A 57,671-nucleotide genomic window follows, 5' to 3' on the forward strand; every position below is an offset into this window, starting at 1 on the left:
ACTCCCGGACGCCGCGCACCTCCAGGGCCTCATGCGGGCGATGCGGAACGTGCCGGGGGTGTACGACGTGGGGCGCACGCGGCACGCGGCGGCGGGCGCCCTGTAGGCCCACCCGGAATCCTCGTTCGGGTGGTGTGGCGCGTGCCGCGCCGTGCACGGGGGCGTGCGCTGATAGCCGTAGTTCATGCTGCTCAGCTCCCGAACGTCCCGCGTCGCCGCGCTCCTCGCCGCAGGCGCCTCGCTCGCCCTCGTCGCCGCGGCCGCGCCCGCCGAGCCGCTCGGTGTCGGCGACCGGCTCTTCCCGCACCTGGGCAACCCCGGCTACGACGTCACCGACTACGACATCTCCTTCACGTACCGCGGTGACAACAACAAGCCGCTGGACGCCGTCACCAGGATCAACGCGCGGGCGACCAGCGCGCTCGACCGGATCAACCTCGACTTCTCGCACGGCACCGTCCGTTCGGTGACGGTCAACGGGGCGCGGGCGCGGTACACCACCAAGGGCGAGGACCTGGTCGTCACGCCCGCCACGGCCGTGACGCCGGGCCAGCCGCTGACGATCGCCGTGCGGCACACCAGCGACCCCAGGCCCGGGAAGAAGGAAGTCGGCTGGTTGCGCACCAAGGACGGTCTCGCGATGGCCAACCAGGCCGATGCGGCGCACCGCGTGTTCCCGTCCAACGACCACCCCTCCGACAAGGCGTACTTCACCTTCCGGGTCACCGCCCCCAAGGGGTACACGGCGGTCGCCAACGGCCTCCCGGTCGCGAAGAACGGCCTTCCTGTCGCGCATACGCGACAAGGAGGAGCCACGCAGTGGGTCTACCGCACCGTCCACCCCATGGCCACGGAGCTGGCCCAGGTCTCCATCGGCCGCTCCGCCGTGCTGCACCAAGAGGGCCCGGACGGACTTCCCGTGCGCGATGTCGTCCCGGCCAAGGACGTCAAGGCGCTCAAGCCCTGGCTCAAGAAGACGCCCGCCCAGATCGCCTGGATGGAGGGGAAGGTCGGCAGCTACCCCTTCGAGAACTACGGGCTGCTGATCGCCCACGCGTCCACCGGCTTCGAACTCGAGACGCAAACGCTCTCTCTCTTCGAGAGAGACCTGTTCACGCGCTCCGAGTACCCGAAGTGGTACGTCGAGTCGATCATGGTCCACGAGCTGGCACACCAGTGGTTCGGCGACAGCGTCAGCCCCCGCACCTGGTCCGACCTGTGGCTCAACGAGGGCCACGCCACCTGGTACGAGTCCCTGTACGCCCAGGAGAAGGCGGACCGGCCCATGGTGAAGCGGATGCGCGCCGCCTACCGCGCGTCCGACGCCATGCGCGCCGACGGCGGGCCGCCCGCCGCGCCCAAGAAGCCCACGAGCGACGGCAAGATCAGCATCTTCCGGCCGGTCGTCTACGACGGCAGCGCCCTGGTCCTCTACGCCCTGCGCCAGGAGATCGGCGCGGACGCCTTCCAGCGCCTGGAGCGCACCTGGCTGGCCACGCACCGTGACTCCACCGCCACGACCGCGGACTTCGTGAAGCTGGCCTCGCAGCTGTCCGGCCGGGACCTGAGCGGCTTCTTCGACGCCTGGCTCTACGGGAAGAAGACGCCCCCCATGCCCGGCCACCCGGACTGGAAGACCGACCCGGTGTCGAAGCACTGACACGGGGAAACAATCCAGATGACGAGACGGCCCGTACCGTGCGAATATCGTCGACGTCGACGGCGCGGGCCACCGGATCGGCGCCCTCGGGAATCCCCGGGGCAGGTCGGGCGTTGTCACAGACGACGGGTGGGACGCCCGTCGCGTATCCCGAATCCCACAGACGTAAGGACCCAATGACCTCCTCTTCTTCCCCTTCCCAGGACGCGCAGAACATGGTGCAGAACCACACCGAGAGCCTTCGGGCCGATGCCCTGATGGAAGAGGACGTCGCCTGGAGCCACGAGATCGACGGAGAGCGGGACGGCCAGCAGTTCGACCGCTCCGAGCGTGCGGCTCTGCGCCGTGTCGCGGGCCTCTCCACCGAGCTCGAGGACGTCACCGAGGTCGAGTACCGACAGCTCCGCCTGGAGCGTGTGGTCCTCGTCGGCGTGTGGACGTCGGGAACGGTTCATGACGCGGAGAACTCCCTCGCGGAGCTCGCCGCCCTCGCCGAGACGGCCGGCGCGCTCGTGCTCGACGGCGTCATCCAGCGCCGCGACAAGCCGGACGCGGCGACGTACATCGGCTCCGGCAAGGCCATGGAGCTGCGCGACATCGTGCTCGAGACCGGCGCGGACACCGTCGTGTGCGACGGTGAGCTCAGCCCCGGCCAGCTCATCCACCTCGAGGACGTCGTCAAGGTCAAGGTGGTCGACAGGACCGCCCTGATCCTCGACATCTTCGCCCAGCACGCCAAGTCCCGAGAGGGCAAGGCGCAGGTCGCGCTCGCGCAGATGCAGTACATGCTGCCGCGCCTGCGTGGTTGGGGTCAGTCGCTGTCCCGGCAGATGGGTGGCGGTGGCTCCGGCTCCTCGGGCGGCGGCATGGCCACCCGTGGTCCCGGTGAGACCAAGATCGAGACGGACCGGCGCCGGATCCGCGAGAAGATGGCGAAGATGCGCCGTGAGATCGCGGAGATGAAGACCGGCCGCGACATCAAGCGCCAGGAGCGCCGCAGGCACAAGGTGCCCTCGGTGGCCATCGCCGGGTACACGAACGCCGGCAAGTCCTCGCTCCTCAACCGTCTCACGGGCGCGGGCGTCCTGGTGGAGAACTCGCTGTTCGCCACCTTGGACCCGACCGTGCGCCGGGCCGAGACCCCGAGCGGCCGGCTGTACACGCTGGCCGACACGGTCGGTTTCGTACGGCACCTGCCGCACCACCTCGTCGAGGCGTTCCGCTCGACCATGGAGGAGGTCGGGGACTCCGACCTGATCCTGCACGTGGTCGACGGTTCGCATCCGGCGCCGGAGGAGCAGCTCGCCTCCGTACGTGAGGTCATCCGCGACGTCGGGGCGACGAAGGTGCCCGAGATCGTGGTGATCAACAAGGCGGACGCGGCCGACCCGTTGGTGCTGCAGCGGCTGCTGCGCGTGGAGAAGCGCGCGATCGCCGTCTCGGCCCGCTCGGGCCAGGGCATCGAGGAGCTGCTCGAGCTCATCGACGCCGAACTGCCGCGCCCCGCGGTCGAGATCGAGGCCCTCGTGCCGTACACGCACGGCCAGCTGGTCGCGCGGGCGCACGCCGACGGCGAGGTGATCTCCGAGGAGCACACCCCGGAGGGCACGCTCCTGAAGGCACGCGTCCACGAGGAACTCGCGGCGGAACTCGCGCCGTACGTTCCGGCGGCCGTCGCGGGCTGACGGCTCGTACGAGCCGCTTGAGCATCATGGCTGAGCCCCTCTCCGGTGCACCGGAGAGGGGCTCAGCCATGTCCTGCCCGCTACCGGGGGCTCACTGCCCGGCGAACTTTCGGCTCACCGAGTCGTAGATCCCCTTGGCCTCCTTGCCGAGCCGCGGGCCCGCGAGCCAGCCCGCGGTCACCGGGCCGATCGAGGTGTTGGACACCAGGGCCGGCTTGCCGTCGGCGCCTTCGGCGACCCAGCCGCCGCCGGACGAACCGCCCGTCATGGTGCAGCCGATGCGGTACATCGTCGGGTCGGCGTCGCTCAGCGAAAGACGGCCCGGCCGGTCAGCGCACTGGTACAGCTTCTGCCCGTCGAACGGCGCCGCCGCCGGGTAGCCCTTCGCCGTCAGCTGTGCGATCTTCGGCACCGCTGGTGCGTTGAAGTCCACCGGGAGCGCCGAACCCACCGTCTCCTCGAGGGACTTGGTGGTGCCGCCCTTCTCCGGCGTCACGTGAATCACCGCGAAGTCGTACGAGGCGCCCGCCCCGCCGCTCGGGCCGCCCTGCGCGATCCACTGGTCGGACGTCAGCGCCGCGTCGCCCCACCACACGCCGTACGGCGCGACCTCGTTCCTGGGCGCGTTCTGCAGTTCCTGCGCGGACTTGCCGCTGTCGTTGTACGAGGGAACGAACGCGATGTTGCGGTACCAGCCACCGTTCTTGCCCGCGTGGACACAGTGGCCCGCCGTCCAGAGCATGTTGGACTTGCCGGGGTGCGCGGGGTCGGTGACCACGGTCGCCGAGCAGACCATCGAGCCCTTGGGGCCGTCGAAGAACAGCTTGCCCGCGTACGGGGCGTTCGCGTGGTACGGAGTGGATACGCCCGCGGCCGCCACCGGCTTCGGCTCCGGGTCCGTCACGCCCTGGTCGCCGGAGAGGTCGTTCTCGTCGACCTCGCCACCGGTGGGCTTGTCGGCGTCCCGCATCCGGTTGGAGTCCCACAGGCCGGCGATGATCGGGTTGACGAAGTCCTGCGCCTCACGCAGCCACTTGTCCTTGTCCCAGTTCTTCCACTCGCCGTCCTTCCACTTGTCCGGATCGATCCCGTGCTCCTTGAGCCGGTCCCCGATGTCGTCCGGGATCTTGAACTTGCCGTCGCCCGCGGGTGCCGAGGCGGTCGGCTTGTCGTTCGCGTTGTTCTCGCCCGGACCGCACGCCGTGGCGGTCAGAGCGACCACGGCACCGAGCGCGACCGCCGCCGCCACAGGGGACGTTCTGCTTCGCGCGCCTCGAGTGCGGCGCGCGGCGAACTGCGGGCGTATGGGTCGCATGTCGTGAATCCCCCTGGGCTTCGAAAGGTTGAACTGCCGTACGCGTGCGGTGGAGACGAGGAAAACCCCGCCGTCTCCGAACGGCACACCACCCTATGCCGGTGCCGTCGGGGACGGCCGACGGAACAGCAACGGTTCCGTCACGGAGGGATCTTGCGGCCGGGTCGGTTCGTTACGGGGCGGTGCGCCTCGGGCGCGCGGTGCGGGAGCGGCGACCGCGGCGGCCCGCCGGCACCGCGAACGCGGCCGGCACCGCGGACCGTCGGCAAAGGTCTGCTCATGAGTCCCGTACGAGCCGTGTTCCTCCGCCCGTCCTGTCGTTGGTACGTACGGGGGAACCGCAGTCGGCGTTCAAGCGCGCCGACTCGCCCCGCCGGTCGGTGAGTCGAGGGGCCTTTTCGGCCGTATATCCAGCGGGAGGACCAACAGCCGTGGCGGTGACCGATCCTGTGCCTGTGACCGATCCTGAGACCGTGGCGGTGCCGGCCCCGTATGGCGGGGGGACACCGAGGAACCCTGCTCGCGACACCGTCGCGCACGAGGGGATCCTGCGCCGCCAGTGCGCGCGGGAGTCCGCGGCGCGCACCTACGCACGCGCCCTGCCGATCGTGCCGGTGCGGGCCCGGGGCCTCACCATCGAGGGCGCCGACGGCCGCCGCTATCTGGACTGCCTGTCCGGCGCGGGGACCCTCGCGCTGGGCCACAACCACCCGGTGGTCCTCGAGGCCATCCGCAAGGTGCTCGACTCGGGCGCGCCGCTGCACGTCCTGGATCTGGCCACCCCGGTCAAGGACGCGTTCACCACCGAGCTGTTCCGCACGCTGCCGCCCGGCCTGGCCGACCGGGCCCGCATCCAGTTCTGCGGTCCCGCGGGCACCGACGCGGTCGAGGCCGCCCTGAAGCTGGTCCGCACCGCCACAGGACGCTCGGGCCTGCTCTCCTTCGCGGGCGCCTATCACGGGATGACCGCGGGGGCGCTCGAAGCGTCCGGCGGGGCGCAGGACGTCCGGGTCACGCGCCTGCCGTATCCGCAGGACTACCGCTGCCCCTTCGGCATCGGAGGCCCGCGCGGCGCCGAACTGGCCGCCCGCTGGACCGAGTCGCTCCTCGACGACACCAAGTCCGGGGTGCCGCAGCCCGCGGGCATGATCCTCGAACCGGTGCAGGGGGAGGGCGGCGTCATCCCCGCCCCCGACGCCTGGCTGCGCCGGATGCGCGCGGTCACCGAGCACCGCTCGATCCCTCTGGTCGTCGACGAGGTGCAGACCGGCGTCGGCCGCACCGGCGCCTTCTGGGCGGTGGAGCACAGCGGTGTCGTGCCCGACGTGATGGTCCTGTCCAAGGCCATCGGAGGCAGCCTGCCGCTCGCCGTGGTCGTCTACCGGGACGACCTCGACGTCTGGCCCCCTGGGGCGCACGCGGGCACCTTCCGCGGCAACCAGCTCGCCATGGCCGCGGGCGCGGCGACCCTCTCCTACGTCCGCGAGAACGCCCTCGCCGAGCGCGCCGCCACCCTCGGGGCCCGGATGCTCGAGCAACTCGGCAAGCTCTCCGACGAGTTCGCCTGCGTCGGCGAGGTCCGCGGGCGCGGCCTCATGATCGGCGTGGAACTCGTCGACCCGGACAGCGCCGCGCCCGCGCCCGCACCGGCTGAACTCGCCGACGACCCACTGCTCGCCGGGTCCATCCCGCTCCCGGCCGCGCCCCAACTCGCCGCCGCCGTCCGCGATGCCTGCCTGCACCGCGGCCTGATCGTCGAACTCGGCGGCCGCCACTCCAGCGTCGTACGCCTGCTGCCTCCCCTCACCATCACCGACGAGCAGGCCGCGGCCATCGTGGACCGGCTCGCCGACGCCCTCGCGGCCGTCGCCCGCACCCGCCGTCACGAGTCGTAGGAGCGCCCGACGACACACCGCCACCAGCGACGGCAGTGACACGCCGGACCGGCAGGGCCGCTGCCTCACGGAGCCCACCACCCCACGCTAGGAAGCCAGTTGAACGCCACCCCCGCATCCGACGGCCGTTCCCGTCCCACCGCCGGCGGATCCTGTGACACGCAAGCACCGCGCGCCCAGGAGCGCGACTCGATCCCGCGGCAGCAGGGCGGCGACCAGGAGACCGATCGCCCCCGCACCCCCGTCGTCGATCTCCTGGAGCACCCGGACCCCGCGACCGCCGCCCAGCTGGCGGCCGTCGAGAACCTGCTGCGCTGCTGGGTGCGTGAGAACAACATCGCTCCTCCTTCCTTCGGCGCGCTCCGTGTCCCGCTGCCCGCGAGCGGCACCGTCCTTCTCGTCCCCGTCCACTACTGGTCGCCCTCCGGCTGGCACCGCTTCGGCCTGCCTCGCCTGGAGAACGCGCCGCCGCACGCCCCCGGCGTGGACGCCGTCGCGCTCGCCGCCCTCCTGAGCAGGGAGTCGGCCCACGGCGAACCCGACGCCCCTGCCTCCTCCGGCGACTCGGCCCAGGACGCCCCCGTTCCCGCCCCTGCCCCCGGCGGCGACAGCGGTGAACTGGTGGTCCGCGTCGCCGATTCGCTGCGCCGCACCACCGACTTCATTGCGGACCGCCGCCACCGCCCCGAGGACCGGGCCGACCCCTTCCTCGCCGCGGAACAGGCGCTGCTCCTCGGGCACCCGCTGCACCCGACCCCGAAGAGCCGCGAAGGACTGTCCGAGGCCGAAGCGGGCCGCTACTCACCGGAGTTGCGTGGCTCCTTCCCCCTGCACTGGATCGCCGTGTCCCCGGATGTCCTCGCCCACGACTCGGCCTGGACCGAGGACGGCCGCGCCCGCACCGCCGCCGAACTCACCTCCCACCTGGCAGGCCCCGGGCTCCCGCTCCCCGCAGGGCACGCCGCGCTGCCGGTGCACCCATGGCAGCTGCGTGAACTGCGTGACCGCCCCGCTACCGCCGCACTCCTGGACGCCGGGCTGCTGCGCGACCTGGGCCCGCACGGCGAGCCCTGGTTCCCCACCTCCTCCGTGCGCACGCTGTACCGGCCGGGCGCGCCGGCCATGCTCAAGCTCTCCCTCGGCCTGCGCATCACCAACTCCCGCCGGGAGAACCTCCGCAAGGAACTCCACCGGGGCGTCGAGGTCCACCGGCTCCTCGGCACGGGTCTCGCCGAGCAGTGGCAGGCCGCGCACCCGGGCTTCGACGTCGTCCGCGACCCGGCCTGGCTCGCCGTCGACGACCCGGACGGCGAACCCGTACCGGGCCTGGACGTGATCATCCGCGCCAACCCCTTCCGCTCCCACGACGACGCGGTGTGCGTCGCCGGCCTCGTCTCTCCCCGGCCGACCGCCGACCCGGCCGACCTCACCCGTCACCCGGCCATGAGCTCCCGCCTCGCCGACATCGTGACCCGGCTCGCCGCTCGCACCGGACGGACCCGCGCAGCCGTGTCCGCCGAGTGGTTCCTGCGGTACCTGGAACACGTCGTACGCCCCGTGCTCTGGCTCGACGGCGAGGCAGGCATCGCGCTGGAGGCCCACCAGCAGAACACCCTGCTGCTCCTGGACGCCGAAGGCTGGCCCGTCGGCGGACGCTCCCGGGACAACCAGGGCTACTACTTCCGCGAGTCCCGCCGCGCCGAACTCGAACAGCGGCTGCCGGGCATCGGCGTGCACAGCGACACCTTCGTCGCCGACGACGTCACCGATGAGCGGTTCGCCTACTACCTCGCCATCAACAACGTCCTCGGCCTGATCGGAGCCTTCGGTTCCCAACGGCTCGCCGACGAGCAGTTGTTGCTCGCCGCGTTCCGCCGCTTCCTCGGTGAGGCCGCCACCGGCCCGAACCGGCAGCGCAGCACGCTGCCGAGCCTGCTGCTCGACTCGCCCACGCTGCGCTGCAAGGCCAACATGCTCACCCGGCTGCACGGCCTCGACGAACTCGTCGGTCCCGTCGACACCCAGTCCGTCTACGTCACCATCGCCAACCCCTTTCATTCCCGTCGTATCTGAGAGAGGAGCGTCGCCGTGCCTCCCACCGATGCGAGCACCGACGCCGACACCACTCCCACCACCGACCGCCACGCGCCTGCCCCACCGGCCGAGAGCGCCGACGCCGCCGACAGTGCCGACAAGGCGGAGGGCGCGCAGGGCTTACAGGGCACACAAAGCCCTGGGAGCGCGGAGCACACGCGGAGCGCGGACGGTGCGGACAGCGCCGACTTCCAGGACACCCTCGACCTGCGGCTCCCCGACGAACTGCTCGCGCTCTTCGCGGAGCAGGCCGGCGGGCATCGAGTCACCCCCGATCTCTCGGCCGTGACCGAGCACGACCTGCTGGACGACGTGGGGGAGTGGGGACCGGTCACCACTCCCTCAGGCGTGTTCCAGCTCGTCCCGGTGCGCGTCGAGCGGGACCTGGCACTCATCCACCGCTGGATGAACGACCCCGCCGTGGCCGCCTTCTGGGAGCTCGCGGGACCCGACACCGTCACGGCGGACCATCTGGCCCCCCAACTCGACGGCGACGGACGCAGCGTGCCCTGCCTCGGCGTCCTCGACGGCATGCCCATGAGCTACTGGGAGATCTACCGCGCCGACCTCGATCCACTGGCCCGCCACTACCCCGCCCGCCCGCACGACACCGGAATCCACCTCCTCATCGGTGGCGTCGCCGACCGCGGACGGGGGCTCGGCACCACGCTGCTCAAAGCCGTCGCCGACCTCGTACTCGATCATCGCCCGCGCTGCGCGCGCGTCATCGCTGAACCCGACCTTCGCAACACCCCCTCCGTCTCCGCCTTCCTGGGCGCGGGATTCCGCTTCTTCGCCGAGGTGGACCTCCCCGACAAGCGGGCCGCGCTCATGGTCCGCGACCGCGCCCTGCGCAACGTGCTCCAGGCTAGTCACTCTCAGTAACGAACCTCGACCCGATCCGGTTCCCGTCCGAGGAGTCCCCGTGCCGAATCCGTCCGTCGCCCCGAGTTCCGAAGAGCCGACCGAGCTGTACGACCCGCCCGAGCTCACATCCGGGATCTGGGACAGGGCGGGCGCCCGGCTGCTGGCCAAGCTGATCGGCGAATTCGCCTACGAGGACATCCTGCGGCCGACGGCCCTGGCTCCGGACGGCCCGGGCCCCTGTCGCTACACGCTGTCCCTCCCCGGCGGCCGGTCCGGCGGGGAGGGCGCGGGCGAGGCGGACGGGGGGCCGGCCGGCGCGGGCGAGGCCGGCGGCACCTTCCATTTCCGCTCCCTCCGCGGCGCGTACGGCAGTTGGCAGGTCGACCCGGCGAGCATGGAGTGGGAACCCGAACTGCCGGACGGCGGACGTGAGGTACGCGAGCCCTGCACCGACCCGCTCGCCTTCCTCCTCCGCGCCAAGCACGCCCTCGGTCTCGACGGCAACACCCTCGGCCACCTCATCCGCGAACTCACCGTGACCCTCGCCGCCGACGCCCGCCTCGACCACACCGCGCTCACCGCGGCCCAGCTGGCGGAACTCGGATACGCCGAGCTCGAAGGGCACCAGACCGGCCACCCCTGGCTCGTACTGAACAAGGGGCGTCTCGGGTTCTCCGCGACCGACACCGCGCGCTGGGCCCCGGAATCGCGCCGCCCCACCCGCCTCCCATGGATCGCCGTGCACTCCGGTCTCGCCATGTACCGGGGCGTCGCGGGGCTGGAGGACCCCGCCTCTCTCTACGACGGCGAACTCGACGCGGAGACACGGGCGTTGTTCGAACAGGCGCTCCGCTCGCGCGGCCTGGACCCGGCGGCGTACGTCTACCTCCCGGTGCACCCCTGGCAGTGGGATGACATCGTGCTGCCGCTCTTCGCGCCGTCCATCGCCACGAACGCCATCGTTCCGCTGCCCACGGACGGCGATCTGCGGCTGCCCCAGCAGTCCATCCGTACGTTCCTCAACACGGCGCGCCCCGACCGGCACACCGTCAAGTTGCCGCTCTCCATCTTCAACACCCTTGTGTGGCGCGGGCTTCCGACGGAGCGCACCTGGGCCGCGCCCGCCGTCACCACATGGGTGCACGCTCTGCGCGATGCCGACCCCTTCCTGAGCGAGGAATGCGGGGTCGTCCTGCTGGGCGAAGTCGCGTCCGTGACCGTCGAACACCCGCTGTACGACGGGCTCGACGAAGTCCCCTACCAGTACAAGGAATTGCTGGGGGCGATCTGGCGCGAACCCCTGTCCCGGCACCTCGCCCCTGGAGAGCGCGCCCGAACACTCGCCTCCTTGTTGCACATCGACACCGAAGGGCGCGCGTTCGTCGCGGAGCTCGTCGCCCGCTCGGGCCTGGACCCGAAGACCTGGCTCCGCAGGCTCTTCGCCGCCCTGCTGCCCCCACTGCTGCGCTTTCTCTACCGCTACGGAACCGTCTTCTCTCCTCACGGAGAGAACGCCATCGTCGTCTTCGACGACCAGGACGTGCCCGTGCGGCTCGCGATGAAGGACTTCGTGGACGACGTCAACATCAGCTCCGAGCCGCTGCCCGAACACGACTCCATGCCCGACGACGTGCGCGAGGTGCTGCTCACGGAGGACCCCGCGTTCCTGACCCAGTTCATCCATTCGGGACTCTTCGTCGGCGTCTTCCGCTACCTGGCGCCGCTGTACGAGGAACAACTCGGGCTCCCCGAGGACGAGTTCTGGTCTCTCGTACGCGCGGAGATCCTGCGCCATCACGCGCGCTTCCCGGAGCTCAAGGAGCGGTACGAGATGTTCGACCTGCTCACCCCGGAGATCGAGCGCCTGTGCCTCAATCGCAACCGGCTGCACCTCGACGGCTACCGCGACCGTGCCGACCGCCCGCACGCCGCCGTGCACGGCACGGTCCCCAATCCGCTGCATCAGCCGTGATCGCCGGATTGTCAGTGGGTCCGTTTAGGGTGGTCGAGCTATGACGAAGCCCTCACTCCCCGAGCTCCTGCACGCCGCCGTCACCGCTGTCGGCGGCACGGAGCGCCCTGGCCAGGTGACCATGGCCGAAACCGTCGCCGAGGCGATCGACGACGGTTCCCATCTGCTCGTCCAGGCGGGCACCGGCACAGGCAAGTCGCTGGGCTACCTCGTGCCGGCCCTGGCTCACGGGGAGCGCGTCGTCGTGGCGACCGCCACACTGGCGCTGCAGCGCCAGCTCGTGGAGCGGGACCTGCCGCGCACGGTCGAGTCGCTGCATCCGCTGCTGCGGCGCAGACCGAATTTCGCGATGCTCAAGGGCCGGTCGAACTATCTGTGCCTGCACCGCCTTCACGAGGGCGTACCGCAGGAGGAGGAAGAGGGCCTCTTCGACCAGTTCGAGGCGGCCGCGCCCACCAGCAAGCTCGGCCAGGACCTGCTGCGCATGCGCGACTGGGCGGACGAGACGGAGACGGGCGACCGGGACGACCTCACGCCCGGCGTCTCGGACAAGGCCTGGTCCCAGGTCTCGGTCTCCTCGCGCGAGTGCCTGGGCGCGTCGAAGTGCGCCTACGGCCAGGAGTGCTTCGCCGAGATGTCGCGGGAGCGGGCCAAGCTCGCCGACGTCATCGTGACCAACCACGCGCTGCTCGCGATCGACGCCATCGAGGGCGCGCCGGTCCTTCCACAGCACGAGGTGCTGATCGTGGACGAGGCGCACGAGCTCGTCTCGCGGGTCACCGGGGTGGCGACGGGGGAGCTGACCCCCGGCCAGGTCAACCGGGCGGTGAAGCGCGCGGCGAAGCTCGTCAACGAGAAGGCGGCGGACCAGCTGCAGACCGCCTCCGAAGGCTTCGAGCGGGTCATGGAGCTGGCCCTGCCCGGCAGGCTCGAGGAAGTCCCCGAGGACCTCGGCTACGCGCTCATGGCCCTGCGCGACGCGGCCCGCACCGTGATCACCGCCCTCGGCAACACCCGTGACAAGTCGGTCCAGGACGAGGACGCCGTCCGCAAGCAGGCACTCGCCGCCGTGGAGAACATCCACGACGTGGCGGAGCGGATCTCGAACGGCTCGGAGTGGGACGTCGTCTGGTACGAGCGGCACGACCGCTTCGGGGCCTCCCTGCGCGTCGCCCCCATGTCGGTGTCGGGCCTCCTGCGGGAGAAGCTCTTCACCGACCGTTCCGTCGTCCTGACCTCGGCGACACTGAAGCTCGGCGGCGATTTCAACGGCGTGGGCGCCTCCATGGGCCTCGCCCCCGAAGGCACCGAGGGCGAGGACCTGCCGGTCTGGAAGGGCGTCGACGTCGGATCGCCGTTCGACTACCGCAAGCAGGGCATCCTCTACGTCGCCAAGCATCTGGCGAAGCCGACGCGTGACGGCACGCGCGCGGACATGACGGACGAGCTGAGCGAGCTGATCCAGGCGGCCGGCGGCCGTACGCTCGGCCTGTTCTCGTCGATGCGGGCGGCCCAGGCGGCGGCCGAGGAGCTGCGTACACGGATCCCGGAGTTCCCGATCCTGCTGCAGGGCGAGGACACCCTGGGCGAGCTGATCAAGGCCTTCGCGGCGGACCCGGAGACCTGCCTGTTCGGCACCCTGTCGCTGTGGCAGGGCGTGGACGTACCGGGTCCGAACTGTCAGCTGGTCGTCATGGACAAGATCCCGTTCCCGCGGCCGGACGACCCGCTGATGAGCGCGCGCCAGAAGGCGGTGGAGGAGGCGGGTGGCAACGGCTTCATGGCCGTGGCCGCGACGCACTCGGCGCTGCTGATGGCACAGGGCGCGGGCCGCCTCATCCGGGCCACGGGCGATCGCGGCGTGGTCGCGGTCCTGGACCCCCGCCTGGCGACGGCACGCTACGGCAGCTATCTGAAGGCCTCGATGCCGGACTTCTGGTTCACGACGGACCGCAACCAGGTGCGGCGTTCGCTCTCGTCGATCGACGCGGCGGCGAAGAAGGCGGACGCGGAGTAGCACCCGACCTGTGCGTACGGGGCCTGGCGCGGACAGCGCTGGGCCCCGGAACCGGCGCAGTTGGTTCCGGGGCCCGGTCAGGGAGGAGCATCACACGCGCCGCAGAACGGCCACCACCTTGCCGAGGATCGTCGCCTCGTCACCGGGAATCGGCTGGTACGCGGAGTTGTGCGGCAGGAGCCAGACGTGGCCGTCCTCCCGCTTGAAGCGCTTGACCGTGGCCTCGCCCTCGAGCATCGCGGCGACGATGTCGCCGTTCTCCGCGACGGGCTGGCGGCGGACCGTGACCCAGTCCCCGTCACAGATCGCGGCCTCGATCATCGAGTCACCGACGACCTTCAGGACGAACAGCTCACCGTCACCGACGAGCTGCCGGGGCAGCGGGAAGACGTCCTCGACCGACTCCTCGGCGAGGATCGGGCCACCGGCGGCGATCCGGCCGACCAAGGGCACGTACGAGGCAGCGGGCTTGCCCGTGGTGTCCGTGGGCTGCGCGCTGGGCTGGTCCGAGCCGCGGACCTCGTACGCGCGCGGGCGGTGCGGATCACGGCGCAGGAAGCCCTTGCGCTCGAGGGCCATCAGCTGGTGCGCGACCGACGATGTGCTGGACAGGCCGACCGCCTGGCCGATCTCCCGCATGGACGGCGGGTACCCCCGACGCTGCACCGAGTCACGGATGACCTCGATCACGCGGCGCTGCCGGTCCGTGAGCCCCGAGCTGTCCGCGCGGATCCCTGGGGGCCGGCCGGGCAGGGAGCGCCCCGGCTTGGGGCCCTCCGGGCTCATGGCTGTGTCGTTCATGGCATGCACCGGCTCGAGTCGGCCCTGGGCGCGGCCCTGGGCAGTGATGGTGGCACTGTCTGCGGTCGTGGTCACGTCGGTCGGCCCCTCTCGAGAATGTCTCCCTAGCTAGCCAACGGTAGTTCCTTTCGAAAGGTTGCGCCAAACACACGTTCGAGTGAAAAACCGTTGATTGCTTGTCGTGATCATGCACGTGGGTGTATGGCGACCTCGAAGCGGAGTGGCAATTCAGCTCAATCCGGTACGCTTCTCGGCTGGAGTCGAGGTTCGGCCCGTGGATCCCCCAGTCTGCCACTCGCCCCTCCGTCAACCAGGCACCGCCCTCGTTTTTTCTTGTGTCGTGCCGGTGCGGATTCGAGCGCCTCGCGGCACCCGCTGCCCCCGGTGCGGCGCGTTCCGTGCGCGCGACACGCGCGACACGCGCTACGACCTCAAAATGCAACCGAACCCCAGATGTAGTGGTTGGATTGGATCCGCAGCCCAGAAGTTGTGGTCCCCGGTCCATCTCGGCCGTGGTCATCGCCTATGCTTGGGGCTGCTTCGAGAGGCGTGAACCAGCCTCTCGGGGCTATCGAGTCGTGCCGTGAAGGAGGGTTGGGAGTTCATGCACTGCCCCTTCTGTAGGCATCCCGACAGTCGTGTCGTCGACAGCCGCACCACCGACGACGGCACGTCGATCCGTCGGCGCCGTCAGTGTCCGGACTGCTCCCGTCGTTTCACGACGGTGGAGACCTGCTCGCTGATGGTCGTGAAGCGGAGCGGGGTGACCGAACCCTTCAGCCGCACCAAGGTCATCAATGGCGTACGCAAGGCGTGCCAGGGGCGTCCGGTCACCGAGGACGCCCTCGCCCAGCTCGGCCAGCGGGTCGAGGAGGCGGTGCGCGCCACCGGAAGCGCCGAACTGACCACTCATGACGTGGGCCTGGCCATACTCGGCCCGCTTCAGCAGCTGGACCTCGTCGCCTACCTGCGGTTCGCGTCCGTGTACCGGGCGTTCGACTCGCTGGAGGACTTCGAGTCGGCCATCGCGGAACTGAGGGAACAAACGCCCGGCGCCGAAACGGACGGCGCGGGCGGAGAGCGCACACAGAGCGAGTGCGGGCCCGGAGGGACTGTAGAAGTCCCCGTGCCCGCCCACGCCGCCGACTGACGGCCACGGGCCGGGCGGCGGCGACCCCAAAGACCTGTTGCGGACGGCAAGAGCGGCGGCCGCAACACAAGACAGACACCGTGCGCGGGAAGATCCGGGCACTTTAGGGCGTTTTAGCCCGATATATGGGAGGCGGCATGACAGAGACGGCGAGCGGCCCGGCACGAGGCTCCCGAGCCAAGGGAGCCAAGGCCAACAAGGGTCTGCGTGTCGAGCGCGTCCACACCACCCCCGGCGTGCACCCGTACGACGAGGTGGAATGGGCGCATCGTGACGTCGTCATGACCAACTGGCGCGACGGCTCGGTCAACTTCGAGCAGCGTGGCGTCGAGTTCCCCGAGTTCTGGTCGGTGAACGCGGTCAACATCGTCACCAGCAAGTACTTCCGGGGTGCCGTCGGCACTCCGCAGCGCGAGGTGAGCCTCAAGCAGCTCATCGACCGCATCGTGAAGACGTACCGGAAGGCCGGCGAGGACCACAAGTACTTCGCTTCGCCCGCCGACGCCGAGATCTTCGAGCACGAGCTGGCGTACGCCCTCCTGCACCAGATCTTCAGCTTCAACTCGCCGGTGTGGTTCAACGTCGGCACGCCGCAGCCCCAGCAGGTCTCCGCCTGCTTCATCCTGTCCGTCGACGACTCCATGGAGTCGATCCTCGACTGGTACAAGGAAGAGGGCATGATCTTCAAGGGCGGCTCCGGCGCCGGCCTGAACCTCTCCCGCATCCGCTCCTCCAAGGAGCTGCTCTCCTCCGGCGGCAACGCCTCGGGTCCCGTCTCCTTCATGCGCGGTGCCGACGCCTCTGCAGGAACGATCAAGTCGGGTGGCGCCACGCGCCGCGCGGCCAAGATGGTCATCCTCGACGTCGACCACCCCGACATCGAGGGCTTCATCGAGACCAAGGTGAAGGAAGAGGAGAAGATCCGCGCCCTGCGCGACGCGGGCTTCGACATGGACCTGGGCGGCGACGACATCACGTCCGTCCAGTACCAGAACGCCAACAACTCGGTCCGCGTGAACGACGAGTTCATGAAGGCCGTCGAGGCGGGCTCGAAGTTCGGCCTGCGCGGCCGCATGGACGGCGAGGTCATCGAGGAGGTCGAGGCCAAGTCCCTCTTCCGCAAGATGGCCGAGGCCGCCTGGGCCTGTGCCGACCCCGGCATCCAGTACGACGACACCATCAACCACTGGCACACGTGCCCGGAGTCCGGCCGCATCAACGGCTCGAATCCGTGCAGCGAGTACATGCACCTGGACAACACGTCCTGCAACCTCGCCTCGCTGAACCTGATGAAGTTCCTCAAGGACGACGGCCTGGGCAACCAGTCCTTCGACGTCGAGCGCTTCTCGAAGGTCGTCGAGCTGGTCATCACCGCGATGGACATCTCCATCTGCTTCGCGGACTTCCCGACGCAGAAGATCGGTGAGAACACCCGCGCCTTCCGTCAGCTCGGCATCGGCTACGCGAACCTGGGCGCCCTGCTCATGGCGACCGGCCACGCCTACGACTCGGACGGCGGCCGCGCCCTCGCCGGCGCCATCTCCTCCCTGATGACGGGTACGTCCTACAAGCGCTCGGCCGAGCTCGCCGCGGTCGTCGGCCCGTACGACGGCTACGCGAAGAACGCCACGCCGCACAACCGCGTCATGAAGCAGCACGCCGACGCCAACGCCGCGGCCGTCCGCATGGACGACCTGGACACCCCGATCTGGGCCGCCGCCACGGAGGCCTGGCAGGACGTCGTCCGCCTCGGCGAGAAGAACGGTTTCCGCAACGCCCAGGCGTCGGTCATCGCCCCGACCGGCACCATCGGTCTCGCGATGTCCTGCGACACCACCGGTCTCGAGCCCGACCTCGCCCTGGTCAAGTTCAAGAAGCTGGTCGGCGGCGGCTCGATGCAGATCGTCAACGGCACCGTGCCGCAGGCCCTGCGTCGCCTGGGCTACCAGGAGGAGCAGATCGAGGCGATCGTCGCCCACATCGCCGAGCACGGCAATGTGATCGACGCCCCGGGCCTCAAGCTCGAGCACTACGAGGTCTTCGACTGCGCCATGGGTGAGCGCTCCATCTCCGCGATGGGCCACGTCCGCATGATGGCGGCCATCCAGCCGTGGATCTCCGGCGCGCTCTCCAAGACGGTCAACCTGCCGGAGACGGCGACCGTCGAGGACGTCGAAGAGGTCTACTTCGAGGCCTGGAAGATGGGCGTCAAGGCGCTTGCCATCTACCGCGACAACTGCAAGGTCGGCCAGCCCCTCTCCGCCAAGAAGAAGGAGCAGGAGAAGGCCGAGGTCACGGAGAAGACCGAGGCGACGATCCGCGAGGCCGTCGAGAAGGTCGTCGAGTACCGCCCGGTCCGCAAGCGCCTCCCGAAGGGCCGTCCCGGCATCACCACCTCCTTCACGGTGGGCGGCGCCGAGGGCTACATGACCGCCAACTCCTACCCGGACGACGGTCTCGGCGAGGTCTTCCTGAAGATGTCCAAGCAGGGCTCCACCCTCGCGGGCATGATGGATGCCTTCTCCATCGCCGTCTCGGTCGGCCTCCAGTACGGCGTGCCGCTGGAGACCTACGTCTCGAAGTTCACCAACATGCGCTTCGAGCCGGCCGGTATGACGGACGACCCGGACGTGCGGATGGCGCAGTCGATCGTCGACTACATCTTCCGCCGCCTGGCGCTCGACTTCCTGCCCTTCGAGACGCGCTCCGCGCTCGGCATCCACTCCGCCGAGGAGCGCCAGCGTCACCTGGAGACGGGCTCCTACGAGCCGAACGAGGACGAGGTCGACGTCGAGGCCCTGGCCCAGTCGGCGCCCCGCGCCCAGGAGCTGAAGGCCGTCGAGACGCCGAAGGCCGAGGACGCCACCGCGCAGTCCGTGCCGCAGCAGGCGCACACCAGCGCCGAGCTCGTCGAGATGCAGCTGGGCATCCAGGCCGACGCCCCGCTCTGCTTCTCCTGCGGAACGAAGATGCAGCGGGCCGGCTCCTGCTACATCTGCGAGGGCTGCGGCTCGACCAGCGGCTGCAGCTGATCCGGCCGAAGGCCTGATCCGGCTGAGCGCCTGAACTGAGGGGCGGCGGAACCACCACGGTTCCGCCGCCCCTCGGCGTATCCAGGGGACCCCGCCGGGGGCCCGTCGGATGTGCCTACAGCGCGCCCATCGCCGCCGCGAACGCGTTCAGGTCGCCGTCGTCGAACCCCCGGACCGCCTCCTGGAACGACCACGCCCCGTCGGCATCCCGCGTGAACTCCGCGATCGTGGTCGCCGAGGCGCCGGAGACCACCGCGAAGTCGTGCTCCGACAGGTCGGTGTAGCCCTCTCTTATGCGGACCGCCGTGTTCGCGATGTCTCCGAACACCTTGGCGCGGCCGGGCTCCTGCTCGGCCTGTTGGATGGCCACGCCCACGACCACGCGCGCGTACGAAGGCGCGAGCCGCTCCAGCTCGAGCGTCATGACCTCGTCGAACCCGAAACCCTGGCCGGTCCTGCTGTCCCGGTTGAGCGTGATGGTCCCGTCGGGCGAACGGCTGTCGAAGTGAACGACGTACACAGGGCTGCCGTGCGGGTCGTCGCCCGCGTACGTCGCGGCGATCAGGTCCAGGTCATGGGGAGGCGAGCCCATGGGGCTCGGGTCCCACTTCAGGCCGATCTCGATCTTCTCGATCCCCTTGCGGAGGCTGCTCACCGAACTCCCCCTCCTCGGTGCGATGTTGAGTACTACGGACACGCTACGTGGTCCCACTGACAACAACACGACCATCCCCTCAGGGCGTCTCGACCGTGGGTTCGGGACCACCGCGGCAAGAGGCCGGCGCGCCGTACGATGGCGCGGTGCTGGTCAAGTGGATTCGTTGCACTGTGGTGGATCGCCGGGGTTTCGAGCGGGGACAGCGGAAATGGGCGGGGCTTCTGGGAGAGCCGGGATTCCGGGGTCAGGGCGGAGGCTGGAGCAGGCAACGGCCCGATGTGGCCCATGTCTTCGGCTTCTGGGAGAGCCGCGCCTTCTACGACTCCTTCATGGCGCGCTCCCACGACCGGCTCGCGGCCGCGCAGTCGGGGACGTACAAGAACATCCAGGTGAAGCTCTTCGACCATCGCTTCGACGTGAAGACCGGGTTCGAGCCGCGGTTCACGGACGCGGACGTGGTGCGGGTGGCGCACTGCACGGTGCACGCCGAGCGGGCCGAGCACTACACGTTGATGCAGCAGAAGGTGTGGAATCCGGCGATGGCCGGATCGCCCGGAATGGTCCGGGGGCTGTTCGGCGACGCCCCGGGGGACGAGTTCCTCGTCCTGTCCATGTGGCGCTCGGCGGCCGAGCACGGCAAGTACCAGGTCGACCGGGTGGAGCGGCTTTCGGCGCGCGCCCAGACGGATGCCGACATCGCGGCCATCACGGGAGACATCGTGGATCTTGAAGCGACCTGGACGGTCTGAACGCGCGACCACGCGCGCGTGCCCGTTCGCCGACCGCTGTGATCGACGCGACCTGCGCCGCCCGACCCGCACGGGTGCTCGAACCCGCCCGGCGATCTAGGGTCGTGTGCATGGCACGACCGCGGCGCATCGTTCTTGTCCGGCACGGCGAATCCGAAGGCAACGCCGACGACACCATCTACGAGCGCGAGCCCGATCACGCCCTGACGCTCACCGACAAGGGGTGGCGCCAGGCCGAGAACACCGGGGAGGACCTCCGGCGGCTCTTCGGACGCGAACGGGTGAGCGTGTACGTCTCGCCGTACCGGCGCACCCACGAGACCTTCCGCGCCTTCCGGCTGGACCCCGATCTCGTACGCATCCGGGAAGAGCCCCGCCTCAGGGAGCAGGACTGGGGAAACTGGCAGGACCGCGAGGACGTGCGGCTGCAGAAGGCCTATCGGGACGCCTATGGGCACTTCTTCTACCGGTTCGCCCAGGGAGAGTCGGGAGCGGACGTGTACGACCGCGTGGGCGCGTTCCTGGAGAGCCTGCACCGCAGCTTCGAGGCCCCTGACCACCCACCGAACGTCCTGCTCGTGACGCACGGGCTGACCATGCGGCTGTTCTGCATGCGCTGGTTCCACTGGTCCGTCGCGGATTTCGAGTCGCTGTCGAACCCCGGGAACGCGGAAATGCGGCTGCTCGTTCTCGGGGAGAACGGCAAGTACACCCTGGACCGTCCGTTCGAGCGCTGGCGCGAACCGGAATCGTACGGAGTCACCGGATAGAGTGGCAGGGCGATGACCGCTGACTCCTCACCCGACGGGCGCTTGAACCGCGCCCTGTCCAGCCTGCGCGGACTCTCCGTGGGAGACGCGCTGGGATCACAATTCTTCGTTCCCGCGAACTATCCGCTGCTGAAGTCGCGCGCACTGCCGGACGGCACATGGCAGTGGACCGACGACACCGAGATGGCCGCCTCAGTGGTGGCCGTCCTGGCCGCTCACGAGCGCGTCGACCAGGATGAGCTGGCGCGATCGTTCGCGGAGCGGCAGGACGTCGACCGCGGGTACGGCCCTGCCGTGAACCGGCTGCTGCAGCAGGTCCGGGACGGGGACGACTGGCGGACCCTGGCCTCCGCGCTGTTCAACGGTCGGGGGTCGTGGGGGAACGGCGCGGCGATGCGGATCGCGCCGCTCGGCGCCTACTACGCCGACGACCCCGAGCAGGCCACGCATCAGGCCGAGATCTCCGCGTACCCGACGCACCAGCACCGCGAGGCCGTCGTGGGCGCGATGGCCGTGGCGGCCGCCACGGCCCTGGTGGCCGATCCAGCGGGGCCTCCCACGCCGCAGGACCTGCTGGACGGTGTGATCTCCCTCGTACCGCGCAGCGCGGTGGGTGCCGGCCTGCGCCGCGCCAAGGACATGCTCGACTACGGGGACCCGTCCACGGTGGCGGCGGTCCTCGGCTGCGGCCGGAGGACCACCGCGCACGACACCGTGCCCTTCGCCGTCTGGTCGGCGGCGCGTGGCCTCGGTGACTTCGAGGGGGCCTTCTGGAGCACGGCCCAGGTCGGCGGCGACATGGACACGACCTGCGCGATCGTGGGCGGCATCGTCGCTTCCGGCACGGACGGGGCGCCCTCGGCCGAGTGGCTCGGGCGGACCGAGGAACTGCCGGCCTGGGCGCCGACCGCGTAGGGCACGGACCGGGCCGGGGGAGGGGTCCCTCAGGCCGCGGCCCCGGATTTCCCGCTCAGCGCCTCCAGATCGCTCTTGCGTACCTGGACGACGAACAGGGCGATGAGCGCCGCGGCCACGGCCAGCGCGGCGGCCGCTATGAAGGCGTTGCCGATGCCGTGGGCGAGCACCGCGTCGTTCCATGGAGCGGGCAGCCGGTGGGTCCTGGCGAACTCGGCCTTCTGCTCCGGTGAGGCTTCGGCGAGGAACTTCGGGATCTGCTTCTTGGCCTCGCTCTCGCTGGCGCTGCTGAAGATCGTGGTGAGGACCGACAGGCCGAGGGCGCCGCCGACCTGCTGCGTCGTGTTGAGCATGCCGGATGCCGCGCCGGACTCGCTGTCGGCTATGCCGGAGACCGCGGTCAGGGTCAGCGTGACGAAGTTCAGGCCCATGCCGAAGCCGAACAGGAGCATCGGGCCGAGAATGCCGCTGAGGTAGGAGCTGCCGGGGTCGATGAGCGTCAGCCAGCCCATCCCCGTGGCGGTCAGCAGGCAGCCCACCGTCATGAAGGGCTTGGGGCCGAGCCGCGGCAGCAGGTTCGTGGCGATCCCCGCGCCGAGCACGATGGCCGCGGTCACCGGGAGGAAGGCGAGGCCGGCCTTGACGGGGCTGTAGTGCAGCACGTTCTGCACGAAGAGCACGATGAAGAAGAACATGCCGAACATCGCAGCGGCGAGGCTCAGCATCATCGCGTAGGTGCCCGACCGGTTGCGGTCCTTGAACAGCTTCAGGGGTGTGATCGGCTGGCTGGTGCGCCTCTCGATGGCGATGAAGGCGATCAGCAGGACCGCGGCCGCGCCGAAGGACGCGATGGACAGCCCGTCGCTCCAGCCTTCGGAGGCTGCGCGGATGAATCCGTACACGAGGGCGGCCATGCCGAGGGTCGAGGTGAGGGCTCCCGGCAGATCGAACCGGCCGGGGTGGCGCTGCGACTCCTTGATGTAGCGGGGAGCGAGCAGGGCGATCAGTACGCCTATGGGTACGTTGACGAACAGCACCCAGCGCCAGTCGAGCCAGTCGGTGAGCATGCCTCCCGCGAGGAGCCCGAGGGCGCGGCCACCTGCGGAGACGGAGGCGAACACGCCGAACGCCCGGTTCCGCTCGGGGCCTTCGGGGAACGTGGTGGCGATGAGGGCGAGCGAGGTGGGCGACGCGATCGCGCCTCCGACGCCCTGAAGCGCGCGGGCCGCGAGCAACTGCCAGGGTTCCTGCGCGAATCCGCCCAGGAGCGAGGCGAGGCTGAACAGGGCGATGCCGGTGATGAACATGCGGCGGCGCCCGAGAAGGTCGCCGGCCCGGCCGCCCAGGAGCAGCAGTCCGCCGAAGGTGAGCGCGTAGGCGTTGATCACCCAGGTCAGGTTGTTGGTGGAGAAGCCCAACGCCGTCTGTATGTGCGGCAGGGCGATGTTCACGATGGTGGCATCGAGAACGACCATCAGCTGGCATGCGGCGATCACGGTCAGCGCGATGCCGGGTCGGGGTGGGCGCGCGGTGGCGCGGGACTTGCTGGGTGGAGCCGGATGTTCCTGGACCTGTTCCTGTGTCACGAGCGATCCCCCATGGGCAAGATTAGAGAACGGTGACGTTCCCTGTGCGGGATCGTAGCGGCACCGTGTTAGTGAACACAAGCGTTCTTTACGGGAGTTGGGAATGCGCCGGTAGAACCTTGCCGTCGACCCATCGAAAGGAAGGGGCGAAGCCTGAGATGCTCGGTGGTGGCTCCCCATCAGCGCACGTGAGCGTGTGCTGAGCTCGCTGCCGCGCGTCCGAACCGCTCTCGGACGGCTCAACGGAGAGATGATGATGGTTAGTTCACGTCGGACGGTCGCCCCCGCTCAGGCGGCCTCCGCGCTTCGCAGGCGTGGCCCCGTGCTCGAACGGGCCATTCTGGAGGCCGCGTTGGATCAGCTCAGCACGGTCGGCTGGAACGGCCTCACGATGGAAGGTGTCGCCGCGGGCGCGCAGACCGGCAAGGCCGCGGTGTATCGGCGCTGGCCCTCCAAGGAGGACCTCGTGGTCGACGCGCTCCAGGCGGGACTGCCCGCGCTGGACTCGGCGCCGGAGTGCGGAAGCGTGCGGGAGGACCTGCTGGAACTGTGTCGCCGGTTGCGTGCGGCCATGTATTCACGGCCCGGCTACGCGCTGCGCTCGGTGCTTCACGAATGCGACACCCTCACTGCCGAGCGCTTCCACAGCGTGATCACCGAAGGTGTCATCGAGCCCAGCGTCGAGCTGATCAAGGAAGTCGTGCGGCGCGGTGTCGAGCGGGGCGAAGTGCGCCCTGACGTCGACGAGGCGAGTGTGTGCGACGTGATTCCGGCGCTGATGATGTACCGCTCGAAGGTGTGCGGAAGCGAATGGGAAGAGGGGGATCTGGTGGAGATGATCGACCATGTGATGGTCCCGCTGCTGCGTCGGCAGGCGCATTGAGGTGAGCCGGGTGTCGCGACGGTACCCGGGCGGCGTACGCTGTCTGCCGCCATGCCGTACGAAGCACCCACCCACACCGTCGAGCGCTCACTGCGCGCCACCACCGGTGCCAAGATCATTGCTGGTGTCGACGAGGTCGGTCGCGGTGCCTGGGCCGGTCCGGTCACCGTCTGCGCAGCCGTCACAGGGCTGCGCCGCCCGCCGGAGGGCCTCACCGACTCCAAGCTGATCAGCCCCAAGCGCCGCGAGACGCTCGCGGACGCGCTGGAGAGCTGGGTGACAGCGCACGCCCTCGGGCACGCTTCGCCCGAGGAGATCGATGACGTGGGGATGACGGCTGCCCTCCGGCTCGCCGCCGTACGCGCCCTCGAGGGCCTGCCGGTGCGACCGGACGCGGTCATCCTCGATGGGAAGCACGACTACCTGGGTGCCCCCTGGCAGGTTCGTACGGTGATCAAGGGGGACCGTTCCTGCATTGCCGTCGCCGCGGCGTCGGTGATCGCCAAGGTCCGCCGCGACAAAATGATGGCCGAACTGGGCATCGACCATGCAGACTTCGGGTTTGCGGCGAACGCCGGATACCCGTCGCCGGTGCATCGTGCCGCGTTGGAGGAGCGGGGGCCCACCCCGTTCCACCGGCTTTCGTGGGCGTATCTTGATGCGCTGCCCCAGTGGCGGCACCTCAAGAAGGCCCGCAGTTGGGCGGATGTCGGCGTTCCGGAGATCGAGGGTCAACTCGGCTTCGACTTCTGACCGCCGCGCTCGCACTGACGTGCCACCCATTGGCGCGATCCGCACCTGCGTTTGATAGATATCAGCTCATGCCTCTCAGTCCCGAGGAGCCTCAGATTCACGAGAGTGCCCAGGGTCCCCGCGCCACGCCCACCAGCGGCCGTACCGCGCCGACCCCCCGTCCCGTACCCGGCCCGCGTCCCGCGGCGCCACCGCGACCCGGACGTCCGGGTCCCTCCAGGCCCATGCCGCCCGCGCAGCGAACCCCGCGCGATTCGGCGGGTGCCCAGAAGCCGGGGCCGAACGCCCCTGCCGCCACGCCGACTTCGGCCTCCCAGCCGCAGATCCAGCTCATCCCGGCCTCGGTCGAGGGCGCGCTGGACGCCGCGGAGGAGGCCCTCGACATGCTGCTCGACTCGGGCCGTGCGCCCGGCGACGTCCTGGTGGTCACCACCGGGGACCCGCACCCGTGGGCGGCCCACGAGCTGTCCTTCGGTGAGGACTCCTACTGGGCGCAGCACGACGCGCGCGACGACGTCTTCTACGCCGACGCCTCCGCCCTGGGACGCGCCGCGTCCCGCCCGGTGGTCGTCGTCGCCGTGAACGGCGGGGCCGACGAGGTCGCCACCGCGGCGCTGCCGGTCGCGCTCGGCCGGGCCGGTGCGCTGCTCATCGTGTGCGGCGACCCGGAGCGCATCAACTCTGCTCTGGGCGCCGGGGTCTGACGCGCCGCTTGCCGGCTGCCCGCACCGCGCAGCGGTGTCCGGGGAGTCCGGCAGGCGGGCGCGCGGCCGCCGTGCCGTTCAGCGCGCCGCCGCGCGGCGGAGCACCTCCGTCGTGGCGCCGCCGGTGCGCGGCGCCGACGGCTCCCCGGCCCCCAGGGCCTCGGCCACCGAACCCACGCTCGGGCGGCGCCCTGCCCTGCCCTCCCCGAGCACCTGCCAGCCGTCCCGCGTCATCGTGATGTACGCACCGCAGCGCAGGCCGTGCAGCGTGCACGCGTCACGCAGCCCCCACATCCAGGCGCCGTCCTCCTCCGTCCAGCGGGTGTCCCCTTCGCGGCAGTAGAGCATCACCGCGGTGCGCACCGGAGTGCGGCGGCGCAGGTCGTGCGGGATCACCCGGCGCAGCTGGGACAGCAGGGCGTTGCGGAACGTCCAGCCGTCGGTGGTGCTCTCGCGGCGCACGAACGAGGCACTGGCCCGCAGGCGCTCGTCGGGGTCGAGCACGGCTACGACGACGGTCTGCGGGATCGGTCGGTGGCGGGAGTGCAGCCCGCTGACGACCTCGCGGGGGTTGCGCAGCAGCGGGATGCCGGCCGCCGCCCACTCCGCGGGCTCGAGCAGCCTTGTCGGTCGGTTGACGGAATCGGCGGACCTCTCGGTGCGCATCGAGGACGCGGACATCGATACCGCCGAGGACGGAGCGAATCCGAAGGCCACGGTCCTCCCTTCGGCTAGACGCCCACACTGAGGGCGGGGTCGGACTGGGGAGCGCACCGCGATACAGCTCTACCGTCCACCGGATCACGCGGAGCCGCGCGGGGAGCAGCTCCAATTCTTCCCGTCGCAGTGGCAGACGGCAACGAGCAATTGGGACCGCGTTCCTGTATCTGACGATGCGTCGCCAATATCCCTGCCCAAAGGTTGGGTCGCTACGCGTTCCTCACCCCTGCACAGCCAGGACCAGTGGCAACACCCCCTCGGCTCCGGCCCGGCGCAGCAGCCGGGCCGCCATCGCCAGCGTCCAGCCGGTCTCCGTGTAGTCGTCGACGAGCAGGACCGGGCCACCCGCGCGCGCGAGTGCCTCGGCCAGCTCTGCCGGGAGCGTCAACGTGCCGTCGAGGGCGCGCAGTCGCTGGGCGCTGTTGCTGCGCGGGATGTGCGCGGTGTCGCTCCCCGGCGCGTACGAGACGCTCCCCAGCAGTGGCATGCGGCCGACCTGCGCGATGCCCGCGCCCAACGACTGGATGAGCTGCGGGCGGGTGTGGGACGCCATCGTCACCACGCCCGCCGGGCGGGGCGAGGCGTCGGCGGAACCGGAGGCCCAGCCGCCCGGCCCCTTGGCCCAGTCGGCGAGCACCTCGACGACAGCCCCCGCCACGTCGTCGGGCACCGGTCCGTCCGGGGCCTTCGGCGCGAACATGGGACGCAGGCGGTTCCCCCAGCCGATGTCCGACAGTCGGCCGAGCGCCCGCCCGGAGCCTGCCTGCTCACCCGCCGGAATGCGGCCCTTGAGGTCGATGCCTACGGCCGCGAGCCCGGTGGGCCACATCTTCCTGGGTTCCACCTCGACGCCGGGACGGCCGAGTTCACCGCGCGCCGAGTTCAGTGCCTCGGGGGAGACGGAGTCGGAGAACCGCGGCTTCGCGCAGTTGTCGCAGCGGCCGCACGGGGTGGCCTCCTCGTCGTCCAGCTGGCGGCGCAGGAACTCCATGCGGCAACCGCTCGTCGTCGCGTAGTCCCGCATCGCCTGCTGCTCGGCCTCGCGCTGCTTGGCCACCCATGCGTAGCGCTCGGTGTCGTACGTCCAGGGCTGCCCCGTGGCGATCCAGCCGCCCTTCACCCGGTGCACCGCGCCGTCCACGTCGAGGACCTTGAGCATGGTCTCCAGGCGTGACCTGCGCAGTTCCACCAGTGGTTCGAGCGCGGGCAGGGAGAGCGGCCTGTCGGACTGTGCGAGTACGTCCAGCGTGCGCCGCACCTGCTCCTCCGGAGGGAAGGCGAGCGAGGCGAAGTAGCGCCAGATCGCCTCGTCCTCCTTGCCCGGGAGCAGCAGCACCTCAGCGTGGTCGACTCCGCGCCCGGCGCGGCCCACCTGCTGGTAGTACGCGATCGGCGACGACGGGGAGCCCAGGTGGATGACGAAGCCGAGGTCCGGCTTGTCGAAGCCCATACCGAGCGCGGATGTGGCGACGAGCGCCTTCACGCGGTTCGCCAGGAGATCCTCCTCGGCCTGCTGCCGATCGGCGTTCTCCGTCTTCCCCGTGTACGAGGACACGGTGTGGCCGCACTGCCGCAGATAGGCCGTGACCTCCTCCGCGGCGGCGACGGTGAGGGTGTAGATGATCCCGGAGCCCGGAAGCTCGTCCAGATGGTCCGCGAGCCAGGCCAGACGGTGTGCGGCGTCGGGCAGCTGCAGGACGCCGAGGCTGAGGCTCTCGCGGTCGAGCGGGCCGCGCAGCACCAGGGCGTCCGAGCCGGATCCGGTGCCGAGCTGATCGGCCACGTCCGCCGTCACCCGCGCGTTGGCCGTCGCCGTCGTCGCCAGGACCGGGACGCCCTGCGGAAGCTCGGCCAGCATCGTGCGCAGGCGGCGGTAGTCGGGGCGGAAGTCGTGCCCCCAGTCCGAGATGCAGTGCGCCTCGTCGACGACGAGCAGGCCCGTGGCCGCGGCGAGTTGCGGCAGTACGTTGTCCCGGAAGTCGGGGTTGTTGAGCCGCTCCGGGCTGACCAGGAGGACATCGACCTCGCCGGCCGCGACGTCGGCCCGCACGGTGTCCCACTCCTCGGTGTTCGACGAGTTGATGGTGCGGGCGCGGATGCCCGCACGCTCCGCGGCCTCCACCTGGTTGCGCATGAGCGCGAGCAGCGGGGAGACGATCACGGTCGGCCCGCCACCACGCTGACGGATCAGCGCGGTCGCGACGAAGTACACGGCGGACTTGCCCCAGCCGGTGCGCTGCACGACGAGGGCCCGACGATGGTCGGCGACCAGGGCCTCGATGGCGCGCCACTGGTCCTCGCGCAGTCTGGCCTCGCCGCTCGGATCGCCGACGAGACGGGCGAGAACGGTATCGGCGGCTGTCCGCAGCTCTTCGTTGCTCATGCCCCCATGCAACCCGATCGCACTGACATCACGCGAACGAGCCCGCCGCCTGTGGACAACTCCTGTCGTGTCCCTGATCGGGGTTATCCACAGGCCGAACCGGAGTCATGCATTCCGCGGCATGGTCGGCGCATGACGAATCACAGCGAGCCGGCCGGGCTGACCGGCGAAGCAAAGATCACGCTCCGCACGGCAGGTGAACTGGCCGAGGCGCTCCCGTACTTGCTCGGGTTCCGGCCCGACGACAGCATCGTCCTGGTCGCCCTGCACAAGGGGCGTTTCGGCGGCCGTGTGCGCCTCGGTATCCCCGAGCGCACCGAGGACTGGCGGGCCGTGGCGCGAGAGATGGCCCAGTGCCTGATCGGCGAGTGCGAGCGCAGGGACGGCCATCCCGACAGCGTCGTCGCGTTCCTCTGCCAGGACGCCCCGACCCCCGGCCCCGACGCGGGGCGACAGGTCATGGAGCGGCTCAGGCCGCTGGCCCAGCTCCTGCGCACAGAATGCGGCAGCCTCGACGTGCCGGTCACGGAGGCGCTGTGCCTCTCGGAAGGGAGGTACTGGTCCTATTGCTGTGCACGCGCTGAATGCTGCCCGGTCGACGGCAACGTCATCGCGACCGACGGCACCTCGGTGATGGCGGCCACGGCGGCCTTCGCGGGCATTCAGGTACGAGGGTCCCTGGGGAGGATGAGGGCGCGCCTGGCCCCCATGGGGGCAGAGATCGTCACGGATCAGACGCGTGCCCTCGATGCGGCGGCGATGGACCTCGTGCCGAGGATCCTCGGCGGCACTCCCCGCAAGGAGGTGGAGACGGCGACGCTGGATCTGGCCCGCCTGGTCATGCGGCGCTTCGCGGACGCACCGGCAGCGGACGACGCGCTCGCGGCCGACCTCAAGGACGACGAGCTGCTCGCGCACGACGAGGCCGCGTCGCTGATTCTCGGCCTTCAGGACCGGGTGACCAGAGATCGGGCGGCGGAGTGGATGGACGGGGAGGAGGCCGTTCACGCACTGCGCCTGTGGCGGGCGCTGGCGCGCCGGTGCGTCGGCCCGTACGGGGAGTACGCCGCGGCGCCGTTGGCACTCGTGGGGTGGGTGGCCTGGTCGCTCGGCGACACCGTCGAGGCGGACCAGGCGCTGGAGATGGCCCTCGGCGCCGATCCGCGCTATGTGTTCGCCCGCTTGCTCAACGAAGCACGGGCCGACGGGCTCGATCCCGAACCCGTACGGCGCTGCCTGCGGGCGAAGCGGGCGGACCCGGACTCGTACCCGGATGAGGAAGCGGGCCTGGTTGCGGACGGGGACGCGGACTCGGATTCGGACGCGCCGGCCGACGTGGTCGAGGGCGCACCCGAGAGTGCCGGGGACGGCGACGGGACCCGGCCTTCGGCGCTGGCCGTCCCCGGAGGCGCCGCCGATCCAGGAGTGTCCCGTGCCGCCCGTGGCCTGGAGGCCGCCCTGCGCCGACGGGGCGAGCGGCGTCCCGGGGCCGGGACGCGTCCTGCCCGAGCGGGCACGCGCGCACCGAGGCGTCCGACGGAGCCCCGCCGCCCCAGGCGACAGCGCAGCAGGGGCGACGGATGAGGGCGGGGCGCCCCGCGGGCCTGCTTTCTCGCTTCGCGTCCCTGTGGCGTTACTTGGAGTGGGCGCGCCCCGTTCATCTCGGTGAGCGGTGGCGGCGGCCGGGCCGCGCCGCCGAGGCGCAGGGCAGGTCTTCGGCGTGCCGTACCCGCCAGGGAAGGGGAGCGAAGATGACATCCGACGCTTCGCCACAGTACGCACCTACGGTGCGTGACGATGATGCGCGCCGCGACCTCTTGGCGGTTCATGAGCCGGCTGGGGCGTCGGACCCGCATCGCGCCCCTGATGCCGTACCGCCCGAGCCTGCGCGAGGACGGACGCGCACGCCCCCGGGCCTCCCGGGTCTCCAGGCACCCTCGACGGGGCCGGCCCGAGCGCTGCGGCGGAGCACGGAACTCGCGCCGGTTCACCAGGCGTTGATCTGTGTCGCCCTGCCAGGCCTCGCTATCTCTTCGAGCCCGGGACAGCTGACGGGACAAGGACTCGAAGGCTTCTACCAGCGGGGCAGACGCCTGCTGTCGCGCTGTCAGATCCGGGTGGCGGGGCGTGAACCGACCGCCGTGCAGGCGCGCATGATCTCCGCGGACCGGGCTTGCTTCACGGCGACCCTGCGAGCGGCCTCGGACGCCGGGCCCGATCCGGACGTCGTCGTCGAGCGGATCCGGCACGCGGAGGGCACGGAGGACATCACCGTGCACAGCTCCGCGCAGCGCACGCTGCGGCTGCCGTTCGAAGTGGCGCTGGGCACGGATCTCGCCGAGCTCGGTGCGGTGGCGGCCGGGAGCGGCGGGCACGAACTGCCCGCCGTGGTCCATGACTGCGGACTGCGCTGGTCGGCGCCGGCGGGCGGCGGGCCGAGTGTCCTGGTCACGGTGACGCCTCCGCCGATGGACGCCCTGGCGTCCGCCGGCCTGCTGCGCTGGGAATTCGAACTTCCGCCGGGTGGCAGGCGCACGGTGCGACTGCGGGTACAGGCCATCGGAGAGGGCACCGGCAGAGCGGCGAGGCGCAGTGCGATCCAGCCGTTCGCCCCGGCCATGGCGCAGGGGGACGACCCGCGCGTGGGCCCGCTGCTGCGCACAGGCATCGCCGACCTGCAGGCGCTCCTGGTGGGTGATCCCGCGCATCCGTCGGACGTCTGCGTGGCCGCCGGCGCCCCGTGGCGCTGCGGTCCGGCTCCCGCCGAGGCGCTGGCGGCCGCCCGGATGGCCTTGCCGCTGGGGACCGCGCTCGCCGTCGGCACGCTGCGAGCCCTCGCCCGCACGCAACTGCGCGAGCCCGGAGCGGCGTTCGGGAAACTGCCGGGCCCGCGGCGGCAGGCAGGGGTGCACCTGCCGCCCAGTTGCACGGGCGTCGAGGCGACTCTCCTGTTCCCGGTCCTGCTCGCCGAGGCCAGACGCTGGGGGCTGGGTGAGCCCGAGGTCGCGGAGCTGCTGCCGGCGGCCGAGCGCTGTCTGCAGTGGCTGCGGACCACCGCCCGGGCAGGCCCGTACATCCCGGACCCCGGCCCGGGCGGCCCTCAGCGGTGCGAGACCCAGGCACATGCGCATCGGGCTGCCCTGCTCGGTGCCGACCTGCTGGACACCTACGACAGACCCGGCGGCGGCGAACTGCGCCAGTGGGCCGAGGAACTGCGGCGGCGCTTCCAGGAGGACTTCTGGGTCGAGGATCGCGGCGGAGGCCGACCGGCGGCCGCGCGCACGGCGGACGGGCGCAGGTCGGCGCACCTGGGCAGCGGCGCCGCCCACCTTCTGGACACCGGGCTGCTCGGCGCCGGTGCGTGTGCGCCGGGCCTGCTGGACAAGGTGCAGACCGAGCAGCTGGCGAGGCTCTTCGGCGCACCGGGGCTCGATTCCGGATGGGGGCTCAGAAGCCTGGGGGTGAAGGAGGCGGCGTACAACCCGTTCGGGCACCGCTCGGGGGCGGTGCGGGTGCACGAAACCGCTGTCGCCGTCGCGGGCCTGTCCGCCGCCGGGTACGAGAAGGAGGCGGCGTCCCTGCTCAGAGGCGTCCTCGACGCGGCCGACGCCTTCGACTGCAGGCTGCCCGAGATGTACGCGGGGCTGCAGCGGGTCGAGGGCGGCATGCCGATGCCGCACCCCGCCGCGTGCAGGCCCGCTGCGGTGGCGGCCGCGGCCGGGGTGCACCTCCTGGCCGGCCTCGTGGGCATCCGTCCCGACGTACCGGCGGGGACGGTGGCATTGTCGCCGATGCGCAGCGCCCCGCTGGGAGAGATCGGGCTGACCGGGCTGCGGGTCGCCGGGCAGGCGTTCTCCGTACGCGTCAGCCGGCTCGGCCTCGCCATGGTGGAGGAGGCTTCGGGCGAACTGCAGTTGGGTGTGTGACGAGCACGGACCCTGGCGGGCGAGGACCCCTGCGTGTCGCCCGACGCAGGGCGGAGCAGGAGAGCGAAGGGAGTGTTTATCGTCAGGCAGACGACTATGATCGTTCCATGTCGCCCTACGACCCGTCGGCCTTTCCGCCCTTCGCAGTCACCGTCGATCTGGTCGTGCTGACCGTGCGCCGTCATGCGCTGTGCGCGCTGGCGGTACGCCGTGGTGAACCGCCGTTTCAAGGGCGTTGGGCCTTGCCCGGTGGGTTCGTACGCGACGACGAGGACCTGACCGCGGCGGCCGCGCGGGAGCTGATCGAGGAGACGGGGCTGTGCGCCCACGACCCGATGGCACCGGCGCAGGACAACGGCGCGCACCTGGAGCAGCTGGCCACCTACGGCGACCCCAAGAGGGATCCCCGGATGCGTGTGGTCAGCGTCGCCCATCTCGCGCTCGCCCCTGACCTGCCCGCGCCGCGCCCCGGCGGCGACGCGCACAGCGCACGGTGGGCCCCGGTCGAGGCGCTGCTGAAGCACGGGGGCTATGGTCGGGAGGACGAGCAGGCCGCGCCGTTGGCCTTCGACCACGCGCAGATCCTGGCGGACGGAGTGGAGCGGGCGCGCTCGAAGATCGAGTACTCCTCGCTCGCGACGGCGTTCTGCCCGCCCGAGTTCACCGTCGGCGAGCTGCGCCGCGTCTATGAAGCCGTGTGGGGTGTCGCCCTCGACCCGCGCAATTTCCACCGCAAGGTGACGGGCACCCCGGGCTTCCTGGTGCCGACCGGTGGTACCACCACCCGCCAGGGCGGCCGGCCGGCCCAGCTCTTCCGTGCGGGCGGGGCCACGCTCCTCAACCCGCCGATGCTCCGACCGGAAGCCTGATCGATTCGCCGTTGAGGCGGGAGGCCCGGAATCGTGGGCACTCACGTAAGCACGATGCCCGAAAAGTGTTAAATATCGCGTTATCTTGCTGAAGTACCTCAGGGGTTTGCCCGTCGCCCTGTCGGCGGGCGGACCCCGGCCGCCGAGCGGTCGCCCATCCTGCGAGAGAAGCGATGATCCAGGCCACCGGACTGACGAGTAACGCACGCAAGGGGAGCCCGCCCGCGGTCGACGACGTGTCCTTCGACGCGCGCGCCGGCCGTGTCACCGCCCTGCTCGGCGCACGGCGGTCGGGCAAGACCACGGCCGTACGCCTGATGCTCGAACTCCAACAAGGCCGTGGCGTCACCTACTTCAGAGGCCGCCCGCTGCACCGCATCGCCCATCCCGCGCGGGAGGTCGGCGTACTGCTCGGTGATGTGCCCGGTCACCCCGCCAGAACGGTTCGGGGGCATCTGCGCATGCTCTGCTCCGCGGCCGGCGTCCCCGTGCGCCGCGCGGACGAAGTGCTTGAGGTGGTGGGCCTGGTGAGCCTGCGGGAGGAGCGCCTGGGCACCCTGTCGCGCGGCATGGACCGTCGGCTCGGCCTGGCCTGCGCGCTGCTCGCCGACCCGCACACGCTGGTCCTGGATGACCCCGCTGCGGGGCTCTCCGCCCGTGAGAGCCGGTGGCTGCACGGCATCCTGAGGGCGCACGCCGCGCTGGGTGGCACGGTCCTTTTCACCACCGAGGACGCCAAGGAGGCGGCCCGGGTCGCCGACCGCGTCGTCACGCTCGACGCGGGCAGGGTGGTGGCGGATCAGGACGTCGCCGACTTCGCGCGTACCCGGCTGCGGCCCCGGGTCGCGGTCCGCACCCCGCACGCCGCGAGATTCGGTGTCCTCCTGGCGAAGGAGGCGCGCACGGCCAAGCGCTCCGTCGAGGTGGTCACGGAGGACGGCAGTCGACTGTCGGTGTACGGCAGTACCTGCGCGGACGTGGGGGACATCGCGTTCCGGCACGGCATCCTCGTGCACCAACTCGCCGACGAGATCGGCGACGCGGGCCCTTCGACCGCGACGCCCGTAGCCGCTGACGGCCGACCGGGCAGCGGCGAGGGTGGCGTCGACGCGGGCACCGATTCCCGAACCGGCATCGGGGCCGACAGCCGGGCCGACCCCGCCGCGGCCACCGCGCCCCTCAACGCCCTCACGCCCACCAGCACCTTCGTACCGCTCGCCGAGGCGATGTCGCCCTCGGGGGCGCAGCGCCGAGCCACCTCGGACGACCGTGCATCCGGGGTCGAATCCGCGCGCGAGGCGTCCGTCGCCCTGCCGACGCTGCCCCCGCCGATCACCGTGCGTACTGCTCGCGGCCCGCTGCGTCCGGTGCGCTACGAACTGCGTCGCGCGACCGGCATCGTCACCGGGTACGTCACCTTCGCGCTCGTCCTCGCCGTCTCCGCGCTCCTCTCCGTGCTGCTCGCACGTGCCGGACACACCCCGCAGCCACGCCTGATCGCCGCCTGGCCACAGGCCCTCCCGCTGCCGCCCGCCGCGCTGGGGGCGGGGCTGCTCGGCGCCTTCGCCTTCGGCGAGGAGTTCCGCCACCCCGCACTCGCAGCCGACCGCGGAACCGTCCCCCGCCGCCTGGGACTTCTCGCCGCGAAGCTGCTCGTCGGTGCGGCGACCGCCCTCCTCCTGGGCGTCCTCACCGTCGTCGGTGATGCCGCGCTGCTCCACCTCGTATACGGACCGGAACTCACGCAAGTTCCCGCCGAGTGGCTTTCCCTGAGCGCGAGTTGGCTCGCTCTCGTCGTCGGTTGCGCCTGGGCGGGTGTTCTCGCGGCCGGCCTGTTCCGGTCCACGGCGGCCGGACTCGCCGCAGTAGTGGCCGTGCCGATCATCATCGTGCCGCTCGTACAGAAGGCCTTGGAGGGTCCATCTGTGCGAACAGCGGCGGGACTTCCCGGACGGCTGCGTGATCTTGCGCTGGTGGACTGGCCGTTCGGGATCGAGCGTTTCGCCGCAGCCGGAATGCGGATGATCACTCAACCCGTGGGTGGTGCACTCATGTTGTCGCTGGGTGCTCTGCTCTGCGCATATCTGCTCACAGCGCTGCGCACTCGGGTGCGGTGACGACCGTCCGACGCCTTCCGGTGCCTCGTTGAGCGCAACTCCCCGTGGAACGCCCACTTCTTTCCGATAAGGCGTCAAGTACAGCGAGGAGGGAGATCACCCTTTCGTGTGCTTTTCACCAAAGACCTCAAGGGAGTTGGGGGCGGCGCCGACAACAGATTCCGTGAGTACCCTTGCGCACACCATGATGACCGCCGCCCGCTCCGCCGACTCCGGCCTCGCAGGACCGGGCGAACTCGACCGCTACCCCTATGTGGAGCCGACCGCCGACCGCGTCGGCGGCCCCGCTTGGGAGAGCCCCGACCCGGATCTCGGCCGGGTGGGCCGACGTGCCGGGGGCAGTAGGGGGCGCGGTCTGCACGGCCAACTCGTCCAGCAGCTCGGGCAGATGATCGTCTCCGGCGACCTCGGCGCCGACCGCCCGCTGGTTCCGGAGGAGATCGGCCAGCGTTTCGAGGTGTCCCGCACCGTCGTCCGTGAGTCCCTGCGCGTACTGGAGGCCAAGGGCCTGGTCAGTGCCCGGCCGAACGTCGGCACGCGCGTGCGGCCGGTCAGCGACTGGAACCTGCTGGACCCGGACATCATCGAATGGCGCGCCTTCGGGCCGCAGCGCGACGACCAGCGTCGCGAGCTGAGCGAACTGCGCTGGACGATCGAGCCCCTCGCCGCGCGGCTCGCCGCGGGACACGGCCGGGAGGACGTGCAGCAGCGCCTGGCCGACATGGTGGAGATCATGCGGCACGCGCTGGGGCAGGGCGACTCGATCACGTTCTCCCGCGCCGACGCCGAGTTCCACTCCCTGCTCATCCAGCTCGCGGGCAACAGGATGCTCGAGCACCTCTCCGGCATCGTCTCTGCCGCTCTGCACGTCTCCGGAGGTCCGGTCATCGGCTGCGACCGTCCGAACGACGCGGTCGTCGCGCACCACGCGCGCATCGTCGACGCGCTCGCCGCGGGTGACGGTGCTGCCGCCGAGGCGGCCATGCGTCAGCTGCTCACCGTCCACCCCGAGGTGGAGCGCGTGGTGCCCGCTCCCCGCGAGCACTGACCGCGCCGGGGCGCGACAGGGCGGGGAGGGTGAACCCATGGGTCGCCGGACGGTGCCGCATGTGCGACGTGGACGCGGCGCAGGTGCAGGAGGGCGCCGTCCGGCGACCCGAGGCGTAGGCGGAAGGTTCGTTCTCCTCTATGGGTCCGTACTTCTCTACGGGGGCCGTACTTCTCTACGGAGTCCGTGCTTCGGGGTCGCCATCTGCCCGGACGAGTTCAACCGCATGACCTGTTCTGTCCGTATCAGTCAGTCTTTGACCGATAACGCGGTGTGACTCGGACCACGCAGATTGGGCGTAACGCTCCTCGGGGTAGCGCGATGACCTAAGAGGTGACAGCCGAGGAGGGAATACAGCAGCCGCTTGTGGCGCTGTGCATCTCCCAGGCTCCTGCCCGCGCCGTCGGCCCATCCCCAAGCCGGCGGTCGTCGGCTCCGGTCCACACAGGACGGGGCCGGAAGCCGTTTTCCAACGTTCCGAGAGGTTGTTCGTGTCGGCCAGCACATCCCGTACGCTCCCGCCGGAGATCGCCGAGTCCGTCTCTGTCATGGCGCTCATTGAGCGGGGAAAGGCTGATGGCCAGATCGCCGGCGACGACGTGCGCCGTGCGTTCGAAGCCGACCAGATTCCGGCCACTCAGTGGAAGAACGTTCTGCGCAGCCTCAACCAGATCCTCGAGGAAGAGGGTGTGACGCTGATGGTCAGTGCCGCTGAGCCCAAGCGTCCCCGAAAGAGCAGCGTCGCAGCCAAGAGTCCGGTCAAGCGCACCGCGACCAAGACCGTCGCGGCCAAGACGGTCACCGCCAAGAAGGTCGCCGCCAGCACCACCCCCGAGCCGCCGGCCGTCGAGGTCGTCGACGAGGAGACCGAGCCGGCCAAGAAGGCCGTGGCGAAGAAGGCGCCGGCCAAGAAGGCCGCCGCCAAGAAGACGGTCGCCAAGAAGACCGCCGCGAAGAAGACCGCCGCCAAGAAGGACGACGACCTTCTTGAGGACGAGGCGGCCGAGGAGACCACCCCCGCCGCCGGTAAGGCCGGCGAGGGCGAGCCTGCCGAGGAGAAGGAGGGGCAGGGCTTCGTCCTGTCCGACGACGACGAGGACGACGCGCCGGCCCAGCAGGTCGCCGCCGCCGGTGCCACCGCCGACCCGGTCAAGGACTACCTGAAGCAGATCGGCAAGGTCCCGCTGCTCAACGCCGAGCAGGAGGTCGAGCTCGCCAAGCGCATCGAGGCCGGTCTGTTCGCCGAGGACAAGCTGGCCAACGCCGACAAGCTCGCCCCCAAGCTCAAGCGCGAGCTGGAGATCATCGCCGAGGACGGCCGCCGCGCCAAGAACCACCTCCTGGAGGCCAACCTCCGTCTGGTGGTCTCCCTGGCCAAGCGTTACACCGGCCGCGGCATGCTCTTCCTGGACCTCATCCAGGAGGGCAACCTCGGTCTGATCCGCGCGGTCGAGAAGTTCGACTACACCAAGGGCTACAAGTTCTCCACGTACGCCACCTGGTGGATCCGTCAGGCGATCACCCGCGCCATGGCCGACCAGGCCCGCACCATCCGTATCCCGGTGCACATGGTCGAGGTCATCAACAAGCTCGCGCGCGTGCAGCGTCAGATGCTCCAGGACCTGGGCCGCGAGCCCACCCCGGAGGAGCTGGCCAAGGAACTCGACATGACCCCCGAGAAGGTCATCGAGGTCCAGAAGTACGGTCGCGAGCCCATCTCCCTGCACACTCCGCTGGGCGAGGACGGCGACAGCGAGTTCGGTGACCTCATCGAGGACTCCGAGGCGGTCGTCCCGGCCGACGCCGTCAGCTTCACGCTCCTCCAGGAGCAGCTCCACTCGGTGCTCGACACCCTGTCCGAGCGCGAGGCGGGCGTCGTCTCCATGCGCTTCGGTCTCACCGACGGTCAGCCGAAGACCCTCGACGAGATCGGCAAGGTCTACGGTGTGACGCGTGAGCGCATCCGCCAGATCGAGTCCAAGACGATGTCGAAGCTGCGTCACCCGTCGCGCTCGCAGGTCCTGCGGGACTACCTCGACTAGTCAAGAGCGCTGTACGGCCCTCAGAAGGCCCGGCACTTCCCCGCTCGCGGGAAGGTGCCGGGCCTTCGTCGTGAGCGCTCGGGAGCGGATCCTCGCAGTGCGCGGCGTGTCCCGCTGAATGACTCTGGGTGTGCCGATGCAACCCAGAGTGAGGAGACCGTATGCGTCGCCCTTTCACGAGAGCGCTGACCGCTCCACTGGCCGTGCTGGCCGCGGCGGCGGTGCTGCCGTTGGTCGCCCCCCAACAGGCGTCCGCCGACGAGGGGATCGTCGGGGGCCACCGGGTCGATGCCGCCAAGAGTCCCTGGGTGGTGGCGCTCGGGAGCCGTGACCGGTTCGGGGGTAACCGCGCGGGCCAGTTCTGCGGGGGAGTGGTCGTCGGGCGGTCGACGGTGCTCACCGCGGCGCACTGCCTGGGTGAGGACGTGCTCGGCGCGCCGCGCGACCAGGTGGGGGATCTCAAGGCGATCGTCGGCCGCGGTGATCTCGGAGCGTCCAACGGTTCCGAGGTGTCCGTGCGCAGCGAATGGATCAACCCGGCGTACGACGGCCGGACGAACGCCGGTGATGTGGCGGTCCTCACACTCGACACACGGCTGCCCGAGGGATACGTGCTCCCGATCGCCGGCAAGGGGGACCCGGCCTACCGGCCCGGCACCGACGCCTCCGTCTACGGGTGGGGTGACACGACGGGGGCAGGCGACTACGCGCGTACGTTGCACGCCGCGCAGGTGCGGGTGCTCGACGACGCCGAGTGCAAGAAGGCGTACCCGCCGGGCGGCACGGACGGGACGTACAAGCCGTCGTCGATGCTCTGTGCGGGCGAGCCCGCCGGGGGCAAGGACGCCTGCCAGGGGGACAGTGGTGGCCCGCTGGTCGCCGGGGGCAAGCTGATCGGTCTCGTGTCCTGGGGGAGCGGGTGCGGGCGTGCGGGCAGTCCCGGCGTCTACACGCGCGCCTCGGAGGCGCTGCGGGTCATGCAGCAGCACGCCTGACGCGTCGTACGGATACGAGGACGGGCGGCTGCTCCTGTGGTCAGGAGCAGCCGCCCGATCACCGGCCTGATGCCGGAGCTGGCTCGTCGTGTGTGCGAGGCGTCAGCGTTCCTCGGTCTCGGCGCTTGCCGGAACGGCGGTGAGCCGCTCCGTCTCGTCCTGTATCTCAGCGGCGATCTTCTTGAGTTCCGGCTCGAACTTGCGACCGTGGTGGGCGCAGAAGAGCAGTTCACCACCGCTGATCAGGACGACGCGCAGATATGCCTGGGCGCCGCAACGGTCACAGCGGTCAGCGGCCGTCAGGGGGGTCGCGGGGGTCAGAACAGTAGTCACGTCGCCTCTTCTCTAGCTCGACGAGCTGTCGTACCAGGGTCAACATCCAACCAGGCCGAAAACGTTCCCGCTCGCGGCTTTTCCTCGAAAAATTTCTTCGAGGCCGGCTGTCTGTCGCCGGGTGGCGGCGAATGTGCCGTATTGCGTCTCTAACGTCTTACGGGTTCGCGCGTTCTGTCAGGTCGGTCCTCCCCCGGCTGGTTGCCGGTTTGTTCATGAGGACGTGCCCGGAGCCTAAATGGTTCATGCCTGGAAGGGAACGTGATGTGGGCGTCACTCCATCGAGGGATCGAACACTCATGCGATCCTGGACTAGTCTGGGCTGAGGTGAGGGTGGCGTGACAAAGGCTCTACCAGGCCTCGGTACCCTCTGAACGGCGACCGACGCCGGCCCTTCATTTGTGAGGGCCCCATCTGAAATTCAGCGAGGAGCGAACCGCGTGACCGCCGATACGTCCGTGCCGTCCACAGCGCTGCTGACCGGAGCAGACCGGGACGGTTCCAACTACACCGCGCGGCACCTGCTCGTCCTTGAGGGGCTCGAAGCCGTACGCAAGCGTCCGGGCATGTACATCGGCTCGACCGACAGTCGTGGCCTGATGCACTGCCTCTGGGAGATCATCGACAACTCGGTCGACGAGGCCCTCGGTGGCTATTGCGACCGCATCGAAGTGATCCTTCACGACGACGCCTCCGTAGAGGTGCGGGACAACGGCCGCGGCATCCCCGTGGACGTCGAGCCCAAGACAGGCCTCTCCGGAGTCGAGGTCGTCATGACCAAGCTCCACGCGGGCGGCAAGTTCGGCGGGGGCGCGTATGCGGCCTCAGGCGGCCTGCACGGCGTGGGCGCCTCCGTGGTGAACGCGCTGTCGGCGCGTCTCGACGTCGAGGTGGACCTCGGGGGGCACACGCACGCCATCAGCTTCCGGCGCGGCGTCCCCGGCGGCTTCGCCAAGCCCGGACCCGACGCTTCGTTCGACCCCTCGGTGCGACTGAGCAAGGTCAAGAAGGTCCCGAAGACGCGCCGGGGCACCCGGGTCCGCTACTGGGCGGACCGCCAGATCTTCCTGAAGGACGCCAAGCTCTCCCTGGGCGAGCTGCACCAGCGCGCGCGGCAGACAGCGTTCCTGGTGCCGGGCCTGACCATCGTCGTCCGTGACGAGTTCGGCCTCGGTGAGGGCGGAAGCAAGGGCGAGGAATCCTTCCGTTTCGACGGAGGCATCAGCGAGTTCTGCGAGTACCTGGCGCAGGACAAGCCGGTCTGCGACGTCCTCCGCTTCACCGGGCAGGGCACCTTCAAGGAGACCGTCCCCGTGCTCGACGAGCACGGGCAGATGACGCCGACCGAGGTCCAGCGCGAACTCGGCGTCGACATCGCGCTGCGCTGGGGCACCGGGTACGACACGACCATCAAGTCGTTCGTGAACATCATCGCCACGCCCAAGGGCGGCACCCATGTGACGGGCTTCGAGCGCTCGCTCACGAAGACGATGAACGAGGTGCTGCGCGCCCAGAAGGTGCTGCGCGTGGCCGAGGACGACGTCGTCAAGGACGACGCCCTGGAGGGCCTCACGGCCGTCGTCACGGTGCGTCTGGCCGAGCCGCAGTTCGAGGGCCAGACCAAGGAGGTCCTCGGTACCTCGGCGGCCAACAGGATCGTGGCGAATGTCGTGGCCAAGGAGCTCAAGGCGTTCCTGTCGTCCACCAAGCGCGACGCCAAGGCGCAGGCCCGCGCCGTCATGGAGAAGGCCGTCGCCGCGGCCCGTACGCGCATCGCCGCACGTCAGCACAAGGACGCGCAGCGGCGCAAGACTGCCCTGGAGTCCTCGTCCCTCCCCGCCAAGCTCGCGGATTGCCGCAGTGACGACGTGGAGCGCAGCGAGCTGTTCATCGTCGAGGGCGACTCCGCGCTCGGCACCGCCAAGCTGGCCCGGAACTCCGAGTTCCAGGCACTGCTGCCGATCCGCGGCAAGATCCTCAACGTTCAGAAGTCGTCCGTGACGGACATGCTGAAGAACGTGGAGTGCGGCGCCATCATCCAGGTCATAGGAGCTGGGTCCGGGCGGACCTTCGACATCGACGCGGCGCGCTACGGGAAGATCATCCTGCTCGTCGACGCCGACGTCGACGGCGCGCACATCCGTACGCTGCTGCTGACGCTGTTCCAGCGCTACATGCGGCCGATGATCGAGGCCGGCCGGGTCTTCGCCGCCGTGCCGCCCCTGCACCGCATCGAGCTGGTCCAGCCCAAGAAGGGCCAGGACAAGTACATCTACACGTACTCGGACCGCGAGCTGCGCGAGACGCTGCTCGAGCTCCAGCGCAAGGGCGTGCGGTACAAGGACTCGATCCAGCGCTACAAGGGTCTCGGCGAGATGGACGCCGACCAGCTGGCGGAGACCACGATGGACCCGCGCCACCGCACGCTGCGCCGGATCAACATCGGCGAGCTGGAGGCGGCGGAGCACGTCTTCGACCTGCTGATGGGCAACGACGTGGCGCCGCGCAAGGAGTTCATCAGCAGCTCCGCATCGACCCTCGACCGCTCGCGCATCGACATGTAGCGACGAGGACCTCGACCTGTAGTGACGAGGGCGGGGGCGCGGTGATCGTGCCCCCGCCGCGCAGTTCACCTCATGCGTCTCCACCCCCGGGTGGAGACGCATGATCCACCCGGGATCCACCCCGGCTCCGATCTCCTGACCTGCTGATTTCCGTAGCGTCAAAGGCGTTGAACCCCTTCGCTCACGACCGCTCCACGGAGGCAGTCATGTCCGGGATCCCCACCGTCTTGGTGATCGTCGCCGTCGTCGCACTCGTCCTGGTGCGCCAGTTCAGGACGGAGCGGCTGTCCGGCGACCGGAAGTGGTGGCTGCTGCCCGCGATCCTCGCGGTCCTCGCCGTGAAGGACGGCGCGGTGACGGACCCCCATCACGTGACGGGCTCGGTCGTGCTGCTCACCGTCGAGGTGCTGGTGAGTGTGGGCATAGGCGTCGGGTGGGCGTTCACGACGCGCGTGTGGACGGACGAGCGGGGCGACGTGTGGACCAAGGGCACCGTCGCGACGGCCGGGGCCTGGCTCGGTGGCGTCGCGGCCCGCGCGGCCGTGGCGGGCGTCGGTCTGGCGATGGGCGTCCACCTCGGCAGCTCGGCCCTGATGCTCGGCTTCGCCGTCTCGCTCCTGGTCCGCTCCGGCCTGCTGATGCTGCGGGCCGACCAGGAGCGCTCGGCGTACGTTGGTCCTGTCGCCCAGCCGGCGTGGGAGGACCGTAGGTGATCCGCGGAAACTGGACGGAGTGGCCCTCCCGGGAGGCGCTCTCCCGCGAGGGCGTCACGCGCGCCCGGCGCATGCTCGCCCGGGCGGTGCGGACGGTCGTGGTCGCGGTCCTGGTGTGGACCGCCGTCACCCAGCGCGACGTCAGCGACTGGGCGCTGATCCTCGTCCCCGTGCTCCTGATCGCGTGCGCGGCGGCGGCCTGGGCCTTCTTCCGCACCACGCTCGACCACCGGTTGTGGCCCTCCCTCGGGCTGCTGGCGTTTCTGGTGGCGACGGCCGTCCTGGCCCAGTGGGCCGGGTTCGTCGGGCCGGCCATCGTCCTGTGGTGCGGCTGCGCGGTCTCCGCGCTCGAGCGGCTGCCCCTGGCCGCGTCCGTGCCCGCCACCGCGGTGGCCCTCACCGGATTCGCGCTGGTCAACAACGACGCCTGGCTGACCACCGCCGTCGTCGCCATCGGCCTGTGCCTGTCCGGGTACGTGCTGCGTCTGGACGCCGAAGCAAGGGGGAGCGCACAGCGCGCCCTGGAACAGGAGCGTGCCGCGCGTGCCGCCGAGGCGGAGTCGGCGGCGCTCGCCGAGCGGTCGCGGATCGCCCGCGACATCCACGACGTCCTCGCGCACAGCCTCTCCGCCCAGCTCGTGCATCTGGAGGCCGCCCGGCTCCTCATCGAACGCGGGGCGGACCGGGACCAGATCCTGGAGCGCGTCGTGGCGGCGCGCGGCATGGCCCGGGACGGGCTCGACGAGACGCGGCAGGCCCTGTCCGCGCTGCGGGGCGAGATGACGCCGCTGGAGGACTTCCTGCGGGAGCTGGTCACCTCCTCGGACGGGGCGACGCTCACGGTGGGAGGCGGGCGTCGGCCCGTGCCGACGGAGGCGTCACAGACCGTGCGCAGGGTCGCGCAGGAGGCACTGACGAACGTGCGTAAGCATGCGCCGGGTGCGAAGACGGATGTCCGGCTGGAGTACGGGTCGGGCGAAGTGGCCCTGGAGGTACGGGATTCGGGGGCGCCCCGGCCGCACGAGGAGCTCACTGTCAGTGGTGGCGGTTACGGTCTGTTGGGGATGAAGGAGCGCGCCGAGCTGCTGGGCGGCACGCTCGAGGCGGGGCCGTACGAGGAGGGTTTCGTGGTCAGGTTGAAGGTTCCCGTATGAGCGGGGTCCAGGCGGGGGAGCGCGCGGAGAGGCCACCGGCCCGCGTGGTGGTGGTCGACGACCAGACAGTGGTGCGCGAAGGGATCGTGATGCTGCTCGGGCTGCTGCCCGGGATCGAGGTCGTGGGCTCCGGGGGAGACGGTGACGAGGCGGTCGCGCTCGTGGCCGAACTGTCCCCGGACGTCGTGCTGATGGACCTGCGCATGCCGCGCTGCGACGGAGCGGAGGCGACCAGACGGATCCGGCAGGAGCACCCGGGCACCCAGGTCATCATCCTGACCACGTACGCCGACGACGAGTCGCTCTTTCCGGCCCTCAGAGCGGGAGCCCGCGGCTATCTCACGAAGGACGCCGGCGGGGAGGAGATCGTCCGCGCGGTGGAGGACGTGCTGTCCGGCGACGCGGGCCTTTCGCCGAAGATCCAGCGGCGGCTCCTGGAGAGACTGTCGCAGCCCGAGGCCGCCGCGCCGGATCCCGTCGAACCCCCCGACGGCCTGACGGCGCGGGAGGCCGAGGTCCTGGTGCTGATCGCGGAGGGGCTGACGAACCAGGAGATCGCCAAGTCGCTGCACGTCTCCACCGCGACGGTGAAGACGCACATCAACAATCTGTTCGCGAAGGCCGGGCTCAAGGACCGCGCCCAGGCCGTCCGTTACGCGTATCGGCACGGACTCGCGAAACTGCCGGGATCGTCCATCACCTAATGGGGTGAAGGGTCTGCGGAGAGCGTCCGGGATCTTCCCGGTCTGTCCATCCTTGGTCCGCGGCCGCAGTGGGCCGCGGACAAGGAGAGTTCGGTGGACAAGCACGACGGGCGCGCGGCCGCGCCGCCCAGGGCCGTTGCCACGAGGGGCAGCGGCGATCCCTGGTACGACGAGCCGGACGCGGAATGGGGTGAGTGGCGCGGCCCGGGCGCGACGTCGGCAGCCGTGCCCGCCCAGTCCGTGCCGTCCGAGCGGAGCGCGGCAGGGGTCTACCTGGAGGTGCAGCGCAGCGCGGCGTTCCAGGAAGTGCGCAGGCGCTACCGGCGGTTCGTCGTCCCGGCGTTCGTACTCTTCTTCGCCTGGTACGTCGCGTACGTCGTGACCGCGACGACGGCGCCCGGCCTGATGGCCGAACCGGTCGCGGGCGCCGTGAACGTGGCGATGGTCGCGGGCCTCGGGCAGTTCGCCAGTACGTTCCTGCTGACGTGGCTGTACGCACGCCACGCGCGGCTGCGACGTGATCGCGCGGCGCTCGAACTGCGGTGGGACACACAGGAGATGACGCGCGGCATCGCCGGGCACGCGCGCGTGAACGGCGTGGCGCACGGCGAGGGAGGCCGGCCGTGACGGGGGCGCATCAGACCCTGGCCCTGGTCCTGTTCAGCGCGTTCGTGGCGGTCACGCTCGCCATCACGACCTGGGCGAGCCGCAAGCGGCACGGTTCGGCCGAGGAGTTCTACGCGGGCGGTCGGCTGTTCTCGCCCATGGAGAACGGATTCGCCATCGCGGGCGACTACATGTCGGCGGCGTCCTTCCTCGGCATCTCCGGGCTGATCGCGCTGTTCGGCTACGACGGGCTGCTCTACTCGGTCGGCTTCCTCGTGGCCTGGCTCGTGGTCCTCTTCCTCGTGGCTGAACTGGTGCGCAACTGCGGTCGGTTCACGCTCGCCGACGTCGTCGCGGCCCGGATGCGGGAGCGGCCGGTGCGGATCGCCGCGGGAACTTCCTCGGTGACCGTGTCCGTTCTGTATCTGGTGGCGCAGATGGTGGGCGCGGGAAGCCTGGTCGCGCTGCTGCTGGGGGAGGCGAGTGGCGCCGCGCAGGCCTGGACCGTCGTCGGCGTGGGCGCGCTCATGGTCGTCTATGTGTCGATGGGAGGGATGCGGGCCACCACCTGGATCCAGATCGTGAAGGCCGTCCTGCTCATGGGCGGGGCGATCGCCCTGACGGTGCTCGTCCTCGTGCGCTTCCACGGCGACTTCGACCAGCTGCTGCGCACCGCCGCCGCACGCAGCGGGCACGGCTCGGACTTCCTGGTGCCCGGTCTGAAGTACGGCGGAAGCTGGACCGCGCGCTTCGACTTCATCAGCCTCGGCCTCGCGCTCGTGCTCGGCACGGCGGGCCTTCCGCACATCCTGTCGCGCTTCTACACCGTGCCGACCGCGCGGGCCGCGCGCCGCTCGGTCGTGTGGTCCATCGGGCTCATCGGCAGCTTCTACCTGATGACGATCGTGCTCGGATTCGGCGCCGCGGCCCTCGTTGGCCCCGAGGCCGTCCGGGGCTCGAATGCCGCGGGGAACACGGCGGTTCCGCTGCTCGCCCTCGACCTGGGCGGCGGCGCCGACTCCACCGGGGGCACGGTGCTGTTCGCGATCGTGGCCGCGGTCGCCTTCGCCACGATCCTCGCCGTCGTCGCCGGGATCACGCTGGCCTCCTCGGCCTCCGTGGCGCACGACCTGTACGCCACGCTCCGCAAGGGCGGCCCCGACGGGAAGCCCGGCGGCAGGCAGTGGAGCGAGGTCGCGGTGGCGCGGGTCGCCGCGGCGGGCGTCGGCGTGCTCGCGATCGGTCTCGGGCTGCTCGCGCGGGATCTGAACGTGGCGTTCCTCGTCGGGCTCGCGTTCGCGGTCGCAGCGTCGGCGAATCTGCCCGTGCTGCTCTACTCGCTGTTCTGGCGGGGCTTCACCACACGGGGCGCCGTGTGGTCGGTGTACGGCGGTCTGGTGCCCGCACTGGTGCTCGTCGTGCTGTCCCCGGTGGTCTCCGGGAGCCCGGCATCGCTGTTCCCCGGTGTGGACTTCCAGTACTTCCCGCTGGAGAACCCCGGGCTCGTCTCGATTCCGCTCGGCTTCCTCGCGGGCTGGCTCGGCACCGTGACCTCCCCAGAGGAGCCGGACGAGGCAAAGCACGCGGAGACCGAGGTACGGGCTCTCACAGGCGCAGGGGCGGTCTGACAGGGGCGAAGAGTCAGCGGCTGGCGGCCCACTCGTAGCGGTGCTCGGGCCGCCCGGTGTCGCCGTACTTGAGGCTCAGCCGCACCCGCCCGGTCCGCTCCAGGAGCTTGAGATAGCGCTGGGCGGTCTGCCGGCTCAGCCCGGTGGCGTCGGCCAACTCCTGGGCCGACAGCGGGCCTTCGGCGGTCATCATCGCCCGGCGGACCAGCTCGGCGGTGGTGGGCGAGTGCCCCTTGGGCAGCTCGGGCGCGGGCCCGGCGGAGAGCGCGCCGAAGATCCGGTCGACCTCCGCCTGTTCCGCCTCGCCCCCGCCGTCCAGGGTGCGCCGCAGCGTCGCGTACGCCTCCAACTTCCCGCGCAGGCCCGCGAACGAGAACGGCTTGACCAGGTACTGCAGCGCACCGTGGCGCATCGCGGCCTGCACGGTCCCCACGTCGCGCGCCGCGGTCACCATGATCACGTCGATCTGGTGGCCGCGCTCGCGCACCGTGCGGGCCAGCGCCAGACCCGTCCGGTCCGGAAGGTAGTGGTCGAGCAGCACCAGATCGACATGGAGCTCCTCGATCCGGTCGAGTGCCTCGGCCGCGCTGTGGGCGGTCGCCGCGACACGGAATCCGGGAACCTTCGCCACATAGGCGGCGTTGACGTCGGCCACGCGGGTGTCGTCGTCCACGACCAGTACGTCGATCATCGGGCCTCCTCGGTCACGTCCGGCACGTCCACGGTGAGGGCCTCCGGCAGGACGACGACGAATTCGGCGCCGCCCAGGGGCGATCGGCTCACTTCGGCCGTGCCGCCCTGCCGCTCCGCGAACCGGCGCACCAGGGCGAGCCCGATGCCGCGTTTGCCGTGGGCCGGTGGCTCCTTGGTGGACCAGCCTTCCACGAAGACCGTCTCCCGCTGGTCGGCGGGGACGCCGGGCCCCGAATCGCGTACCCGTAGGACAGCACTACGGCCTTCGGCACGCAGCACCACCTCCACGCGCGCGTGCTGCCCCGAACCCGATGCCGCGTCCAGGGCGTTGTCCACCAGGTTGCCGACGATCGTCACCAGGCCGCGCGGATCGACGAGGCGGTCCGGCAGCCAGGTGTCCTCGGAGATGCCGAACGCGACACCGCGCTCCGCGGCCACGGTCGCCTTGCCGACCATCAGTGCCGAGAGCAGGGGATCCTCGATCCGCTCGGTGATCTGCTCCGCGGTCACCCGGCGCGCCCCCGCCACCTCGCCGACGAAGTCCACGGCCTCCTCGTACATCTCCAGCTCCAGAAGGCCCAACAACGTATGCATGCGGTTCGCGTGTTCGTGGTCCTGTGCCCGCAGGGCGTCGATCAGGCCACGCGTGGAGTCGAGTTCGCGGCCCAACTGCTCCAGCTCGGTGCGGTCGCGCAGGGTGGCGACCGCGCCGCCGTCGTCGGTGGGCATCCGGTTCGCGACCAGGACACGCTGACCTCGGACGGTCAGCAGATCGGTCCCGGAGACGTGCCCCGCGAGCACGTCCGTCGTGCGCCCCGCCCCGAGCGCCTCGTCCAGGGGCTGTCCGATGACCTGCGCATCGACGCCGAGCAACCGCTGCGCCTCGTCGTTGAGCAGGCGCACCCGTCCGCCGCGGTCCAGCGCCACGACGCCCTCGCGAATGCCGTGCAGCATGGCCTCGCGCTCGGCCAGGAGCGCCGAGATGTCCGAGAAGGCCAGGTCACGGGTCTGCCGCTGGACCCGCCGCGAGATCAGGTACGCGGCGAGCGCCCCGACGGCCAAGGCCCCTCCCGCGTAGGCGAACAGGCCCGGGATGGCGTGGACGAGGCGCGCGCGAACGCTGTCGTACTCGATGCCGACCGAGACGGCGCCCACGATGGCCCCGTCAGCGGCCCTCAGGGGCACTTTGCCGCGCGCGGAGCGGCCGAGCGTCCCGTCGTCGATCTCCATGACCGCGCGGCCCCCCAGCGCCGCGCTGGGGTCCGTCGACACGATGTGCCCGATCCGGCCGCGGTCGGTGTGCGACCAGCGGACCCCTTCCCTGTTCATGATCACGACGTACTCGGCGCCACTGGCCCGCCGGATCCGCTCCGCCGCGGCCTGCACGGGACCGTCGGGGCTCGGCCGTGAGGAGCGCAGCTCCTCGGCGATCCGCGGCTCCGCGGCGGTGGTCTGCGCGATGGCCAGGGCCCGGCGCATCGCCTGGTCGTCGAGCTGGTCGCTCAGCGGCGCCAGGAAGAGCCCCGTGGCCAACACCGCCACCCCCGCGGCGATCGCCACCTGCATCAGCAGCACCTGGGCGAACACCCGCTTGGGGAGGCCGAAGCGCAGCCGGCGGGCAGGGGAAGTCGGGCTCATGGCTCAGAACGGTACGGGCCCCTCGGCCCTGGTCGAAGACCTTGTGGCACGGATCTCCCCGCCGCTCCCGTCGAGGAGCGCCCAGGTCAGCCGCGCAGGTCGGCGGCCTCACGGACAGCGACGACATCCATACGTGCCGGCGACCCGACCGCGGCTCCGCAGCTCTCCGGACGGGCCGGGAGCGAGTCGCCGCGGGCGACCAGGACCGTCCACCGGCGGCCGTCCGTGTGGTCGATCGTGACGTCCCAGTACGCGGTGTACGCATGCTCATCAACAGGTGGATCGTCGTCAACAGGTGCATCGGTTGGTCGATCCACCGATGCGGTGTGTACGACACTCAGGACGCCGGCACAGTGCTCGCTGGCCGTCCGGCGCACCGCGAGCTCGGCGGCCTGCCCCGGACGGTCCCAGGCGGAATTGCCACGGCAGCCATCGAGCATGATCCGGCCCGAGCGCACCGCGTGGAGGGCTTGTTTGACGTCGGCCGCCGAGGACCTTCCGTAGGCGTAGCCGTAAGGCAGAACGAGGAGCGTGGGGGAGAAGCGGTGGCCGCCCAGGTGTGTGATCTCCCAGACGCTCTCTCCTTCGGAGGAGGCGAGTTCGGAGGCCAGGGGACGGCCCAGAAGCGCGCAGCACCGGTCGCGCTTGCCGTTCGTGCAGACGAAGGCGAGGGGCTCGCCTTCGTGGGGTGCCCCGAAGCCGCCGTGCCGGCCTGCTCCCAGGGCGGCGAAGTCGAGCCGCAGTAGCTCTTCAGGATCGGTGACGGTGGTGCCGCGCAGCCAGGTGTTTCCCGGGACCGTGTGGGCCACGTACACCTGGTGGCGCTGCGAGGTGTGGTGGTCCGCGTGCCGGCCCGGACGGCGGATGAGGGCGACGCGCACGCCGGTGCCGTCGGCCGCCGCCTCCAGAGCGCGGCCCACCTCGGGGTCGAGATGGCTGGAGGCCAGGGCCTTCGCGCCCCATGGCCCCGGCTGTTCGATCAGCAGCCAGGTGCGCGCGGTGGCCGCCGTACCGGCCAGAGGTTCCTCAAGTTCCCGCGAGGCGGTCGTGCACGTGTTCACAGCGGCGACCCTAACCCGGCCGCTCCGGTCACTCCGCCGCGGAATCCGATGGCAGGGGCTGCGGTGGGCGCAGGCCTACGTAGTGCCCTGTAGGCCGCATACGGAGAGGGCGTTCGCCGTACTCCTCCAGGGCGTGCGCGATCCAGCCCGCCGTGCGTGCGACGGCGAAGATCGTCTCGCCTGCCTCCGCCGGCATCCCGAACGAGGCGGTGAAGACGGCGAGGGCCAGGTCCACATTGGCGTGCAGGTCCGTGTGGCGCGCGGTGGTCGCCACGACGTCGCGGGCGGCCATCAGGGCGGGTTGCGCCTTGGGCAGCTCCTCGAGGGCCCCGAACAGCGCCTGCGCGCGCGGGTCCTCACCCCGGTAGAGCCGGTGCCCGAGCCCGGGCACGCGGCGGCCCGAGCGCAGTTCGTCGGCGACCACGGCTCCCGCGCTGCCCCGGTCGAGGACGTCGAGGAGCATCCGGTGGGCCACACCGCTCGCCGCTCCGTGCAGGGGCCCCTCCAGGACGCCCAGGCCCGCCGAGACGGCCGCGTAGGTGTGCGCACGCGCGGACGCCGCGACGCGCACGGCGAGCGTCGACGCCGCCAGGTCGTGATCCACCAGCAGGGCGAGGGCCATGTCCAGGACGCGCAGTGACGCCTCGTCGGGCTCCCGGTAGGTCAGCCGCCCCCACAGCCGCTGGGCGATCGGAGCGCCGTCCACGTACGTCGGTCGTACGAGGGGCAGGGCGGCCGCGAGAGTCGGGATGAGGGATCGGGCGGCGCCGAGCACGGAGTCCTCGGACAGGTCGTAGCGCAGCGGGTCCGCCGTCGCGGCGGCAACGGCCGCCACCCGCAACCGGTCTACGGGGCTGCTGAGTTCGGGCAGACCGGTCATGGCCTTGCGGGCCGCGGCGAGCGACTCCTTGGGCGCGGTGAACCGGATGCCGGGGCGCAGCCGGCCCGTCCACAGCCACTCCGCGACCTCCTCGTACGAGTGATGGGTCGCGAGGCGTACCGCGTCGACCCCCCGGAAGAAGTACCGGTCGTCGTCGATGAGGGTGAGCCGCGTGCGCACCGACAGCTCGCCGGTGCCCGAACTCGTCGTGGTCTCCCGCCTGTTGCGGCGGGCGAGGGCCTCGACCTCGGAGGCGTCGAAGGTGCTGCCGCGCGTGCTCTCCCCGCGCCTGCTCGTGAGCTGCCCGCGGCTCACGTACGCGTACACCGTCTCGGGCTTCACGCCGAGCAGCTCGGCGGTCTCCTTGGTGGTCAGGCGGCGGGCCTGCTGCGTCGGCGCAGGTTCTTGATCCCTCATGCGCGTCACCGTATCCGGATCTCTATGCATTGATTCAATCAATATTGACAGTTATTGAGTCAAGCATGGACAGTCAAATCAACTCCAGGGAGGAAACATGCCGATCAACGCCACGGTCGTCGACGTACCGCGCGGGCTCGCCGGTGTCGTCGTCACCGACACCGAACTCGGGGACGTCAGGGGGCGCGAGGGCTTCTACCACTACCGCCAGTACTCCGCCGTCGAGCTCGCGGAGACCCGCGGGTTCGAGGACGTCTGGCACCTGATGCTCCACGGGGAACTGCCCGACGCCGAGCGGTCGGCTGCCTTCGCGCGGGAGACCGCCGGGCAGCGTGGGCTGCCGGAGGACGTGCGGGCCGCGCTGCCGGCGATCGCCCGGGCGGGTGCGGTCTCCGGGCCGCTCGCCGGGCTGCGTACGGCGCTCTCGTTGTTCGGCGCGTCCCGTGGCTTCCGGCCCGTGTACGACATCGACGGGGACCGGCGGCGTGCGGACGCCGTCGCGGCGACGGCCGTGGTCCCCACGATGCTGACCGCGCTGCATCGGCTCGGTGAGGGGCTCGAGCCGGTGGAGCCGCGCGAGGACCTCTCGTATGCGGCCAACTATCTGTACATGTTGACGGGGTCGGAGCCGGATCCCGCACATGCACGGGCCATCGAGCAATACCTGATCTCGACCATTGACCACGGATTCAATGCGTCAACGTTCACGGGGCGTGTCATCGCGTCGACCGGGGCCGATGTCGTGGCCGCTCTGGTCGGGGCGGTCGGAGCGCTGTCCGGGCCGCTGCACGGTGGGGCGCCGAGCCGGGCGCTCGACACGCTCGACGCGATCGGTACGCCCGACCGTATCGATTCCTGGATCCGCGAGAGGGTGCTCGCGGGGGACCGGATCATGGGATTCGGCCACCCCGTCTACCGCACGGAGGATCCGCGGTCGCGCATGCTGCGCGGGATCGCGGAGGGATTCGGCGGGCCGCTGGTGGATTTCGCGGTCCAGGTCGAGCGCCAGGTGGAGGCGATCCTCGCGGAACTGAAGCCGGGCCGGGAACTGCACACGAACGTGGAGTTCTACGCGGGCGTGGTCATGGAGCTGTGCGGACTGCCGCGCACCATGTTCACGCCGACGTTCGCGGCGGCGCGGGTGGTCGGCTGGAGCGCCAACATCCTGGAACAGTCGGAGGACTCAAAGATCATTCGTCCGGCGGCGAGGTATGTGGGGGTGGGGGCGCCGGTGGCGGTGCCGGGATTGGAGTGATGGCGTGGGACGGTCACGGAGTGGAGCCCGTGCCGTCCCGCCCGAGGGGGCCGCTCGACTCAGGCGTCCGGGATGTCGGCCTTCGCGCGCAAGAGCGTCTCCCGGCTGACGATCACGATGCGTTCGTAGTCGGCACGCGAGGCATCGTCCGGAAGCTTCCCTTCGAGCTCCGCTGTGGCCTCGGTTCCGATCACGGCAAAGTTCCCGTCGCTGAGCTCGAATACGTCGGGGCAGTTCGCGCCGGAGGCACTGCCTCGGGCGCGAGGAGGCACACCGATGCGGCGCACGATCTTCAAGGGGTACCGGTCCTTTGGGCAAAAAAATAGCAAGCCAATGAGTACGCCGAAGAGTAATGCGTCGCATGGGGCGCCGGGGGCGCGACGCCCAGATTTTACAAGGCACTTGCCGTTTGATCCCACTCGTTTGGGTGTGCCCCCGGGTTGACGTGGTTCAGGGCGCAGGTGGCGGTTCCCCCACGACCCACCACTCTTCGGTGTCCGCCTCGTCCAGGTCCTGGATGAGGCCGTTCACGATGCGTCCGATGCGTGCCTCGTCGGAGGAGTACTTGAGTGTGTCTCGCTGGGCCTGGGAGGCACTCCAGTACTCCCGCATCACAGGGTTCTGGAAGAGTTCTCGCAGGTGACCGAAGAGCTCCTCGATGTCAACGAGGCCGGCGCGGTACAGATGGAACGCATTGACGTACCAGGCATTGGCATACAGGAACTGGCGGCGTTTCTCTGCGGGGATGTCCTTGTCGTAGGTGTCGATGACGGCGGCCAGGGACGAATCGTCGATGGCTTTGATCAGCAACTCCCAGTGCATACGCTGCTGATGGGCCAGGGCGAGGCGGCGCTGGGTCTGCCGTTCCTGCTCGAGTCGCTTCTCCTGCATGCGCAGGGTCTTGGAACGGCGTTGCTGCGTGGCGAGCACGAATCCGGCCCCGACCAGCGACAGGCCGGCGGCCGCGGTGGACGCGAAGTGCTGTGCGCCGTACTTCTTTGTGGCCATGTCAACCCCCGATTCAGGCGACCGTGCGCCGGTCGTCGGATGCGGGGCGACGGAGAGGAGACCGGCGGCGGTGGGCGGCGCGCTTGCCGACTCCCAGGATGCCGAGCGGCTCTGATCGGCGGGAGGCGGAGAGGAGGCGCACGGGTGGATGCTCAGTTCGCGAAAACCGGCGCCATGTCCAACGTGTGCCCAGCGGGCGCCGTTAGCAATCGTTCACTTCGCAGGCTTTCCGCCCGCTCGTATCCTGGGTCGGCATTCATTCTTCGTAGGAGAGCCGGACCCTGAACCGGCGTGCGCTCCGGTGTGAGAGAGGTCGCGTTGAGCAAGGCCAGCCCGCAGCAGATCCCCGTCGTCATCCTCGCCGGCTTCCTGGGGTCGGGGAAGACGACCTTGCTCAATCATCTGTTGCACCGCAGCGGTGGCACCCGGATCGGGGCGATCGTCAACGACTTCGGGTCGATCGAGATCGACGCCATGGCGGTCGCGGGACAGCTGGGCGACTCGACCGTCTCGCTCGGCAATGGGTGCTTGTGCTGTGCCGTCGACGCCAGTGAACTTGATGTGTATCTGGACAAGTTGACCCGGCCCGTCAATGACGTGCATGCCATTGACGTCATCGTGATCGAGGCGAGCGGCATCGCGGAGCCTCAAGAACTCGTGCGCATGGTGCTGGCAAGTGACAACCCGCGCATCGTGTACGGAGGGTTGATCGAGGTCGTCGACACCGTCGAGTTCGACGCCACCCGCGAGAAGCACCCCGAGGTGGACAGGCACCTGGGGATCGCGGACCTCGTCGTGGTGAACAAGGGCGACCGTGTGGGGCCGGACGAGCGCGAGCGGGTCCTGGGCGCCGTACGGGCCGCGGCCGGCCGCGCCGCCGTCGTGTCCGCGTCGTACGGGCGCATCGACCCGGCGCTGCTCTTCGACTGCCGCCCCACCGAGGAGCGGATCGGGCAGCTGTCCTTCGACGATCTGCACCGGCATGACGACCACGCGGCTCACGACGGGCATCTGCACGCCGCCTACGACAGCGTCGCGTTCACCTCCGACGTGCCCATGGACCCCCGCCGGCTGATCGCGTTTCTCGACAGCAGGCCCGAGGGGCTCTACCGCATCAAGGGATATGTGGACTTCGGCGCGGGCGACACGGGCAACCGGTACGCCGTGCACGCCGTGGGCCGTTTCCTGAGGTTCTACCCGGAGCCGTGGCCGAGCGGCGAGGAGCGCCTCACCCAGCTCGTCCTGATCGGGTCCGGCATCGACACGACCGCCCTCGGCAAGCAGCTCGACGCCGCGAAGAGCGACGCCCCACACGCCGCCGACGAGCAGGGCATGTGGGGCGTCCTCCGCTACGTCCAGGACAAGGGCGAAGCGGAGGAGGTCGCGGACTACGTGCTCTAGACCGGGCCCGCCGTCGACGCCACCGTCTTCGGCAGCGACACGCCCGAGCCGTCGCGGCGCGGGTCCATCTCGGGCAGCTCGGCCGGCGTGCCGTTCTTCTGCGCCGCACGCGCGGGTGCCGGTCCCGCCCAGGCCAGGCTCAGGCAGTCCTCGCCCTTCAGGAAGCGCTGGCAGCGGACGCCGCCCGTGGCACGCCCCTTCCTCGGGTACTGGTCGAACGGCGTGAGCTTGGCCGTCGTCTGCACCGAGTCGTCCAGCGTGCCGCGCGAACCGGCCACGGTGAACACCACCGCGTCGGCCGCCGGGTCGACCGCCGTGAACGAGATGACCTTCGCGCCCGTCGCGAGCTTCACGCCGGACATGCCGCCCGCCGCACGGCCCTGCGGCCGCACGATGGACGCCTGGAAGCGCAGCAACTGCGCGTCGTCCGTGATGAAGACCAGGTCTTCCTCGCCGGTGCGCAGCTCCGCGGCGCCGACGATGCGGTCACCGTCCTTGAGGGTGATGACCTCCAGCTCCTCCTTGTGGGACGGGTAGTCGGGCACCACGCGCTTCACGATGCCCTGTTCGGTGCCGATCGCCAGACCGGGCGAGGACTCGTCCAGGGTCATGAGGCACACGACCGACTCGTCAGCCTCCAGAGACGAGAGGAACTCGGCGACCGGGGCGCCTCCGGAGAGGTTCGGCGCGGCGGCCGAGTCCGGGAGCTGCGGCAGGTCGACCACGTTCAGCCGCAGCAGGCGGCCTTCGGACGTGACGACGCCGATCTCGCCGCGCGCTGTCGCGGGCACCGAGGAGACGATCACGTCGTGCTTCGTGCGCTTGGTGCCTTCACCTTCGGTGAAGGGATCGCCGTTCGCCGTGCGGGCCAGGAGGCCGGTCGAGGAGAGCAGCACGCGGCACGGGTCGTCGGCGACCTGGAGCGGCACCGCGGACACCGGGGCGCCCGCCGACTCCAGGAGCACCGTGCGCCGGTCGTCGCCGAACTTCTTCGCCACGGCGGCCAGTTCGGAGGAGACCAGCTTGCGCAGCTCGGAGTCGGACTCGAGGATGCCGGTCAGCTCGTCGATCTCGCCGTTGAGCTTGTCGCGCTCCGCGTCCAGCTCGATGCGGTCGAACTTGGTGAGGCGGCGCAGCGGCGTGTCCAGGATGTACTGCGTCTGGATCTCGCTCAGCGAGAAGCGCTCGATCAGGCGCTCCTTGGCCTGCGCGCTGTTGTCGCTGGAGCGGATGATGCGGATGACCTCGTCGATGTCCACCAGGGCGACGAGGAGGCCCTCCACCAGGTGGAGCCGGTCCTGCTTCTTGCTGCGGCGGAACTCGCTGCGGCGGCGCACCACGTCGAAGCGGTGGTCCAGGTAGACCTCGAGGAGTTCCTTGAGGCCGAGGGTGAGCGGCTGGCCGTCCACCAGCGCCACGTTGTTGATGCCGAAGGACTCCTCCATGGCCGTCAGCTTGTAGAGCTGCTCCAGGACGGCCTCCGGCACGAAGCCGTTCTTGATCTCGATGACCAGGCGCAGGCCGTGCTCGCGGTCCGTGAGGTCCTTGACGTCGGCGATGCCCTGGAGCTTCTTGGAACCGACGAGTTCCTTGATCTTCGAGATGACCTTCTCGGGGCCGACCGCGAAGGGCAGCTCGGTGACGACGAGGCCCTTGCGGCGCGCCGTCACGTTCTCCACGGAGACCGTCGAGCGGATCTTGAACGTGCCGCGGCCGGTCTCGTACGCGTCCCTGATGCCGGACAGGCCGACGATCCGGCCGCCCGTGGGCAGGTCGGGGCCCGGGATGTACTTCATGAGCGTGTCGAGGTCGGCGCCCGGGTGCTTGATCAAGTGCCGCGCGGCGGCGATCACTTCACCCAGGTTGTGCGGCGCCATGTTCGTCGCCATGCCGACCGCGATGCCCGACGCGCCGTTCACCAGCAGGTTCGGGTACGCCGCCGGGAGGACGAGCGGCTCCTGCTCCTGGCCGTCGTAGTTCGCGACGAAGTCGACGGTGTTCTCGTCGATC

At 70.5% G+C, this 57,671-nt stretch carries 45 protein-coding genes (2 of these 45 running past the window's edge); 31 read left to right on the plus strand and 14 right to left on the minus strand.

Annotation, left to right across the window (positions count from 1 at the left end; translation table 11 throughout):
- The 3 genes from ACZ7L4_RS07090 to hflX form a co-directional block, all read left to right on the plus strand.
- Positions 1 to 106 carry the 3' portion of a RelA/SpoT family protein gene (locus tag ACZ7L4_RS07090; RefSeq protein ID WP_472100478.1) on the plus strand. It extends 2,021 nt beyond the left edge of the window, so only the last 106 of its 2,127 coding nucleotides appear in the window; the start codon falls outside the window, past its left edge; it ends in the stop codon at positions 104 to 106.
- A 78-nt stretch (positions 107 to 184) separates the two neighbouring features.
- The gene (locus tag ACZ7L4_RS07095; RefSeq protein ID WP_472100479.1) at positions 185 to 1,660 is read left to right on the plus strand and encodes a M1 family metallopeptidase; all 1,476 of its coding nucleotides are present in this window, start codon (positions 185 to 187) and stop codon (positions 1,658 to 1,660) included.
- 176 nt (positions 1,661 to 1,836) lie between these two features.
- Positions 1,837 to 3,345 carry a GTPase HflX gene (hflX, locus tag ACZ7L4_RS07100; RefSeq protein WP_472100481.1) on the plus strand — a complete coding sequence of 503 codons (1,509 nt, stop codon included), beginning with the start codon at positions 1,837 to 1,839 and terminating at the stop codon, positions 3,343 to 3,345.
- 91 nt (positions 3,346 to 3,436) lie between these two features.
- Here the strand turns inward: hflX and ACZ7L4_RS07105 are convergent, their stop codons facing one another.
- A complete protein-coding gene (locus ACZ7L4_RS07105; RefSeq protein WP_472100483.1) occupies positions 3,437 to 4,660 on the minus strand; it encodes a trypsin-like serine peptidase in 1,224 nt (407 codons plus the stop codon).
- 431 nt (positions 4,661 to 5,091) lie between these two features.
- On the opposite strand from ACZ7L4_RS07105, the gene ACZ7L4_RS07110 reads away from it, so the two are divergent.
- From ACZ7L4_RS07110 to ACZ7L4_RS07130, 5 genes are all read left to right on the plus strand, one after another.
- Positions 5,092 to 6,555: a diaminobutyrate--2-oxoglutarate transaminase family protein gene (locus tag ACZ7L4_RS07110; protein WP_472100484.1), complete on the plus strand. Its 1,464-nt coding sequence runs from the start codon at positions 5,092 to 5,094 to the stop codon at positions 6,553 to 6,555.
- Between the two features lie 99 nt (positions 6,556 to 6,654).
- Positions 6,655 to 8,628, plus strand: coding sequence for an IucA/IucC family protein (locus ACZ7L4_RS07115; RefSeq protein WP_472100486.1), 1,974 nt, complete (start codon positions 6,655 to 6,657; stop codon positions 8,626 to 8,628).
- A gap of 15 nt (positions 8,629 to 8,643) precedes the next feature.
- Positions 8,644 to 9,534, plus strand: a complete 891-nt coding sequence (locus ACZ7L4_RS07120; RefSeq protein ID WP_472100488.1) for a GNAT family N-acetyltransferase — start codon at positions 8,644 to 8,646, stop codon at positions 9,532 to 9,534.
- A gap of 40 nt (positions 9,535 to 9,574) precedes the next feature.
- Positions 9,575 to 11,488 (plus strand): IucA/IucC family protein, encoded by a 1,914-nt coding sequence (locus ACZ7L4_RS07125; RefSeq protein ID WP_472100489.1) that lies wholly within the window; start codon positions 9,575 to 9,577, stop codon positions 11,486 to 11,488.
- Between the two features lie 40 nt (positions 11,489 to 11,528).
- The gene (locus ACZ7L4_RS07130; RefSeq protein WP_472100490.1) at positions 11,529 to 13,505 is read left to right on the plus strand and encodes an ATP-dependent DNA helicase; all 1,977 of its coding nucleotides are present in this window, start codon (positions 11,529 to 11,531) and stop codon (positions 13,503 to 13,505) included.
- 90 nt (positions 13,506 to 13,595) lie between these two features.
- Here the strand turns inward: ACZ7L4_RS07130 and lexA are convergent, their stop codons facing one another.
- Positions 13,596 to 14,381 (minus strand): transcriptional repressor LexA, encoded by a 786-nt coding sequence (lexA, locus tag ACZ7L4_RS07135; protein WP_472100491.1) that lies wholly within the window; start codon positions 14,379 to 14,381, stop codon positions 13,596 to 13,598.
- 529 nt (positions 14,382 to 14,910) lie between these two features.
- On the opposite strand from lexA, the gene nrdR reads away from it, so the two are divergent.
- The gene (gene nrdR, locus ACZ7L4_RS07140) at positions 14,911 to 15,456 is read left to right on the plus strand and encodes a transcriptional regulator NrdR (RefSeq protein WP_472100493.1); all 546 of its coding nucleotides are present in this window, start codon (positions 14,911 to 14,913) and stop codon (positions 15,454 to 15,456) included.
- Positions 15,457 to 15,593: 137 nt separating this feature from the next.
- A complete protein-coding gene (locus ACZ7L4_RS07145) occupies positions 15,594 to 18,488 on the plus strand; it encodes a vitamin B12-dependent ribonucleotide reductase (protein ID WP_472100495.1) in 2,895 nt (964 codons plus the stop codon).
- Positions 18,489 to 18,603: 115 nt separating this feature from the next.
- Here the strand turns inward: ACZ7L4_RS07145 and ACZ7L4_RS07150 are convergent, their stop codons facing one another.
- Entirely contained in the window at positions 18,604 to 19,143 is a 540-nt protein-coding gene (locus ACZ7L4_RS07150; protein WP_472100497.1) for a TerD family protein, read from the minus strand.
- Between the two features lie 146 nt (positions 19,144 to 19,289).
- Between ACZ7L4_RS07150 and ACZ7L4_RS07155 the strand changes: the two genes are divergently transcribed.
- From ACZ7L4_RS07155 to ACZ7L4_RS07165, 3 genes are all read left to right on the plus strand, one after another.
- On the plus strand, positions 19,290 to 19,895 hold the full coding sequence (locus ACZ7L4_RS07155; RefSeq protein ID WP_472100499.1) for a YdbC family protein: 606 nt from the start codon (positions 19,290 to 19,292) through the stop codon (positions 19,893 to 19,895).
- 110 nt (positions 19,896 to 20,005) lie between these two features.
- Entirely contained in the window at positions 20,006 to 20,665 is a 660-nt protein-coding gene (locus ACZ7L4_RS07160) for a histidine phosphatase family protein (RefSeq protein WP_472100500.1), read from the plus strand.
- Between the two features lie 12 nt (positions 20,666 to 20,677).
- The gene (locus ACZ7L4_RS07165; protein WP_472100501.1) at positions 20,678 to 21,580 is read left to right on the plus strand and encodes an ADP-ribosylglycohydrolase family protein; all 903 of its coding nucleotides are present in this window, start codon (positions 20,678 to 20,680) and stop codon (positions 21,578 to 21,580) included.
- Positions 21,581 to 21,609: 29 nt separating this feature from the next.
- Here the strand turns inward: ACZ7L4_RS07165 and ACZ7L4_RS07170 are convergent, their stop codons facing one another.
- Positions 21,610 to 23,088: an MFS transporter gene (locus tag ACZ7L4_RS07170; protein ID WP_472101934.1), complete on the minus strand. Its 1,479-nt coding sequence runs from the start codon at positions 23,086 to 23,088 to the stop codon at positions 21,610 to 21,612.
- A 334-nt stretch (positions 23,089 to 23,422) separates the two neighbouring features.
- On the opposite strand from ACZ7L4_RS07170, the gene ACZ7L4_RS07175 reads away from it, so the two are divergent.
- The 3 genes from ACZ7L4_RS07175 (at position 23,423) to ACZ7L4_RS07185 (ending at position 25,506) form a co-directional block, all read left to right on the plus strand.
- The gene (locus tag ACZ7L4_RS07175; protein WP_472101936.1) at positions 23,423 to 24,049 is read left to right on the plus strand and encodes a TetR/AcrR family transcriptional regulator; all 627 of its coding nucleotides are present in this window, start codon (positions 23,423 to 23,425) and stop codon (positions 24,047 to 24,049) included.
- Between the two features lie 51 nt (positions 24,050 to 24,100).
- Positions 24,101 to 24,802, plus strand: a complete 702-nt coding sequence (locus tag ACZ7L4_RS07180) for a ribonuclease HII (protein ID WP_472100503.1) — start codon at positions 24,101 to 24,103, stop codon at positions 24,800 to 24,802.
- Between the two features lie 68 nt (positions 24,803 to 24,870).
- Positions 24,871 to 25,506: a hypothetical protein gene (locus ACZ7L4_RS07185; protein ID WP_472100505.1), complete on the plus strand. Its 636-nt coding sequence runs from the start codon at positions 24,871 to 24,873 to the stop codon at positions 25,504 to 25,506.
- Between the two features lie 78 nt (positions 25,507 to 25,584).
- Here ACZ7L4_RS07185 and ACZ7L4_RS07190 read toward each other — a convergent pair whose 3' ends face one another.
- A complete protein-coding gene (locus ACZ7L4_RS07190) occupies positions 25,585 to 26,223 on the minus strand; it encodes a hypothetical protein (RefSeq protein WP_450810722.1) in 639 nt (212 codons plus the stop codon).
- A gap of 223 nt (positions 26,224 to 26,446) precedes the next feature.
- A complete protein-coding gene (locus ACZ7L4_RS07195; protein WP_472100507.1) occupies positions 26,447 to 28,609 on the minus strand; it encodes a RecQ family ATP-dependent DNA helicase in 2,163 nt (720 codons plus the stop codon).
- 132 nt (positions 28,610 to 28,741) lie between these two features.
- Here ACZ7L4_RS07195 and ACZ7L4_RS07200 point away from each other — a divergent pair, with 132 nt between their 5' ends.
- The 7 genes from ACZ7L4_RS07200 (at position 28,742) to ACZ7L4_RS07230 (ending at position 39,606) form a co-directional block, all read left to right on the plus strand.
- Positions 28,742 to 30,193 (plus strand): DUF4192 domain-containing protein, encoded by a 1,452-nt coding sequence (locus ACZ7L4_RS07200; RefSeq protein WP_472100509.1) that lies wholly within the window; start codon positions 28,742 to 28,744, stop codon positions 30,191 to 30,193.
- Between the two features lie 413 nt (positions 30,194 to 30,606).
- Positions 30,607 to 32,535 (plus strand): glycogen debranching N-terminal domain-containing protein, encoded by a 1,929-nt coding sequence (locus tag ACZ7L4_RS07205; protein ID WP_472100511.1) that lies wholly within the window; start codon positions 30,607 to 30,609, stop codon positions 32,533 to 32,535.
- 107 nt (positions 32,536 to 32,642) lie between these two features.
- Entirely contained in the window at positions 32,643 to 33,404 is a 762-nt protein-coding gene (locus ACZ7L4_RS07210) for an NUDIX hydrolase (protein WP_266714958.1), read from the plus strand.
- 173 nt (positions 33,405 to 33,577) lie between these two features.
- Positions 33,578 to 35,521 (plus strand): ABC transporter ATP-binding protein, encoded by a 1,944-nt coding sequence (locus ACZ7L4_RS07215; protein WP_472100512.1) that lies wholly within the window; start codon positions 33,578 to 33,580, stop codon positions 35,519 to 35,521.
- 163 nt (positions 35,522 to 35,684) lie between these two features.
- On the plus strand, positions 35,685 to 36,569 hold the full coding sequence (locus ACZ7L4_RS07220; RefSeq protein ID WP_472100513.1) for a FadR/GntR family transcriptional regulator: 885 nt from the start codon (positions 35,685 to 35,687) through the stop codon (positions 36,567 to 36,569).
- Between the two features lie 491 nt (positions 36,570 to 37,060).
- Entirely contained in the window at positions 37,061 to 38,611 is a 1,551-nt protein-coding gene (locus ACZ7L4_RS07225; protein WP_472100514.1) for an RNA polymerase sigma factor, read from the plus strand.
- Between the two features lie 161 nt (positions 38,612 to 38,772).
- Positions 38,773 to 39,606, plus strand: coding sequence for a serine protease (locus ACZ7L4_RS07230; RefSeq protein ID WP_472100516.1), 834 nt, complete (start codon positions 38,773 to 38,775; stop codon positions 39,604 to 39,606).
- A 102-nt stretch (positions 39,607 to 39,708) separates the two neighbouring features.
- Here ACZ7L4_RS07230 and ACZ7L4_RS07235 read toward each other — a convergent pair whose 3' ends face one another.
- Positions 39,709 to 39,939 carry a DUF7455 domain-containing protein gene (locus ACZ7L4_RS07235; protein WP_356378190.1) on the minus strand — a complete coding sequence of 77 codons (231 nt, stop codon included), beginning with the start codon at positions 39,937 to 39,939 and terminating at the stop codon, positions 39,709 to 39,711.
- Between the two features lie 440 nt (positions 39,940 to 40,379).
- Here ACZ7L4_RS07235 and ACZ7L4_RS07240 point away from each other — a divergent pair, with 440 nt between their 5' ends.
- The 6 genes from ACZ7L4_RS07240 (at position 40,380) to ACZ7L4_RS07265 (ending at position 47,308) form a co-directional block, all read left to right on the plus strand.
- Complete coding sequence (locus ACZ7L4_RS07240) at positions 40,380 to 42,503, plus strand: DNA gyrase/topoisomerase IV subunit B (protein WP_472100517.1); 2,124 nt, start codon at positions 40,380 to 40,382, stop codon at positions 42,501 to 42,503.
- A 206-nt stretch (positions 42,504 to 42,709) separates the two neighbouring features.
- Positions 42,710 to 43,216 carry a DUF1453 domain-containing protein gene (locus ACZ7L4_RS07245; protein ID WP_472100519.1) on the plus strand — a complete coding sequence of 169 codons (507 nt, stop codon included), beginning with the start codon at positions 42,710 to 42,712 and terminating at the stop codon, positions 43,214 to 43,216.
- On the plus strand, positions 43,213 to 44,370 hold the full coding sequence (locus ACZ7L4_RS07250; RefSeq protein ID WP_472100521.1) for a sensor histidine kinase: 1,158 nt from the start codon (positions 43,213 to 43,215) through the stop codon (positions 44,368 to 44,370). The genes ACZ7L4_RS07245 and ACZ7L4_RS07250 overlap by 4 nt, the downstream gene beginning before the upstream one ends.
- On the plus strand, positions 44,367 to 45,074 hold the full coding sequence (locus tag ACZ7L4_RS07255; RefSeq protein ID WP_472100523.1) for a response regulator: 708 nt from the start codon (positions 44,367 to 44,369) through the stop codon (positions 45,072 to 45,074). The genes ACZ7L4_RS07250 and ACZ7L4_RS07255 overlap by 4 nt, the downstream gene beginning before the upstream one ends.
- A gap of 93 nt (positions 45,075 to 45,167) precedes the next feature.
- Positions 45,168 to 45,701, plus strand: a complete 534-nt coding sequence (locus ACZ7L4_RS07260; protein ID WP_472100525.1) for a DUF485 domain-containing protein — start codon at positions 45,168 to 45,170, stop codon at positions 45,699 to 45,701.
- Positions 45,698 to 47,308 (plus strand): solute symporter family protein, encoded by a 1,611-nt coding sequence (locus ACZ7L4_RS07265; protein ID WP_472100526.1) that lies wholly within the window; start codon positions 45,698 to 45,700, stop codon positions 47,306 to 47,308. Before ACZ7L4_RS07260 ends, ACZ7L4_RS07265 begins: the two co-directional genes overlap by 4 nt.
- 13 nt (positions 47,309 to 47,321) lie before the next feature.
- On the opposite strand, the gene ACZ7L4_RS07270 is transcribed toward ACZ7L4_RS07265, so the two are convergent.
- From ACZ7L4_RS07270 to ACZ7L4_RS07285, 4 genes are all read right to left on the minus strand, one after another.
- Positions 47,322 to 47,999, minus strand: a complete 678-nt coding sequence (locus tag ACZ7L4_RS07270) for a response regulator (RefSeq protein ID WP_472100528.1) — start codon at positions 47,997 to 47,999, stop codon at positions 47,322 to 47,324.
- Complete coding sequence (locus ACZ7L4_RS07275) at positions 47,996 to 49,639, minus strand: sensor histidine kinase (protein ID WP_472100530.1); 1,644 nt, start codon at positions 49,637 to 49,639, stop codon at positions 47,996 to 47,998. Before ACZ7L4_RS07275 ends, ACZ7L4_RS07270 begins: the two co-directional genes overlap by 4 nt.
- Before the next feature lie 86 nt (positions 49,640 to 49,725).
- A complete protein-coding gene (locus ACZ7L4_RS07280) occupies positions 49,726 to 50,700 on the minus strand; it encodes a sucrase ferredoxin (RefSeq protein ID WP_472100531.1) in 975 nt (324 codons plus the stop codon).
- Positions 50,701 to 50,728: 28 nt separating this feature from the next.
- Entirely contained in the window at positions 50,729 to 51,997 is a 1,269-nt protein-coding gene (locus tag ACZ7L4_RS07285; RefSeq protein WP_472100532.1) for a citrate synthase family protein, read from the minus strand.
- Between the two features lie 97 nt (positions 51,998 to 52,094).
- On the opposite strand from ACZ7L4_RS07285, the gene ACZ7L4_RS07290 reads away from it, so the two are divergent.
- Complete coding sequence (locus tag ACZ7L4_RS07290; RefSeq protein ID WP_472100533.1) at positions 52,095 to 53,252, plus strand: citrate synthase/methylcitrate synthase; 1,158 nt, start codon at positions 52,095 to 52,097, stop codon at positions 53,250 to 53,252.
- 59 nt (positions 53,253 to 53,311) lie between these two features.
- Here ACZ7L4_RS07290 and ACZ7L4_RS07295 read toward each other — a convergent pair whose 3' ends face one another.
- Positions 53,312 to 53,548 carry a hypothetical protein gene (locus ACZ7L4_RS07295; RefSeq protein WP_472100534.1) on the minus strand — a complete coding sequence of 79 codons (237 nt, stop codon included), beginning with the start codon at positions 53,546 to 53,548 and terminating at the stop codon, positions 53,312 to 53,314.
- Positions 53,549 to 53,702: 154 nt separating this feature from the next.
- Positions 53,703 to 54,260 (minus strand): DUF6082 family protein, encoded by a 558-nt coding sequence (locus ACZ7L4_RS07300; RefSeq protein WP_472100536.1) that lies wholly within the window; start codon positions 54,258 to 54,260, stop codon positions 53,703 to 53,705.
- Positions 54,261 to 54,578: 318 nt separating this feature from the next.
- Between ACZ7L4_RS07300 and ACZ7L4_RS07305 the strand changes: the two genes are divergently transcribed.
- Positions 54,579 to 55,661, plus strand: coding sequence for a CobW family GTP-binding protein (locus ACZ7L4_RS07305; RefSeq protein WP_472100538.1), 1,083 nt, complete (start codon positions 54,579 to 54,581; stop codon positions 55,659 to 55,661).
- On the opposite strand, the gene ACZ7L4_RS07310 is transcribed toward ACZ7L4_RS07305, so the two are convergent.
- Positions 55,658 to 57,671, minus strand: partial view of a DNA gyrase/topoisomerase IV subunit A gene (locus ACZ7L4_RS07310; protein ID WP_472100540.1) — the 3' portion only. Its footprint extends 443 nt past the window's final position; only the last 2,014 of its 2,457 coding nucleotides appear in the window; its start codon lies off the right edge, out of view; its stop codon occupies positions 55,658 to 55,660. The genes ACZ7L4_RS07305 and ACZ7L4_RS07310 overlap by 4 nt on opposite strands.

It is taken from the genome of Streptomyces sp. NPDC107575 (assembly GCF_055657265.1).

What these genes read in the sequence shown, in the direction of transcription:
- ACZ7L4_RS07195 (WP_472100507.1), bottom strand. Translation starts at nt 28,609, where the DNA reads ATGAGCAACGAAGAGCTGCGGACAGCCGCCGATACCGTTCTCGCCCGT.
- ACZ7L4_RS07105 (WP_472100483.1), bottom strand. Translation starts at nt 4,660, where the DNA reads ATGCGACCCATACGCCCGCAGTTCGCCGCGCGCCGCACTCGAGGCGCG.
- ACZ7L4_RS07210 (WP_266714958.1), top strand. Translation starts at nt 32,643, where the DNA reads ATGTCGCCCTACGACCCGTCGGCCTTTCCGCCCTTCGCAGTCACCGTC.
- ACZ7L4_RS07165 (WP_472100501.1), top strand. Translation starts at nt 20,678, where the DNA reads ATGACCGCTGACTCCTCACCCGACGGGCGCTTGAACCGCGCCCTGTCC.
- ACZ7L4_RS07230 (WP_472100516.1), top strand. Translation starts at nt 38,773, where the DNA reads ATGCGTCGCCCTTTCACGAGAGCGCTGACCGCTCCACTGGCCGTGCTG.
- ACZ7L4_RS07200 (WP_472100509.1), top strand. Translation starts at nt 28,742, where the DNA reads ATGACGAATCACAGCGAGCCGGCCGGGCTGACCGGCGAAGCAAAGATC.
- ACZ7L4_RS07255 (WP_472100523.1), top strand. Translation starts at nt 44,367, where the DNA reads ATGAGCGGGGTCCAGGCGGGGGAGCGCGCGGAGAGGCCACCGGCCCGC.
- nrdR (WP_472100493.1), top strand. Translation starts at nt 14,911, where the DNA reads ATGCACTGCCCCTTCTGTAGGCATCCCGACAGTCGTGTCGTCGACAGC.
- ACZ7L4_RS07245 (WP_472100519.1), top strand. Translation starts at nt 42,710, where the DNA reads ATGTCCGGGATCCCCACCGTCTTGGTGATCGTCGCCGTCGTCGCACTC.
- ACZ7L4_RS07180 (WP_472100503.1), top strand. Translation starts at nt 24,101, where the DNA reads ATGCCGTACGAAGCACCCACCCACACCGTCGAGCGCTCACTGCGCGCC.
- ACZ7L4_RS07175 (WP_472101936.1), top strand. Translation starts at nt 23,423, where the DNA reads ATGGTTAGTTCACGTCGGACGGTCGCCCCCGCTCAGGCGGCCTCCGCG.
- ACZ7L4_RS07145 (WP_472100495.1), top strand. Translation starts at nt 15,594, where the DNA reads ATGACAGAGACGGCGAGCGGCCCGGCACGAGGCTCCCGAGCCAAGGGA.
- hflX (WP_472100481.1), top strand. Translation starts at nt 1,837, where the DNA reads ATGACCTCCTCTTCTTCCCCTTCCCAGGACGCGCAGAACATGGTGCAG.
- ACZ7L4_RS07215 (WP_472100512.1), top strand. Translation starts at nt 33,578, where the DNA reads ATGATCCAGGCCACCGGACTGACGAGTAACGCACGCAAGGGGAGCCCG.
- ACZ7L4_RS07095 (WP_472100479.1), top strand. Translation starts at nt 185, where the DNA reads ATGCTGCTCAGCTCCCGAACGTCCCGCGTCGCCGCGCTCCTCGCCGCA.
- ACZ7L4_RS07185 (WP_472100505.1), top strand. Translation starts at nt 24,871, where the DNA reads ATGCCTCTCAGTCCCGAGGAGCCTCAGATTCACGAGAGTGCCCAGGGT.
- ACZ7L4_RS07130 (WP_472100490.1), top strand. Translation starts at nt 11,529, where the DNA reads ATGACGAAGCCCTCACTCCCCGAGCTCCTGCACGCCGCCGTCACCGCT.
- ACZ7L4_RS07160 (WP_472100500.1), top strand. Translation starts at nt 20,006, where the DNA reads ATGGCACGACCGCGGCGCATCGTTCTTGTCCGGCACGGCGAATCCGAA.
- ACZ7L4_RS07300 (WP_472100536.1), bottom strand. Translation starts at nt 54,260, where the DNA reads ATGGCCACAAAGAAGTACGGCGCACAGCACTTCGCGTCCACCGCGGCC.
- ACZ7L4_RS07290 (WP_472100533.1), top strand. Translation starts at nt 52,095, where the DNA reads ATGCCGATCAACGCCACGGTCGTCGACGTACCGCGCGGGCTCGCCGGT.
- ACZ7L4_RS07285 (WP_472100532.1), bottom strand. Translation starts at nt 51,997, where the DNA reads ATGAGGGATCAAGAACCTGCGCCGACGCAGCAGGCCCGCCGCCTGACC.
- ACZ7L4_RS07275 (WP_472100530.1), bottom strand. Translation starts at nt 49,639, where the DNA reads ATGAGCCCGACTTCCCCTGCCCGCCGGCTGCGCTTCGGCCTCCCCAAG.
- ACZ7L4_RS07270 (WP_472100528.1), bottom strand. Translation starts at nt 47,999, where the DNA reads ATGATCGACGTACTGGTCGTGGACGACGACACCCGCGTGGCCGACGTC.